The sequence below is a fragment of the Streptomyces sp. L-9-10 genome (assembly GCF_004151105.1).
GTDB lineage: Bacteria > Actinomycetota > Actinomycetes > Streptomycetales > Streptomycetaceae > Streptomyces.
Map to the genome: position 1 here is coordinate 57,672 of NZ_PHRF01000023.1, position 57,671 is coordinate 115,342.

The following is a 57,671-nucleotide window of genomic DNA, read 5'->3' on the forward strand; positions in this document are numbered from 1 at the left end:
ACGTTGATGCCCTCGGCCTCGTCGGCCTGCTTCAGGGAGGTGAGGATGCCGCCCACGTAGTCGCCGGGTGTGGCATTGCCGGGAACGCGGACCGTGAAGGGAACTTCGGCGGACTCGCCGGGCTTGATCACGACGCTGTCGCGGCCCGCGTGGGCCCAGGCGCCGATGCCCCTGGACTTCTTGTCCTTGGTGAGCAGGTCGAGCTGGCCGGTGTCGGTCGTGAAGCCGTCGGCGGCGTAGACCGTGAGTTCCAGCGGGGACTTGCTGCGGTTGGCGACGACCATGGCGTCCTTGACCTGGCCACCGGGGTTGACGGTGTAGCTGTAGCTGGAGCGGTCGTCGCCGTACCCGTTCGCGGCCGTCCTGACCGTCCAGGTGACGTCGCCGTCAGCCGCCTGAGCGGGGCCGGCGCACAGGCCGGCGATCGCGAGGGCCATGAGCAGGGGCAGGGCGACGGTACGGACGAGGGCGGTGACGCCGGTCTTCCGGCGCGTTACGGGCGTGTGCATGTCGGGGTTCTCCTGGAACGGGAGGCGGGGCAGATCACCCGAAGGCGCCTGCCCCGCCCATGGAACGGGTCAGATCAGCTGCTGAGAGCGGTGATCGTGAGAGTGGCGCGGTAGCCACCCTTCTCGACGCTGTCCGGGATCTTCAGCGCCAGGTCGGCGCCCAGCTTGGCCGTACCCCGTGCGTGGCCCTGCTCGGCCGAACCGAGGCCGCGCGAGACCGACAGGCCCTGGCCCTGGTCGTCGTAGCCGGAGGCAACCTTCGCGCCTGCCTTCGACCCCGCGCCGTTCACGAGCACGCGCGGCGTCCAGCCGAGGTAGGAGCCGGAGAACTTCTTGCCGGCGTCCTTGAACTCGCTCACGTTGGCCGAGATCGACCAGGGAGCGAGCGAGCGGCGGCTGTCCGAGACGACGAGCGGGTTGATCTTGCCGGCCGCCTCGAAGTGGGTGCCGCTGGTCTCCTTGGCGGTGCCGAGGTCCACCAGGCCGTTGTAGCCGTCGATCGTCCAGCCGAACTCGCCCGGAGCGGCGTTCGGCACGTTGACCTGGAGGTCCTGACCGTCGCCGTGGTACGGGTGCACTGTGACCTTGTCGACGAGCGAGCCGACCGGCTGGCCCTCAGCGGTGTTGTTGCACCAGTTGCCCTTCTCCACCGCGGCGTTCGGAGCGGCGCAGGTGCCGCTGCGGACGTTCTCGACGACGAGCTTGTCGTTGCGCACCTGGACCTTGACGTAGGTGCGGACGTGCTCCTGGTTCTGGACCGAGTTGTACCAGTAGCTGTCCGGGTTCAGCGGGTCCGCACCGTTGCCGGCGCCGCTCGTGCCGCTGTTGTCCGGCTTGGTGATGTCGTAGTACTTCGAGCCCGAGGCGGAGTTCCCCGTCACGTAGAGGACACCGCCGGGACCGGCGTACACGTCGGAGGCGCCGGGCTGCTCGGCCGGGTTCGCCTTCTCGCCGTTCTTGATCAGGTAGCTGCGGGAGTAGCTGTGGTCGTGACCCTGGAGCACCAGGTCGACGCCGAGCTTGGAGAAGGTGGTCGGGAAGTCGACGCGGCGGGTCTTGTTGTCGGAGTCCTGGGCGTGGTCGGCCGGCGAGTAGATCGCGTGGTGGTAGGTGAGCACCTTCCACTTGGCCTCGGCGCCGTGCTTGTTGATGACGTCGGTGACGTAGGCGAGGTGCGCCGCGTCACCGCCGCCGCCCTGGGAGGTGGCGTAGCTGTTGCTGTTGAGGTCGATGAACAGCACATCCTTGTAGATGTACCAGTAGTCACCGCCGGACGTGTTGGACGCCGGGTTCCCGTTGGAGTAGTACGGGGCCGAGCGGTCCGTGTTCGGGGTGGAGAAGTGCTGCTCGTAGGCCTTGCCGCCGACGTCGTGGTTGCCGATGGTGGCGGCCCACGGGTACTGGCGCAGCTTGTCGGGTGCCAGGAACGAGTTCCACTGGGACTCGTTGTTGGCGGTCTCGACCTGGTCGCCGCCCGACACCAGGAGTTCGGCGTTCGGGTTGGCCGCGAGCGAGACGTCCACGGTGTCCTGCCAGCCGGCCTGGTCCTTCGCCAGATCGCCGGACGAGCCGATCTGCGGGTCGCCGTAGAACAGGAAGTCGTACTCGCCCTCGAAGTCCTGCGTCTTGAAGGAGTACGCCGAGGACCAGTTGCCGTCGGTGCCGACGCGGTAGGAGTACTGCGTGTGCTCCTTCAGGCCGGTGATCGTGGCGTGGCGGTTGAAGCCGCCGCTGGTGGCGATGTTCGCCCCGCCGATGGCGTCGAAGGTGGCGGCGCCGGCCGGGAACTCGCCGTTGACGAGCTCCGCGGTCGGGGCGACCTGGAGCTTCTGCGCGGTGTCGGCCGAGGAGTACCAGGTCACCGTGCGCTGGGTCTCGTTGGCGCCCACACCGAGGATGACGCCGGTGAGCGTGGCGGGCTCGGCGGCGCCGGCGGGCGACGTCATGCCGCCGCCGAAGGCCACGGCCAGGCCCAGGAAAGCAGCCGCGGCCCCTGTGGCCACGCGGCGTCGCGCAGGCCCGGAAGCCTGCGCGGAAGGTCTGAGTATCATTATTTTACGTTCCTTTTACCCACATTGGTGGATGTGTTCGGAATCCATAAGTTCCCGGCCGTTGGTGAACCGGGTGCGAATGCGACCCTCGTCTAGGTTGAACATTGGACTTTCTCGGGGGACGTGCGCCGGTCTCACACCCCGAACAGCCGCTGTGTGAACCACACGAGCCCCATGACGCACACACCCGCGGAGATCGCGCCGGTCACCCAGAGGCCCGCCGTCGGCGCACGGCGCCGCAGCACGGTCAGCAGCGGGAAGACGAGGGCGATGATCGCCAACTGCACAGCCTCGATCCCGACGTTGAACACCAGGAGAGACCAGAGCAGGGTCCACGAGAACGCCTCGTCGATTCCCAGCGCGCCCGCGAAGCCCAGGCCGTGCACGAGACCGAAGCAGAACACGACCGCGAGCCGCGTCCAGCCCGCACGGTCCAGGCTGAAGTGACCGCGCCCCGCCGCCGCGTCGAGGTCGAGTTCGACGGCGTGGCCACCGCTCCGCCGGAGCTGCCAGAGGTACCAGCCGGCCACCACGGCGATCGACAGCGCGATGACGGGCTCCACGACGCTCGACGGCACAGCGACCAGACCGAGGGCGGCGAGCATGAACGTCACCGAGTGCGCCAGGGTGAAACTGGTGGCCGCGAGGACGATTTCGCGCAGACGCCGTGACCCGGCGATGAGCGCCAGCAGGAACAGGACGTGGTCGATCCCGCCCAGCAGATGCTCGGCGCCCAGGCGGAAGAACTCCCAGAACCGCTCGTACCAGGACTGCGCCGTCGAGAACGACGGATGCGCGGCGTCGAGCGCGGCGCTGCCGGAGCGGCCGTCCAGCTCGTAGGTGACGATCGTCTTGGTGCCGGTGACGTAGGTCTCGGCGTCGGGGAACAGGCCGCTGCGCACCTCGTGGGTGCCGTCCCCCTCGGGGCAGGACCAGTCGAGCAGCAGATCGGCGTACGGCACACCCTCCCGTCGGCCCATCGTGAAGCCGCCGACCCGGGTTGGCGCACAGGCCTCGCCGTCCGAGGTGACCGAAAAACGCTGGGTGACATACGCGACGGCCGACGCGGCGTGGGCGTTGAGCGCCGCGGCCTGTGCGTCGGTGTCGCCGTCCTCGAACGCGGCGTTTCCCGTTTGGAAGAGAGGATCGTTGTCCTCGGAGTCGGCGGCGGATACGACGAAGAGGTCGTACTCAAGCCCCAGTTTCGTCTGTATATGCCCCTCTTCGCCCGAGGTGACGTCGGCGTAGACGGTCGAGGTGAATCCGTGGGCCTGTGCCGACGGGCCGACGCTCAGGAGAGCGATCACCGCGGCGGTGACCCCGACGAGGGCGCGGCGGAGGTGTCGTGACATGTGGCGGGCTCCTTCAGGTTGCCCGTGCACGGTGCATGTCACGGGTGAACACTTTCCGGCCACATGACGAAGAGCGGAAAAACAAGTGCGAAGACGACACCCGAGAAGGAACGAGGCAGAAACCGGGATAGGAGGATGTAGGCGCACTATCCACCACCACTCGGAGGAAGATCGCCTTGCGCTCCCCGCTTCGGGCCGTCGCCACGCTGGCCGCGGCCGCCGCGCTGGTCACCGGATGCAGCTCCGGCGACGACTGGTCACGGCCGCACCCTGAGCCCAGTCCCGTCGGCACTCTCGGCCGGGGGTTCGTCGACCCCTCCGCCTCGCTCGCCCCGGAGGCGACCGCGACACCGCGGCCCGGCTCCTGGACCGGGGTCCACCCGTCCGAGGACTACCGCGTGGTACTGCTCACCACAGGTGACGACCGTCCGACCAAGGCCCTCGTGACGGCGGTCGAGGGCTGGGCCGAGGAGGAGGACGTCGACCTCAGAACGGCGGTCGCCGACACCTCCCACGACTTCATACCCAGCATCAGCAAGGCCATGGAGATGCGCCCCGACCTCATCGTCAGCGCGGGCAACGACCTCGTCGACCCCCTTGCGATGGTCACCCCCAACCACCTGTCACAGCCGTTCCTCGTCGTGGGGGCGGAGCTGGCCGAGCCCACCGGCAACGTCACGGCGGTCGACTGGTCCGGCGCGTCGTTCCGCGGCGAAGGGCTCGGCGCGTCCTCGACGTACGACCCCGACTCGTTCACCGCCGAGCGCTGTGAGGCCGCCATCAGGGCCGGCGTCGCGGCGGTGCTCAACGACCTGACGGGGATCGTGATCTGGCTCGACAAGGTCTAGCCAGATCCTGTCCTCAACGCCCCGCCTGCCGTTCGACGGTGCCTTTTCGAGGCTGTCGCGCCCCCTCGGCTGTCGCGGAACCTCTGCGTTTGTCGCCGGCCCCCTGCGGATTCGTCCGTGATCGGTAACAGACGGATCTTGTCCGGGCGTTCGTGTGTCTTCATGGGCGCACGGCATCGGCGGAGACAGCGAAGGGGTGGGCGGACATGGCACAGCACAAGGGAAAGGGATGGCATGGCCGGCTTCTCGCGGCGGCGCTCGGGGTGACAACGTTGGCCGCGGCCGCTTCGGTGTGGACCGCGCAGGCCGACCCCGCCGGGGGGCGGCAGCCGCAGGCGCGTGTCTCGGCTCCGCACGACGGGCACGGGGACGGGACAGTGGCCAAGGTGGCGGCGGACATCGCGCACGCCTCGGACCGCGGCCCCCAGGGCGTCAACATCACCATCGACGACGGACCGGACCCGGTCTGGACTCCGCAGGTGCTGCAACTGCTGAAGGACAGCGGTACGAAGGCCACGTTCTGCATGGTGGGCACGCAGGCCGAGGCGTACCCGGACCTGGTCAAGGACGTCGTGGCGGCCGGGCACCGGCTGTGCAACCACACCGTCTCGCACGACACCACCATGGACACCAAGTCCGAGGCCTACCAGTCCCAGCAGATCCTGGACGCCGAACGCATGATCACCAAGGCCTCCGGCGGCGTCCGGCCGCAGTATTACCGGGCCCCGGGCGGTGCCTTCACCCCGTACAGCCGGCAGCTCGCCGCGTCCCGGGGGATGCGGCCGCTGGGCTGGAACGTCGACTCCAAGGACTTCGAGCGTCCCGGCGTGGACACCATGGTCGCCACCGTCAAGAGCGAGATCTCCGACGGGCCGACCGTCCTCTTCCACGACGCGGGAGGGGATCGCTCCCAGACCGTGGCCGCTCTGCGCGAGGTGCTGCCCTGGCTGAGGCAGCAGGGCTACTCCTTCGGCTTCCCCGTACGGTGAGTGGGACTCACCTCCACGGACTTCCACTTCCGGACCCGGACCGGGACCCGGACCCCGGCACCGGCACCGGCCAGAACCGGTAACAGCCGAAGACGCGCGCGCCCCGGTCCTCTCCTCCTCTCCTCCACTCCTCCTCTCCTCTCCTCTCCTCCGCCAGGACCGCCCCGCCCCATCCCGCCCCGTCCCGGCCCGGCGAGGGCGAGCCGGTGGCCACCGCGCGCCTCGCGTGGCAGGGCCTGGGCGACCGGATCACGTTCACGGCCGGTGATTTCTTCGAGTCGGTGCCGGCCGCCGACATCCACGTACTCAGCGTCATCCAGCACGACCGGTGGACCTGACCATGCTCGGCATGCTGCCGGGCCGGGCCTGGCGACAGGCGGCGTACTCCGGTTTGCAACTGCTGGAACTTTCGCGGCGTCCCGGCGGCTCGCGCGCTCCTGGACGTGCCCTCTGAGCTGGGTCGGTACGATCCAACGCCGTTCTTTGGAACCGGTGTTGCTGAGACAGAACCCGGACATGCACGGGATCATTTCAGGATCGGCTCGGCCCTAGTGTCGTCGGTGTCAGCAGGAAACACCGCTACCGACAGTCGCTGGAGATCATGATGCGCTCGCGTCTCACCGCCCGTTCCGCCCGCCTCTTCCTGGCCGCCGCGGCCGTGACGGCCCTCGCCGCCACCACCACCGCCTGTGGCCCCGAAGACAACGGCGCCGCAGCCGCCGCGACCTCCTCCTCCACCGAATCCGCCGACAATGGTGCCAATGGTGGCAACGGTGGCAGCGCCGCCACGGACGGCTCCAGCGCCGGCGACTCCGACTCCGGCTCCGGCTCCGGCGACTCGAAGAGCTCCGGCTCCAGCGGTTCCTCCGACAAGACCGGCTCCGGCGACGGCGGGAAGAGCGGCTACGGGCAGTCCTGCGGCACCAACGACCTGGACTTCACGGTCACCACGAAGTCCCAGGCAGGCGGCTACTACCTCGTCACCGCCAAGGCCAAGTCCGGCATCAGCTGCTACCTGGACGTCAACACCCCGAGCGTGTCCTTCGGGTCCGACGCCGACGGCGTCGCCTCCCCCGTCGGGCAGGGTGGCGAAGACCCCATCAAGCTCACCGGCTCCACCGCCGCCTACACCGGTATCAGCCCCAAGACCACCAACAGCGACTCCGGCGTCGAGTTCGAGAACGTCATCATCGGCCTCAGCGATGAGGACCCCAACCCCGCCGAACTCAAGCTCCCCGAGCCCGCCACCGTCGACAAGCCCATCGTCACCGGCTGGGCCACCAACCCCGCCAACTCCGTGCCGGTCATCGTCTGACCCACCCAGGCCCAGCACCGCCCCACTCCAGTTCACACTGCCACTCACACTGCCACCGACGCCGCCGCCGTCATCAGCCCTGGGGGCTCGCCGGCGCTGAGAAGCCCGGCCACGGCGGCGCGGCGGGCGGTGACGCGGGCGGCCACCTCGGCAAGCAGCGCGGCTACGGAAGACACGCGCTTGGAGTGACCGACGCCGTGACCGATGCCGTCCCCGTCGGCGGCGTCGGCGGCGGATACGCCGGACTGACCGTGCAGGAGCCCCGCCATCGGCTCGCCCACGCGATCTGCCACGGCGGCCGGGGCCAGATCAGCCGGGCTTACCGCGAAGGCCAGGAAGACCAACTAGCCGCCCTCGACTGACAACCGGCGAGTTGCCCGAGGCGGTTAGGGCAGGCTGCCGCCGCCTCGCTCAAGCACGGGACTCAGGCGCTGGACGTCGGCCGCTACCGCGATACTCGCGCGGAGTCCTCCCGCCCCCGGCGATTGACGTCGCCCCAGTGGTCAGAGGCTGGAGAACAGGCCGTCGAGTGGGGCCGGGACTTGGTCGGGGCCGAGGGCCTCGACGAGTACGCGACCGTAGTGGATCTTGCGCCCCTTCTTTGTTCCGAGGAAGCGCCTGAACTGCTGCTGCGGGGCGCGGCCCTGCTGTGCGGGCTGGCGCAGGAAGGTCCGCAGGGCACGTACATCGCCTTCCGCCCGGACAGCCTCCTCCACCCGCGTCACGCCCAGCATGCGGATGAGCTCGTCCTCCAGATCCGCCGCGCAGACGAAGAAGCCGTCCTGTGCCGCACCGGCCCGTTCGAAGCCGCGTGCGTAGAAGGGACGCTCCCTCTCGTCGCACAGTCCCGTGAGGCGGAGGTCCAGGCCGGGTGAGCCGAGGAGTTGGGCGTAGCGCCCGATGCTCATCGCGCCGCCGATCGACAGGACGCAGACCCCCTCGGCCGCCAGGTTCCGGCCGCGGCTCTCCGCCAGCGCGTTCACCGCCGCGACGTCGCTCAGCCCTTCGAGCAGAACGGCCACCCGGACGGGCAGCCGCGCGGCCAGCTCGTACGCGGGGCCGCCGGGGCCACCCGCCGCCCACGCGGTGACCGCGTCCCGGAACGCCCCCATGTCAGTCATGGGACGAGTCTCAGCCCGTTCCGGCCACAGCGCGAGGGAATTTCCGCAGGTGCGCCGAGCGGCGGTGCGCGGTCGGGCCCGCTTCGGGCGTGTGGGGCGCGAGGGTGTGTGTGGGGCGCGAGGGTGCCTCATGCCCCCGGATGGTTCAGGGTGCGCACGAACTGCTCCGTGAGCTGCTCGGTGTCGATGTCCTCCGCGCTGCGCCCGGACAGGATGTGGAAGAACGGCGGGCCGATCAGGAGCGCGGTCGCCTGTTCGAGCGAGAGGGTGGTGCCGCTCGATTTCCGCGCCGCCTCCACGACCCCTGCGGCGCTTTCCCCGAGGATGTCGCGGGAGGCGAGCAGCGCGGCGACGTCCGCGTCGTGCTGGGCTTCCCCCATGAGGGCGCGGTAGGCGGCGCCTGCGTGGGAGCGGGACAAGAAGGCGACGAGGGCGTCGAGATATGCCTTGAGGTCCTCGCGGGGATTGTCGCCGCCGGACACGGACAGCTCGTGCTGGGCGTCGATGGCGCTGGCCTCATAAAGGACTTCCGCCTTGTTCGACCACCAGCGGTACACGGTCTGACGGCCCACGCCCGCCCGCTCTGCGATGCCCTTCATGGTCAGGGCCGCGTATCCGACTTCGACCAGAAGGTCGTCGACGGCGTGCAGCACGGCGGCGCGTGCGCTTTCACTGCGGGGCCGGCCGCGGCCACTTCCATCCACCATGCCGCCACTTTATACGAGGCATGGTGTCTCGGATGTGTTACCTTTACGGTGCACGGTGACTCGTAAGTGGGTGTCCGCCGCGCCCGCCGGGCCGCCCCGCGGTGGCGGAGGGGCTGCGCGCCACCTGACTCGGCGCTGGGCTCCGTCATCAGTGCACTCCCATCCATCTCCGTCATTCACCTGTCCCTTTCGGGGCGAAGGAGGACACGCCCATGCGTGCGTTTGTCACTGGAGCGACCGGTTGGATCGGCTCCGCCGTTGTCGACGAACTCGTCTCGGCGGGCCACCAGGTCATCGGTCTGGCCCGATCCGACCAGGCCGAGCGGGCTCTCGCGGCCAAGGGCGTCGGCGTCGTCCGCGGTGACCTGGACGATCTCGCCTCGCTACGGCGCGGCGCCGCCCAGGCGGACGCGGTCATCCACATGGCCAACAAGCACGACTGGGGCAACCCTGCCGAGTCCGACCGCTCGGAACGCGCCGCGGTCCGGACCCTCGGCGACGCCCTGGCCGGAACCGGCCGCCCGTTCGTTGTCGCCGCGCCTCTCTCCGGCCTCGTCGAGGGCCGGCCCGCCACGGAGGACGATGTCTCTCCTGCCATCGGCCCGGACTCCAACCGGGGCGGCAGCGAAAACCTTGCCCTGGACTACGTGGCCCAGGACGTAAGGACCGTGATCACCCGGTTCGCACCGAGCGTTCACGGCCGCGGCGACTGGGGGTTCGTCAACTTCCTCACCGCGGCAGCCCGCAAGCAGGGAGTCTCCGGCTACGTCGGCGAAGGATCCGCTGCCTGGTCGGCCGTGCACCGCGACGATGCCGCCCGCCTCATCCGCCTCGCCACGGAGCAGGCACCCGCGGGGACGCGCCTGCACGTCGTCGCCGAGGAGGTCGTCACCACCAAGGCGATCGCCGAGGCGATCGGCCGCAGCCTCGGCCTGCCGGCCGACTCCGTCGCCCCACAGGACGCCGGATCCCATTTCGGCTTCGTCGGCAGCTTCTTCGCCTCCACCATGACCGCGTCCAGCAACGCGACCAGGCGGCTTCTCTCCTGGGAGCCCACCGGGCCGTCCCTGCTCGCGGACATTGACGCGGGTGCCTACGCAGCCTGACGTCGCGCGTGCCTACGCAGCCTGACGCCGCGGGTGCCTGCACAGCCTGACGCCGCGGGTGCCTGCACAGCCTGAGCCGCAGATGCCTGCACAGCCTGACGTCGCGGCAACGGCCCGCCGAAGCGTGGGAGGAAACCCCGTCAGGGCCGCTCTCCCCCCCGTATCGCACCTCCCCGTACCACCACCCGAAGGAGCCAGTACCGTGCCCACGCATCCCCACACCCTCGCGGAACCACGCGTCTCCGCCGCCCTGACCCGCATGTTCGAAGCCGCCGCCCGTGACGATGAGACCGCGGCACGTCTGTGGGGCATCCAGCCCCACGACCGCGGGTCGCTGACGCCGCAGGAACTCGCCGACGCGGCGCAGGAGATCTACATGCCGGTCTCCGCCGACGGCGGCAGACTCCTCTACAACCTGATCCGCGCCACCAAGCCGACCAGAGTCGTCGAGTTCGGCACCTCCTACGGCATCTCCACCCTGCACCTGGCCGCCGCCGTGCGCGACAACGGCACAGGCCAGGTCATCACCACGGAGATGAGCCGGTCCAAGGCGGCCTCCGCCCGGGACACCTTCGCCGCCACCGGCCTCGATGACGTGATCACCGTGCTGGAGGGGAACGCCCTTGAGACGCTCGCCGCACTGCGGCAGCCGGTCGACTTCTTGTTCCTGGACGGGTGGAAGGACCTCTGCCTGCCCGTCCTGCGACTCCTGGAGCCGCACATCGCCCCCGGCACACTTGTCGTCGCCGACGACGTGGACCTGCCCGACCTCGGCCCCTACCTCGACTACGTCCGCGACACCGCCAACGGCTACCACAGCGTCACGTTCCCCGTGGAAGACGGCCTCGAAATCAGCTGTCGCCTCTGATCAAGTCCCCTCCGGCCAACTTCGGCTGCCGGCGGGGGATCCCAGCCCGTATCTTCCGTGTGGAGCGGGCCGGAGTGAACTCTGCCGAGCCCGCCATCGACCGTGGATGATCCGCACCGCTCCAGCGGTACGGATCATCCAGGTCATCCCAGGACGGTCAGTTGACGGTCAGGACCGCCGTGTTGTTCGTGCGGTCCGGGTCGAAGTCGAAGGGGCGCTCGCCGTACGGGGGGTGAATGCTCACGGCACCGGTCGCGCCGGGCACCACGGTGTCGACGCGCACGGAGAACGCGAACGTGCGCTGGGTGTCCTCCAGCACCCAGTACTGCAGCTCGCAGTCGTAGCGCGGGGCGCCCGTCTGCTTCGGGTAGTGGCCGCCGTCGAGGGTGCGCGGGTAGCAGTCGGACGGCACGCCGGTGACCTTCGTGCCCTCGGGAACGATCAGCCGGACCTGGGCGACCGGGTCGCCGGAGCCGAGGTTGCCGAGCCAGGCCGGGCCGTTGTTCTTGAACGTGAGCTCGGCCGTGGCCGTCTCGCCCGCCGCGCCGGAGATGGCGTCACCGGTCACGGAGAAGTCCGCGGTGTTCACCGCGCCGATCTGGAGCGCCACGTAGTCGTTGTCGGAGTCGATGTCCTGGACTCCGTCGCGCGGCTCGACGCCCATGTCGAGCCGCTCGTTCAGCGCGTGCGGGGCGAGTCGCACCGCCAGCGGCTTGGGCAGCTCGAAGGAGTCGCCCGGCGCCAGCACCTGGTCGAACGTGCAGACCGCGTTGGTCATCGGTGCGTAGTCGCCGTCCGACGTGGTGTAGGTGCAGGCGTCGTAGCGGGTCAGATCCGTCAGGCCGTACGAGACGTACATCTTGACGGTGAACCCGTTCGCGCTCTCGGTGCCGTTGTTGGTGACCTTGAACGGGATCGTCCGCTCGTCGCCGGGCCGGCCGACCTCGATGTCGGCGATGGGGTCGATGGCGAGGTCGGGCCCGGCGCCGACGGTGAGTGTGGTGTCGAAGCTCTCGCGTGGCGCGGTGAGTGTGCCGTCGGGCCCGCCCGTGGCCGTCGCCTCGTAGGTGATCCTGGCCTGCGCGCCGATCTCGGCTCCGTCGGCCGCGCGCACCGTCAGCGGCACCTGGTCCTTGTAGTCGCTCCCGGTCCCGGGCACCACGGGGATGTCGCACACCGCGCTCGTGCCGCTCGGCGTGCAGTTGTCGGGCCAGGTCACCTCGGCGACCCCGGCGAGGTCGGAGATGTCGACCGTGAGCCTGCCGTCGGTCACCGTGAAGTTCTCGTTGTCGTGGTTCAGGCCGACGCCAAGGGTGCGGGACTGCGGCTGACCGCCGTCGGTGCTGAGCGGCAGCGTCTGCTCGTACGGCGCGTTGATCCACAACTGGTCGGTCTGCGGCGGGTCGTCGTCGGCGAACGCGGGCGCGGCGAGGCCGACGGTCAGCAGACCGGCCGCCATCGCTGCGACGGCGCCGGATCTGAGACGTACCGGGCGTCCAGCAGAGAAAAGTCTCATTGCTCCCCCCCAAGGGTGCGGTGAACACGACTGACGCACCGGCAGCTCCGGCGCGCCGAACGGATCATCACACGGGAGGCGACCCCACCGCGCCCCGGTTTCCGGCCTGTTGGAGAACACCCGGCTGCCTGGAGTGCCTGGAGTGCTTGGAGTGCCTGGAGACCGAACGCCGGAACGTCATGGACAAGCCTGATGGGCGGAGCTGTCACCGGAGGTGTATCGGGTGGGCCGGGGCTGTGGAACGGCCGGTCACAGGTCATCCGGTGTGCCGTCGACAGCCGGTCCGCAGCCCTCGGGGAGGTTGCGGAGTGAGCCGCGCTCGCGGCCTGTGAGAAACGAGCAATCCTGGACGTACGCGTACATCGAGCCCGCTGAATTGATCACGAGGAAATAACGGGTCTGGTCCATAATTGAAGGGCCGTTCATCCCGCCGTCGCCAACCGGACCCCCGCGCGCCAGCGGCAGCCAGCAACGTGGCCGCCGTGAGAGTCGTGGTCGTCGAAGTCGACGTCGTGGGAACGATGCACGCCTGGAAGGCAGTCGAACGCGGCCACGAGGTCGTTCGGATCGAGCGCGAGGCCGAAGCCTGCGGGGTGAGCCTCCGCGACTCCGGTCGGATCTGGGTCAGCGGACGGACGCGCGGTGGGGGACAGGAACCCCAACCACACCCACGGGAACTGGCCTCGATGGCTCTCATCGATCACGAGAAGATAACGGGTCTCGTCCAAAAGTGATTCACCTTCACCCCTTTGGAGATCACATGCCCACAGGAATCCCCGGCGGAATCCCCAGGCGCGCCGTACTCGCCGGCACCGCCGCATTCGCCGCCACCGCCGGACCCCTGCTCGCCGCCCCCGCCGCGCGTGCCGCCGCACCCGTCCTGCCCAACGGCACCAGCCTCGACAAGGTGCTCGTGATCGGCATGGACGGACTGCGCCACGACCGGATCACCGCAGCCAAAGCCCCCCACCTCAAGTCCCTGATGGCGAACGGCACATACGGCACCTCCCTGCTCTACGCCAACCCGATGGCCGCCACCTCCTCGGGCCCCGGCTGGTCGACCATCTCCACCGGAGTCTGGCCCGACAAGCACGGCGTGAAGGACAACACCTTCACCGGCAAGGACTACGGCACGTACCCCGGCTTCCTGGCCCGCCTGGCCCAGGTGCGCCCCCAGCTCTCCACGTACGCCGCCGTCGACTGGAAACCCCTGCACACCCAGGGCACCGTCACGCCGGGCGCCGACGCCACCCTCGTCCTCGACGGCGACGCCGACGGCTACACGGGCCACGACGCCACCATCGCGACCGAGACGGAGGCGGTCCTGCGCCACCAGAACCCCGACGTCCTCTTCGTCTACTTCGGCAACACCGACATCGTCGGCCACAACTCCGGTGCGGCCAGTACGAGTTACCTCAACGCCATCGATGTCCAGGACGGCTATGTCGGCCGGCTGCTCGCCGCCGTGAAAGCCCGCCCGACGTACGCCTCCGAGCGCTGGACCGTCATCGTCACCACCGACCACGGCCACACGGACGCGGGCGGCCACGGCGGCAGCGCCATCGAGGAACGGCGCACTTTCGTCCTCGCCCAGGGGCCCGGGATCGCCGTCGGCGCGCGCCCGGTCGACACCCGCCTCGTGGACGTCGCAGCGACCGTGTTCAAGCAACTCGGCATCGTCCCCGACCCCGCGTGGGGTCTCGACGGCAAGCCGGTCCAGGAACGGTCCGGTGATCCCTTCGACACCCTCCACCCCTCCCTCTCCGAGCGGGTCGACGAGACGGGCATCCCGGCCGGAGTCATCGGCTTCACCCACACCGCGCCCAGCGGCTGGTCCGTCATCAACACGGCGATGGGCACCGGCGGCATGACCGAGTGGCGTGGCTGGTCCTTCGCCACGGACGAGTTCTGGAGCCGCTCCCAGCGTGACCAGTCCCGCGAGCTGAACGTGCGCTCGCGCGGCGTCTTCGCGGTCGCCGACTCCGACGAGTGGGCGGACAAGGCGTCGTCGGGTACGTACGACTCCACGCTCGTCACCCCGGCGTACGCGGTCGGCGGCAAAGCGACCGCCCGGCTCGACTTCACCACCTTCTACCGGCAGGAGGGCAGCCAGAGCGCCCAGATCCTCGCCTCCTGGAACGGCGGCACCCCCGTCGCCGTCAGGTCGTACACCACGGACGTCATCTCACAACCCCAGTCCCTGACCCTGACGGTCCCGCCCGGCGCGAGCAACGTCAGCTTCCGCTTCCGCTACACGGGCAGCAACAACTGGTACTGGGTGATCGACGGCGTACGCGTCACGACACTCTGACCGGCCGAGCGCCGAAGCACGCGAGCGGGGCGGGCGACACCCTCGAGTGTCGCCCGCCCCTGCTCTTTCTCTCTCCCCCCGCGCGGACCGGCCGGACCACGGCGGTGGCCGGGTCGGTCCTGCGGCAGGACGCGCAGGTCATCACCCACTTCCCCGGCCCTGAAACCGGCCCCTGCGTCGCGGCACGCCTCACCTCCCGACGCCAACTCCCGCCTGACACACGGCGCGAGGCCCCGTGACGGCGATTGACACCGGAGCACCCACTCAGCATCATTGAGCTATTCAACTAGCAGAGTGTCGGTGATGTGGATGCAGTACCGGATAGAGAGACGCCGGGGGGTCGCGGCCTACCAGCAGATCATCGAGCAGACCAAGCGGGCGCTGCGGACAGGTGCGTTGAAGGTCGGGGACCGGTTGCCAACCGCCCGAGAGGCGGCCATCGCCTGTGCCGTGAACCCGAACACGACGCTCAAGGCGTATCGGGAGCTGGAGCGTGAAGGGATCGTGGAGCTGCGCCAGGGGCTCGGAACCTTCATCACACGCGCCCCCGAGCGGCACATGGCGGAGGCCGGATCGCCTCTCCACGCGGAGCTGTCCGCCTGGACGGAGCGGGCGCTGCTGGCGGGCCTGAGCCACGACGACGTGCGCGAACTGGTCGAACTGACGCTGGAGGAGCACGAGGACGCGGGGGCGGCCTCCATCCAGCGCGGCACGGAAGACCGACGCACGGAAGACCGACGCACGGAAGACCGACGCACGGAAGACCGACGCACGGAAGACCGACGCACAGAAGAGCGACGCACGGCAGAACGACAGACGGAAGAGCGAAAGGACCACCACAGGTGAGCAGGGGCATACGGGGCGAGCCTGCCCACGACGCGGAGACCGCACTGGAGGTGCGCGGTCTGGGGCGCCGGTACGGCAGGCGTTGGGTGCTGCGCGACGCGACGTTCCGGCTTCCCGCCGGCCGGGTCTGCGGACTCGTCGGCCCGAACGGAGCGGGCAAGACCACGATGCTGGAGATCGTGGCGGGGTTGCGGCAGGCCACGGCCGGGGAGGCGAGGGTGTTCGGCGAGCCCGCCGGAGGAGTATCGGCGCGTCGGCGCATCGCGTTCCTCCCGCAGGAGAAGCCGCTGTTCCCGCGCTTCACCGTGGCCGAGACTCTGCGGCTCGGCCGGGAGTTGAACCCGGAGTGGGACCAGCGGCTCGCCGAGGATTTCCTGCGCTCGGGGTCCGTGCCGCTCGACGCCAAGGTGGGACGGCTCTCCGGAGGCCAGCGCACCCGGGTCGCCCTCTCGGTGGCCCTGGGGAAGCGGCCCAGTCTGATTCTGCTGGACGAGCCGCTGGCCGATCTGGATCCGCTCGTACGTCAGCAGACGGTGGCCGCCCTTCTGGGAGAGGTGGCGGAAAGGGGGATCACCGTACTGATGTCCAGCCACTTGGTAGCCGAACTGGACACCCTGTGCGACTACTTGCTGCTGGTGTCGGAAGGCGGCTTGCGGCTGGCCGGAGACGTGGACGAGATCATCAGTGTCCACCGGCTGCTGTCCGCGCCGCATGACCGGGTGACGGCGGGGCCGGGCGGACTGCCGGCGGGGCTGGACCGGCACACGGTCGTCGAGACCCACAGCGACAAGCAGCACACCAAAGCACTGATCCGGCCCAGCGGCCCCGTCAGCGACCTATGGGAGTCCTGCGCGCCGACCCTGGAAGAGGTGGTGCTCGCCTATCTGCGGCAGGGCGAGTCGACGCCGCTGATCAGCCCGAACTCCCATGTCCCGGGCACCGGTTCGGAGGTGGCGGCATGAGTGCGACGACGCGGACCCGCCCGCAGGCCGACGGGGACCGGGGCGGCAGTGGACAGCAGCGGGGCGCGGGCCGTCGGTTCGGGCTGAGCGGCATGCCGTGGCTGGTGTGGCGCCAACACCGAGTGACGCTCCTGACGATACTTGCCGTCGCGGCCGCCATGACAGCGGTCCTGATGTGGTTGAGCGGGAGCGTCAACGACGCGATGGCGGCCGTGAAAGCCGGCAATCCCTCACGCGGGGAGAGCACGACGATCGACAGCGCGTACAGGCGTCTCGAGCTTCTCGGCCTGGCCCTGGCGTGTCTGCCGGTGCTGATCGGGGTGTTCGTGGGCGCTCCGCTGTTCGCGGGAGACCTGGAGAGCGGCACCGCCAAGTTCGTCGGGCTGCAGTCCCGGAGCAGGGGAAGCTGGGTGGCGGCGAAACTGGGCCTCGCCGCCGCGTTCTCGGTCGCGGCGGCGCTCGCCACCGGACTCGCCATGCGGAGCCTGTGGTCACCGCTGGCGGAGTACCGCGCCATCGACGCCGATTTCACCAGTGCCGCGGGCTTCGACACCACGGGACCGGTGGCGGTGGCGCTGGCTCTGCTCGGACTGCTGGTCGGTGCCGCCGCCGGGCTGCTGCTGCGGCGCACACTGCCCGCGATGGTGGCCACCTTCGGTGTCCTGCTGGTACTGAAGACGGCGTGGTCGTTCCTGCGGATGTCGTTCGCGAGCACGGTGACGAAGACCACCGGCGGAGGGCGGTTCGCCCAGGACGACTCCCCGGTGATTCCCGAAGGTGCCCTGGAGGTCGACATCTCCTACCTCGGCGCCGACGGCTCGCTCCACGGCTGGGGAACGTGTGCACAGGAGGCTGACAACGTGGCCTGCCTACGCGAGCAGGGAATTGTCGGCTGGTCGGTGGAGTACCTGCCGTACTCGCAGATCGGTGCCATGCAATGGGCCGCGACCGGCGCACTGTGCGTCCTGCTCGCGCTGACCGCCGCCGTGACGGTGTACGCGGCCCGTCGCATCCTGCGCTGAGGCGCGCACGCCACTGGGACGACGTCTTACCGCAAAGTCAACTCACCCATTCCTGACGGACGTTCACTGGGTGGCCCATGCCGAGCATGTATGCCCATACACGTTGACTCCATCCCCTTACGCCCCTTATGGAAAGAGACCCGCCCTGTGCGAGCCCGACGTACGCGATCCGTGCTGGTCGCCGCATCCGCCGCGCTGCTGCTCTCCGGTGGCGCTGCCATGCCCGCCGTCGCCCAGTCGCAGCCACAGCCGCAGTCGCAGCCACAGCCACAGCCGCAGTCGCGGCCCGTGGCGCCCGCGCCTTCCGCCGCTCATGGACTCACCCCGCTGACCAACCTGTTCGCCGAGCGACTGCTGATCGCCGACAAGGTGGCCGCCGCCAAGTACGGCACCGACCGGCCGATCGACGACCCCGCCCGGGAGCAGAGGATCCTCGACGACGTCGCCGCTCGGGCCGTCGGGCTCGGGCTGGATCCTGACGCGGTGGTCGCCGTCTTCGGGGACCAGATCGAGGCGAACAAGGTGGTGCAGCGCGGGCTGTACACGCGCTGGGACGCGCATCCCGAAGAGCGGCCCACCGAGCGGCCGGACCTGGACAAGGAGATCAGGCCGGCACTCGACCGCATCACCACGCAGTTGCTCAACACGCTGGTGGCGACGGAGGACGTGCGCTCCTCGCCGTCGTGCGAGCTGCGGTTGTACGGCGCGGCTGCCTGGTCGGCGTACGGCCATGAGCTGGACGTCCTGCATCTGAAGGGGATGGAGCGGGCGTTGCCCTCGGCGTGCGCACGTGTGTGAACGATCAGGCAATTTCCCGGACGTAAGTGCGGTGCGTCCGCCAAACGACACCACGCATATGGAGAGGCGCCACGACGCGGCCAACGGCACGTGATCCTCGACAGGTCGAGATAACACTCGACAGGTCGAGACAACAAAGGAGGCCCAAGTCGCTGACCTGGGCCTCCTTTGTGGAGCGGGTGACGAGAATCGAACTCGCCCTCCGAGCTTGGGAATCACCCCGAACCTCGGCCGGACCATGGCCTCTGACCTGGAGTGATGGTCCACCTGGATGCGGCGGCTTGCCGGAGTGAGACGGGGACGGCAGGTCCGTCGAGGCCGATGAGCTTTCCCGGACCCCGGACCCCGGACCCGGACCCCGGACCCGGACCCCGTCGGACGGGCGGATCAGCGCAGTCCGGCGAAGAGATCGTTCTCGGGCACGGCCGCGCCGGTGGCGTCTTTGACGCGTACGAAGGTCTCCATGCCCATCAACTCGCCGAACCTCTCCCTGCCCATCTTGAGGAAGAAGATGTTCTCGCCCTGACTGGCGTGCGCGGCCAGCGCGTCGAACTTCTGACCGCTGAACGCGGTGGTGTCCACCCACGTGGTGATCTCAGCGTCGGGGAGGCCGATCTCGGCCATCGCGGCGGCCTCGGCAGGATCCGGCTCCGGCATGTCCTCCTGAAACTCGCGCATGGTCTCCCCGAACCGCTGCATCATCGAGCGGGGCATCGTCGTCCAGTACACCTTCGGTGTCAGCGCGGTCATCTCCAGCGCCGCCATCGTGATGCGGTGGGCCTGGATGTGGTCGGGGTGGCCGTAAAAGCCGTTCTCGTCATAGGTGACGACCACATCGGGTCGGTAGTGCTGTATGAGTTCCGCAAGCCGGGCGGCGCTTTCCTCCACGGGGGTCCGCCAGAAGGATCCGGGGGCGTCGTTGCTCGGCCAGCCCGCCATCCCGGAGTCGGCATAGTCCAGCATCTCCAGCTCGCTGATCTTCAGGACCTCACAGCTCGCCTTGAGTTCTTGACGGCGCATCGAGGCGACGGCCGCCGGATCGTGCCCGGGATCGCCCGGTTTGACACCCCCCGGCCCGTCACCGCAACCGCCGTCGGTACACGTCACGAGCACCGTGCGGATGCCTTCCGCCGCGTACCGCGCGAGGACCCCTCCGGTTCCGGTGGCCTCGTCGTCGGGGTGGGCGTGTACTGCCATGAGCGTCAAAGGCCGGTCGGTCATGAAAAACAGTCCTCCTGCAGAAGTACGTCTTGGTCCGAGTACGCGGCTGGTCCGAGTACGCGGCGGGCGCACCGTGATCCTGGGCCAGGATCCCGGTGGGGCGGACGACCTCATGGTCTCCGTGCTCCCCGCCCGTACGGCGCCGGTCCCTCGGTTGCAACCGTGCCGGCCGGACCGACTGTTCCCGGCATGCCCGCTCGACCCTCCGGACGTCGGCGTTTCAACGCCAACGAGGTACAGGCGCGACCTGCACACCTCAGCGCCACGTCGGCTCCGACGCCCCGACGCCACGACGCCCCATGCGGGCACTGGTGGCACGCGAAATGGCGCGCGGGCCTTGAGAAGTCTAGACAAGCAAATAAACCCCAGACATCTGACCTGGGGCTTTTCTGTGGAGCGGCCGTGACGGGCTCCGATTGGCGTGGTTCACCGCCTCTGCTGGTGCGGCAGTGGTGCGATCTGGATCAGTGCCACCTCTCCGTTGCCGTCGAGGAGGTGGCAGGGGGTATCGGCGCTGGGCCATGTCCTTGCCAGACACTGGCCTCCTTCACGGCACCGTCGCACACACGCTGCTCGGCGAAGCAGCCGAGGACTGCCCATCGGACGACCGCGCGCCGGAGGCGTGCCAGGGTGGTCAGCGTGGCGATCAGGACGCGCCGGCCACGGGGCCCGCACCGTCATCATCGTCGCGTTCGCCTGCGTCGCCGCCGCGATGGGCAGTTGGGCCAAGGCACGCGGCGAGGCCGACGTGGTCGCCCTCTACGACCAGTCCTTTGAACTGGTGCGCACGGCAGCCGACGCCCCCGCACTCTGACCGGGTCCGCGAAGCGGCTGGTCGATCTCGTCCTCACCGGGCACGACGTCGTCCATGGGGCTCGTCGTAACCAGGGGCCGGCGGCCGAGTGGCCGGACGCCACCCCGGGCCCACCTGTGACCGTGCGGTCCTCGCCCAACGGCTCTGCGGCGAGCGCGAGTAGACCGCGCGGCAGACCGCCGAGGTCATCACGTCCCGGCCCGGTTCACGCTGTACGGACATCTCGACGAGGCAAGGACCGTCCCTCGCCGGCAGTTCGGTCATCCGGTACGGGTTGTTCGGCGTCGGCCGCCTGCTGTGGTGCTCCCGATGATGGTCACCGGGACGGCATCGATGTCGAGCGGGACAGGCGGAACGCCGAGACGAGGAAGAAGATCCCTCCGAGCGTGGCATAGCCGGCGAGGGCGGTCAGTGAAGGGTCGTCCTGGGAGGCGCTTCGGAAGAAGGCCGCGCCGGCCAGCACCGAGATGCCGCCGCTGATGATCATGGCCCACTGTCCGCCCATCGGCCGGCGCGCGACGCCCACGAGGAGCTGGACCAGCCCGGAGAGCACCGCCCACGCGCCCCAGACGCGCAGCACGTCGGCGACGCCCGAGGTGCCGGCGACCGCGATACCGACGGCGGCGAGCAAGCTGACGGCGATGTTGGCGTACAGGCCCCTGACCGGTGCGGCGGCGCGCGCGGACCTGGCATCGACGACAGCCGCGGCCACTTCGAAGGCCGGATAGAGAACCAGCAACAGCTGGGCTCCGAGGGTGAGGTCCGAGCCGGACACCATCAGAAGCACGGCCCACGCGGCGGCGAAGGCGAAGCGGATGACGTACAGCCGGCGCAAGGCGGGTGTGGCGGCGACGTGCTCGGCGGAGGCGGTGGATGCCATGGGATTCTCCAGTGAGTGCAGGCAGGTAGAGAGAACGTTCTCCCTTGGGCGCAGCCTGGCACACCCCTTCGGTGAAAACAAGAGAGAGCGTTCTACCCGCTACCATGGGTGGCATGACACGGACGGAAGCCGGCACAGGCACTGGCGGGCGGGTCTCGGCGGCCCGGGAGCGGCTTCTGAGGACCGCCGGGCAGCTCTTCTACGCGGAGGGCATCCACACGGTGGGCGTCGACCGCCTCGTCGCCGAGGCGAAGGTCACCAACGCCACCTTCTACCGCCACTTCCGAAGCAAGGACGACCTCGCCCTCGCCTACATCGGAAGCGTCGACCAGGCGATCCGCAGTCAGATCGGCTCTCTGATGTCCACGGACGTGCCGACCGACGCCATCCTCCGAGGCATCGGTACGTCGCTGGTCGAGCAGATCCGCTCACCCGGCTACCGCGGATGTGCCTTCCTCAACGCGGCGGCGGAATTCCCCGACCCCGGCAACCCGGTCCACCGAGCCGTCGTGCAGCACCGCGAATGGTTCCTGCAGACGGTCACCGCACTGTTCGCCACGATCACGGCCGAACAGGCCGAGCACGCCGGGCGACACTTTGTCATGCTCCGCGACGGCGCGATGAGCGCCGGCTGCCTCGGCGACCCCGTCCTGGCCGGCGAGACCCTGCTGCGCGGCATCGAAGGACTGCTGCGGATCCACACCGCCCGCGGGCTCGACGAGTCCGCGGGCTCCGCACCGGGCCAGGCGCCTTCCGCGGTCACAGCGGTCGCCGACATCGAGTGCTCGCCATCCCACGTGTGACCCCGGGGCGCAAGGGGAGCACGGCACCTGAAACCCGATGTCAGCCCGTACCTGCGGCCGGATGCCGACCGACTCGATCATCGCGAATCGCGACGCTGGAGGAGAGCGTTCCTCCTGGACCCCGCTGCTGAACGCGATCGGGTGGGGACCGGACGCCGATGCCGGGGCGGTCCCCGGCTCGGGAGACGGGTACTCCATCGTCTTCTCAGCAGCAGGCGCCTACGCACGCACTGTGGCGCCGTACAGTTCCTCGCCACCATCGTGGTCCCACGTCCACCGCGACTGTTCCGGCCCCAGGTAATGGAACACGTTCACCCCCGATAGCCCAGCACCCCAGCGTGCTTGCCATGTCCGCGCCGACCCGGCGTGCAAACCTGGGCAGCGTCCAGCCGGGTTCGCCACTGGGGCTCGCCGCGTGGCGTTGCGGTATTCAGTCGCCGTACGGCGCACGGAAGACCCTCCGCGGGGATGACGAGAAATCACATCCGTCGCGTTTCCGGATGAAATGCACCCTGCTGAACGATGGAAATGTAATAACACTTATCCTTTCCGCGTCCTGGCGAATAAATCCGTGGCGACAAGTTCGCTTTCATCGCGTGATGATCATTCCGGTCCCGGTTCGCAGAAGAAGAAATGTTTCTTCCGGATTCTCGCGGAGAGGAAGTCCCGATCCCCCAAGTCTCGCAAGCCATGGGCTCGTTTGGCTCGCGCCACGCCCGAGAGTGATTTCCTCGGATAGAGGCTGAATAGCGAATTCGCATAGATCACCCATATGTGCCGTATCGCCGCGCACTTATCGGTGTTGTATCCCAACGACAGAAAAAGACGGGCTGTGCAACCCGGGAAGTGCCCGCTACGCCACCGTCCCACTCAGGAGTTGGTCTCTCGATGACGTTGAATCTTCCTGTCGTGACGCTAAGACGCACGATGTCGGCCTGGGCCTGGTCGGTACTTACCGTGGTGCTCGCCGCCACGGTGATCGCCGCTACGTCGACGCGGGCGAATGCCCTCGCCACTCCCGTGCCGCTGGGTACGGCGACAAGTTTCGCGGTTCTGGCCGGTCAGTCTGTCACCAACACCGGTCCCTCGGTGATCACCGGGGACCTCGGCGTGAGTCCGGGAACGGCGATCAGCGGGTTCCCTCCGGGTCTGGTGAACGGGGTTCAGCATTCCGCGGACGCGGTTGCCCTTCAGGCCAAGTCGGACCTCGTCGCGGCGTACAACAACGCCGCCGGACAGGCCACGGATGCCGCCCTGCCGCCGGACGCCGGTGGTCTGACCCTCGTTCCGGGCGTCTACACCGCCTCGTCGACGCTCGGGCTCACCGGCACCCTCACCCTTGACGCCCAGGGCGACCCCAACGCTGTCTGGGTGTTCCAGGTCGGTTCGGGTCTGACCACGGCGTCCGCCAGCCGGGTGCTCCTGATCAACGGCGCTTCACCGTGCAATGTGTACTGGCAGATCGGCAGCTCGGCCACGCTGGGCACCGGCACCACCTTCGTGGGCACCATCATGGCCCTGACCTCCATCTCGGTGACCACGAACGCGAGCATCGACGGCCGGGCGCTGGCCCGTAATGGTTCGGTGACGCTGGACACCAACAGGATCACCCGCCCGCAGTGCGGTACCACCACCGGGGGGACCACGACCACCGGAACCACCACGACCGGCACTACCACCACCGGGACCACTACCGGAACTACCACCGGAACCACCACCGGAACCACCAGCGCCGGTACATCAGGCAGCGCCACGAGCGGCCTGCTCGGCGGGGTTCTCGGTGGCCTGACGACGGGTGGCGTCACCAACGGCGGCCTTCTGGGAGGTGCCCTGACGGGCGGCATCGTCGCGGGCAACACGGCCGGCAACATCACCGGCGGGAACGTCACCGGCGACATCACGGGCGGGAACGTCACCGGCGGCAATGGCGGCGAGCACGAGAAGCCGCCTCACCACGGCGACCACGGTGATCACGGCGACCACGGCAAGCCTCCCCACCACGGTGACCACGGGAAGCCCCCTCACCACGGTGACCACGGTGACCACGGCAAGCCGCCTCACCACGGCGACCACGGCGACCACGGAAAGCCCGACCACGGCGACCACGGCAAGCCGGAGCACGGCGACCACGGCGACCAGGGCAAGCCGGAGGGCTGGGAAGGCCACCAGGGCTACGGCGACCAGCCGGACATGTCCGGTGACCAGGGCCATGGCGACCAGCCTGGCGAGCCCGAGGGCTTCAACGGCTGAGAGTGCGAGCAGGACCGGTGGCGCGCGACGGAACGTCGTCCTCGATTCCGTCCCGCGCCACCGGTGAAGGTCCAGGAAATACGCAGGTGAACAGCCGAGTTGGGAAGGCCGGGTGGGGCTGTGCCGGGTGGCTTTGAATCAGTGAATGTGAAGGACCGGGAGAAGACAGGTGCTGGGCCGGCCTCACCAGGATCGTCCGGAGAATCACCTGCGGCCCGTGGTCCGTCAAGGCCGGCTGGTCCGCTGAAGGCGGGGCTCGGCGCGGCCGTGGTGTTGTGCCTGGCGGTTTCTCTGATCCATGTGCTGATGGTGTTTCTGCATGTGGCCCCTCCCAACCCGGTTTCCCAGCAGTTCAGTCGGCAGGTCACCGCGTGGGTCTATCCGTTGTTCGAGCAGAACTGGCGGCTCTTCGCACCGGAACCCGAGTCGATCAACCGGCAGATCTCGGCGAGAACGGCGCACCTCACCGCGGACAACACCGTGCGGGTGAGCACATGGTTCGATCTGAGCGGAGTCGATGATTCAGCGGTCGAGCACAACGTTTTCCCGAGCCATACGACACAGAACATGCTGCGCCGGGCCTGGACCTCTTACACCGAATTGCACGGCAGCGATGACGAGCCGCGTTCGGAGCGCGCCGTAATGATCCAGAAGTATCTGCGCAATATCGCGGCGGACCGTGTCGCCGCCCATCGCCGTGGGGCCTTCGAGTCCATTCAGCTTCGCGTCACCAGTCTGCCCATCGCCCCGCCCGCCACCGCGAATGGCGGCCGCCCGGCGGCCAGGACCACACCGGCGCCGAGCGACATCCGTGTCCTCCCCTGGTGGAAGGTGACCTCCGATGGGAACTGAACAAGAGCCGGTCACGGCATCCGTACCCCGTCCCCGCTCCCGCCCACGAGGGCACACGGACGGCTCGCGGCTTCTCCACCGGGCCGGTGCTGTCTCGGCCAGACTTACCGAGCGGCCCGTGTCCCTGTACGCCGCGGCGGTGCTGCGCATCGGGTACGGCCTGCTCTATCTCGTCTTCCTGCTGCGCGAGTTCCCCCACCGCGACGAGATCTGGGGGCCGGGTGCGGCGTGGACGCCGGCACTGGCGAAGCAGTTGCTCGACCAGACGGAATGGGCGAGCATCCTGACGCTGTCCGACAGCAGGGCGTACTTCGAGGTCTGTTACGCGCTGGCCGTGGTGACATCCGCGCTCTTCATGCTGGGCTGGCGGACCAGAGCCGTGTCCGTGCTGTTCGCCGTGGTGGTCTCCTCGTTCCATGCCAGGTCGATCTTCATGACGGACGGAGGAGACAACCTCATCCTCCTCATGACCGTCTACCTCGTCTTCACCGCGTGCGGCCGACGCTGGTCCCTCGACGCCCGCAGGGCCCGGCTCCGAGCCTCCCGGGACAGTGCGCCGAAGCGGCCGGCCGACTCACGCGGAACCGGACTCTCGGGTCAACTCGGCGATGCGCGAAAGACGTTGGTCACGGTCCTGCACAACTGCGGCATGTTCGTCATCGCCGCCCAGATCTGCATCCTCTACGGCTCCGCGGGCCTGTACAAGGTGCAGGGAGCCGTCTGGGGCAACGGCACGGCTCTCCACTACGTACTGAACCTCGACCTGTTCCGGCCCTGGCCCGCTCTGTCCCTCATGGCGGACGGCCACGTGATGCTGATCGCGGTCGTCGGCTACCTGACCGTTCTGCTACAGGTCGCCTTCCCGTTCGTCCTGTTCGGCCGGCTCAAGTACCCCGTCCTGACCCTGCTGCTGGGCATGCACATCGGCATCGCGGTACTCATGGGACTACCGCTCTTCTCCGGCGCGATGATCATCGCGGATGCCGCGTTCCTCCCGGACCGCTTCTACCAGTCCCTGGGGCGGCTGTGGCGGCGTACTGCGCGTCTGGCAGTGAGCCCCGAGCCGGGCTCATCAGGTGAAGGCACCGCGATCGTCCCGGCGCAGCCCGGCCCCGCCGTCGTACAGAGAACAGGCTGACTGCCGACCGTCCCGGGTGCCTGGCCGTCCGCCCCGCTCGCTGACCGCGTCCATCCTGAGCTTCACTGGGCCCTCGCAGTAACCGGCTGTGCGCATCCTCGTTGAACTGCACGTGTCGAAATCCAACCCGGCCTCCGAGCCCTGGGTGAGGGTTGGCACGGCCACGGTGTAAGCGGGCCAACTGTTTCCCGTCAGGGGCGGTTCCCGTCAACCATTGCCGTTACGACAAGCACCGGGGGCCCTGTCCATCTCCTTGCAGGGCCCCCGGCACCGCTTCCTCGTCCTCTGCGAACACGCCAAAGGCCGGTGGCGCTCTCCGACACCCGCATCAGGGGGCCGACACAGTGCCATGTCGGCCCCCAGCGCGGCTGCTTCAACCGGGGAGACGGCCCCGTGGAGCAGATGACATTCCACCTTTCACCACGCAACTTCGCGGGCTGGAAAGGGAGTTGGCGCGATCGTAGCTACCACGGCAGGTACGCAGTCCGGCCGAGGTGTGCGTGACGCGGGTCGCCCTCAAGTGGTGTGCAAGTGGTGCGAGGGGGCGTGAGAGGTCTAGACGACAAAGAAGGCCCTTCGTCGTGGAGCGGGTGACGAGAATCGAACTCGTGCTCTGAGATTGGTAATCATCCGGCCCTCAGACATCGATGTGCTCGCGCGTCCTTACCGATGTTGGCCATCCGGTGGTCCAGGGCTTTACGATGTTGAGTCACGTCGCGAATGCGCGCAGATTCGAGGTTTGCGAAAGTGGGTCACGGTCACAGATCGTCCGGGGTTCCGTCGATTGCCGGCCCGCAGCCGTCAGGAAGATTGGCGGCGATCAATTCGTATGCCTCTTCAACGCTGTCGACCTCGCCGAGGAGGGTTTTGTCGGACTCGCGACGCACTCGGTAACCACCCTGGACCAGCGGATAGGCCGTACCGACGTCTCGTGTCCACGGCCACTGGGTGCACCGGCTCAGGTACAGAACGCCGTGGCTGACCATGGGATAGAGCTGTCGCAAGGACAGGTGGGCGTAAGCAGTTCGGGGCACGGCCAGATCGATTTGATCGGGTCCGTAAGACAGCACAGCGGACCACTCCGCAGCCACGATCTCAGCCGCGCTCCGGGCTTCTTCATTGAGCGCCATGATATTTCCTTACCTCAAGTGTTCCGGTAGACGCGACAGGTCCGGCTTTATCTCTGGAATGTCTGGCTTGGGTACGCTGACTTCCGTGTAGCCTCCCTCTTCATCGCGGGTGTACCAGTGGATTTCCTCCCACGGTCGACCAGGACGTTCGTCATCAGGGTCTCCCCAAGCGGCGGCTCCGTCGTAGTTGCGTACTGCGTAGGCTACTTCGCTCATTTCCCAGGCGGTGCCGTCGCCTCGGCCCGGGTAGTTGTCCTCATGCTTGCTGTCGAATTGAGCTCCATGCAGCGCCGCTGTCTGGAACGCGTCCACAATGTCCTCGGGCGAGCTCCAGTTCCCTATCTTGCCGCCACTGTTGGGCATTCCGTCGAGCGTGATCGACAGAGTGGTACCGCGGTCCCCGACGGCATCCATCACGTTCGTCATCCATACCGGGCCACCGGGTTCCCGGCCGGCGTAGTCCGGACCGTTGTAGGTGTGTGCTCCCGGGTCACTGCCGCGGGTTCGGTCGTATTCGGAGTCCGAGGGGTCGTTGCGAAGGTACCGTGCCAGCGATTCCGAAGCCCGGTCCGGTGGTACGTCCACCCCCAGCACCACACTGTGCCGGGGCTCCGCGGCCCGGTGGGGACAGCCGGCCAGCCCCAGCGGATCGATCCACCGCGTGGGGTTGTCGACGTACGTGACCGCGTTCGGGGCCGGGATCAGGCCGAGAGGGTCCGTTGAGAGGTAGCGGCCTGATTCCGGGTCGTAGTGGCGGTGGCGGTTGTAGTGGAGACCCGATTCCGGGTCGAAGTACTGGCCGGGGAAACGCAGTGGGGTGTAGGCGTCGGCGTCGCGGTTCCACGAGGTGGTGCCCCACAAGGTGGCGCGAGTGTGCCATGCCACCTGGCCCTGCTCGTCGACGAGTTCACGGGGCGTACCGATGAGGTCGGTGATGATCGCGAAGAAGCGGCGGTCGACCTCCGACTGGTCCACGAGCCGTCGTTCCACCTGGGTGACCGGCTTCACGCCGTCGTGGTCCCAGGTCAGGGCAACGGAGTCCGAGGAGCCCGCTACGGAAGTGGTCTGTTCGCAGAGGGTGTCGTTGTCCCAGGTGAAGGTCACCTCCTCGGCGACCGTCGTGCCGTCCGCGGACAGCCGCTGTTTGGCGGTGCGGCGCCCCAGGGCGTCGTAGAGGTAACGCCAGCGCGTGCCGTCAGGTGTGGTGACCGACACCAGACGATCCTCGGCGTCCCAGCCGTAGCGCCAGGTGTCGGGCTTGCGGGAGAGGCGGGCCTTCTGACGTAGGACCACGCGGCCCTGTGCGTCGTGTTCGTAACGGATGCCGCCCGCCCGGCTGATGCGGGTCCCGGCGTATTCACGTGAGCCGGTGGCGTCGTCCGCGCCCGGCCAGGTTGCCGTGGTCTGGTTCCCGGCCTCGTCGTACGCGTACCGCTCGGACCAGTTCTCCGCGGTGACACCCGTGACCCGGCCGTCTCGGGTCAGCTCCAGCCGCTTGTGCCCGCCGGTCAGTTCATCGACCGAGGTGAGATGGCCGTCGGCACGGTACGTGTACGAGCGGTGCTGGAGTATCTGGTCGCCGGGCGCGCGGACACGCTGGTCGGTCAGGCGGCCCGCAGGGTCGTAGGCGTGCTCCACGGTCAGCGCGTCACCGATCCGGCGGGTCGTCTCGCGACCCGTCTCGTCGAACGCGAAGACCACTTGCTGCCCCGAAGCGTTCAGCTCCGCGAGCAGTCCGACGGGGAAGGACCACGTGCTGACAGCCCCGGAAGGGGTGACCCGGCGAGTGCGGCGGCCGGCCTCGTCATAGGTGTTGCTCAGTTCGCGGCCGTCGCAGATCTCGCGGAGGATCCTGCCCGAGCTGTCGCGTACGTACGACAGTTCGGTGCCCGGGCCCGTCGCCGAGGCGAGACGGCCGTGGACGTCGTAGGTGAAGCGCGTGACCGTGCCGTCGGCGTCCTTGGCGGTGACTCGGCCCGCCGTGTCGCGCGTGTAGCGGATCGTCTGGCCCAGAGCGTTCGTGCGGGAGGTGAGATGCCCGCAGGCGTCGTGCGTATAACTGAGAGAGCGGCCGTCGAAGTCAGTCTCCGAGCTGAGGCGTCCCGCCGAGTCGTAGGTGTAGTCCCAGGTCAGGCGCTGGGAATTGGTGACACGGGAAACGCGCAGCTCTGAGTCGTACGTGAACTCCTGGCGTGCGCCGTCGGGTGTGGTGCGGGCGGAGACGAGATCGAAATGGGTGTACTCGAAGCGGGTCTCGCCGCCTGCCGCGTCGGTGTGGACGAGGCAGTTGCCCTCGCCGTCGTAGGCCCAGGACTGCTGCGCTCCGTCCGGCCCCGTACGCCGGGCAAGCCTGCCCTCGACGGTCCATTCCATCTCGGTGATATGGCCCTGCGGACCGGTGATCTTCACCGCGCGCCCGAAGGCGTCGCGGGTGTACCGGCTGACTGTGCCGAGCGGGCCGCGGATGGCCAGGGGAAGGCCGGCTGCGTCGCAGTGCACCCGGTCCAGCGCGCCCAGGGAGTCGTCGACACCGGTGAGCTGGCCCTTCGGGCCGTGGGTGAGTCGGGTTGTGGACCCGTCCGGACGGGTGAAGAGTGTCGGATTGCCTCGGTCGTCGTACTCCTGCCGCGACGTGGTGCCGTCCGGGCCTGTGACGGCGGCGAGCTGGTTCAGGTCGTTGTACTCGACCGAGGCGGAGCTGCCGTCAGGGTGCTCGATCCGGGTGACGTTTCCGTGATCGTCGTAGGTGTACGTGGTGGTCCGGCCGAGCGGATCCGTTCGGGAGAGGAGCCGGTCGTAGCGGTCGAAGACGCGGCGAGTGACACCGCCCTGCGGATCCGTCTCCGCGATGGCCTGCAGCAGGTCGTTGAAGTGATGGACCTTGGTCGCGCCCAGGGAGTTGGTGTACCGGGTGACGCGGTCGCCCGTCTCCGGGTGGGTGTCGTACGCGAACGTGGACGAGAGGTAGCCGTCCGGGCCGATCGTGCGGACGACACGGCCGGCGTCGTCGTACTCGTAGCGGAACGTGGAGTCGTTGCGGTCGGTCCAGGAGGTGATGCGGGCGTCCGGGTCGTACGTGAATCGCAGCGGCAGGCCCGAGGAGTTGATGACGGCGTCGAGGTTGCCTCGGGGGTCGTAGTCGTAGCGCATGACGGTGACCGGACCGTCTGGGGTGCGCAGGGCGATCTCACGAACCCGGGCGTTCTCGACGGCCACGGTGATCCGGTAGCCCCCGGAGTGGGCGACGACCGTGGGAGTGCCGTCTCCGAGGCGCGCGAAGCTTATTCGGTTGAGGTTGCGGTCCTCGATCTCTCTGAGCCAGTACGCCGGTGACGTGCGGTACGGGCCGCCCCGGAAGGAACGGGTGAGGCCCGAGTGCGGGTCGGTGACTCGGTAGGTGGTCTCTCCGTTGTCCTGTCCCTCGTACACCAGGGGCAGACGGGCGCCCTCCAGGGGCAGAACGCCTTCGGTGTCGTCGGGCAGTGGTAGCCGCGGGTAGATGAGGAGGGAGCCGTCCTCGCGTGACCAGACCGCTCCGCCGACCGGGTCGAGTTCGATCCGCTCGTCCAGCGTGGATGCCCAACTGCGCCCGAACCACTGGCCGTAGCGGTATTCGGAGAGATGCGTACGGCGCAGGACGAGAGGTAGGACACCGGGCAGGGACAGATCGGTCTGAGGCAGCACCATCTCGCCGGTGGCGACGTCCACCGGGTCGCCCTCACAGGTTGTCTTGTCCAGTGAGATCCCGTTACGGCGTGGCTCGTCCTTGGCGTTCTTCAGGGAGTCCGGTGTGGTGCGGGCGGAGTCCGGGCGTTTTCCTGGGCGGGGGTCGCCGTCGCCGTCGTCCTGATGGACCTTGGGCTGCCGGGCGAAGCTGTCCTTGATGTCGAGGTCGATCTTCTTCTGGTTCTCGGATATCTCCTTGACCGCCTTCGGTAGATCCTTGCCGAGGTGATCGCCCATCGCCTTGTTGGCTTTGCCGAGGGCTCCCATCGCCTTGTCGACCACGGGGTCCAGGGCCCCGGCGATGTCGTCCTTGCCCCGCGTGCGGCCGTGGTGTGTCCGTGCCTTGGCCAGCTTGCCCGCGGTCTTGCCGTGGATGTCGATGCTGACCAGGTTCAGCTTGGTGCCGGCGCGGTCGTGCTCCGGGTGCTCGATGTGCACGCCCTTGCCGGACGCGGGTCCGGCGCCGGCGGAAGCGAGTTGCAGGGAGTCCTTGGCGCCCCCCACACCCTCCTGGAAGCCTTCCTTGCCCGACTGGCCGACCTGGTTCATGTCGACGCCGTCCTGGATACCCAGCGCGTTGGCGCCGATCTGCACCGCCAGATCTGCGGCCATGTTCTCCAGTGCGGCGACGGCCGGTTCGGTCATCGCGGAGACGATGTAGCCGACGACCTCCTCCATGCACTCCTTGATGATGCGGCGGATCGCCTGCTGGGCGACGGCGATCGCCCCCGCGCCGATGAGCATGGACAGCCCGCCGGTGACCGGGATCAGGGCCATGGAGATTCCCGCCTTGCCGGCCAGGACACCCAGGTGGACGAGGGCCGCGTACTTCATGGCCTCGATCGCTGCGGCGGCGTTGTCAAGAGCACCCGCGATCGTGCGGGCGGCACCGGCGATGTCCTTGACGTGCTTGTTCTTGACCTTGCCCCAGTGACCGTTCAGCGCGTCCATGGCCTCACCGTGGCCGGACGACAGCAAACGTTGCACATGTTGGTTGGCGAGGTGACCGTCGTCCTCGATGTCCCCGGCGAACTCCCGGAGGGAGTCGGCCATGTCCCGGTAAGCGTCCTCGTCGACGTTCGGCCAGTTGACGCCGATGACGTCAAGCAGGGTGTCGGCCCAATCGGGCACAGTTACAGCCACAGTGCGAAGTCCCCCCGTGAGACGCCGCGTTCGCAGAACGCAGATGCGAACAGGATCTCATTCTTGGGCCGCGTCACCAAGATCGTTCAAGGCTGGCGCGCACTTACAGGGCAGCAGCCCGCACACGACGGAGCCGGCGTCTTAATGCCATGGATCTCGCTTCCGAGACCCGGGCGTGTGTCAGCCCGATAGCGGCCGCGACGACACCCTCTGGTGTACGTCTGGCACGCGACACCAAGAGAGGTCTAGATAACAACTGGGCCCCAGGTCGCTGACCTGGGGCCCAGTGGAAGAGCGGGTGACGAGAATCGAACTCGCGCTCTGAGCTTGGGAATCCACGGTGCCTAAGAACTCCACACGTACCTGACCAGGGGTTATTTGAGCGATGAGCTGTGCTGGAGTCGCTTGGATTGACCGCTTCTGACCTTGGTGCACCGCACTGAAGGGCTGGGATGGGGCTGGCCTGTGAATGGACGGATACGAAGACGGCTCGGGCTGCCTGGGCCGGCACGACGAGGGACGTCGCGTTCAGGGCCACGGAGCGGTGTGCTCCCGCTAAGGTTCGCATCCTTGTATCCAGACAGTCGCACCACAAGGCAGAGCCTGCGCGGAGTTGGCCCAAATGTGACGTGGTCTGACTGGGCGGGCCGAGCCCTCTGCGGTTCAGAGAGCTGTCCCCGCGACGAAGACCAGCTGTTGTGAGCTGAAATCCGTTTCGGATCTGCGACCAGCAGGTGCGGGAGAAACCTCAATCGGCAATGCCAGATCGTGTCGGGGCCTTGGAAGCAGAAATTCGGCGTCGGCAGTCCACTATGATTGCATTTATTTCAGGAAAGTCGGGATCGAAATTCCGTTCCGATTCGACTCTTAGGGCGGCGGTGACTTCTTCTGGGTCTCTCCGGTGGCACATTACGACATAATACCCCTGGGTGGCCTCTGCCGATTTCATGTATATGGGAAGCTGTGTCGATATTCCGTGGCGTACTTCTTGAAGTTTATCGTCCTTCTTGAACTCGATGATTGCTGTTGCTTTATTCAGTCTAGCTGTGAAATCTGTGGGGCCGCTTCCGTGGTCGGGGTTTGCGTCAATGTGAATCTTCAAGGCGCCGAAAGTTAGGCGTGAGAAGATTTGGAACATTCCTTGATGTTGGCGCTCGTGCAACACCTTTTGGTTATCGTCGTAAAGGAGCTTCCATCCTCCTTGTTCCTCAATTGCTGTCTGAAAGCGGGAGATGGTGTCCAGTATGGCCATAGAAAGTAGTTCACCGTCTGCAATTCCAGGAGCGAGGAATTCTGGCAGCATGTCGCCCCAGTGTCTTCCCGCTGCAAGCGCTTTAAGATCGGAAATGCCGAGCCCATTGCGAGTGGTTCTTGGCTGGCGAATCATAGCCACGTTGGTTGATGGCTCGCGGTAGCCAGCCGCCACAAGGTCAAATTTGGAGTGTGAGAGCAATCTTCCAATCACGAGGGAAACGTCGTCGCGGCCGGTCATATTGATAGAAGCGCTGGCTATAATGTTGCACTCGTCTCGCACGGTTCCTCTGATTGTGCGAGTGGTCAGAGGTATTGAGGCTTCCTTGTTTCCGGATTCAAGCGGGCGATAGATTGTGGTGCCTGAATGGACGAACCAATCTCCGATCTCAGGTTCGTGTTCTGTTATTTCGCGCAGTGCGAGAGCGTGAATGATTTCTGACATGGCCACACTGAACAGCGCGGTCTTTCTGAGTATAGATAATTCTGTTCCGGCGCGGTCGAGCTCGGACGCTATCGCACTAAATATCATCCCCCCTGTCGGCTTGAGGAGCGGATACAGTGTATTTGTGCGTGCGTAATACGGCTGGAACAGTAGATCCATATCGTCTTTGGCGGGTATCTTGTTCCAGGCCATGAATTATTCCCTTCGTTTGCGGATGAGTTACCCGATTGAGGTCCACTAGTAACGAGAGCCGAACTCGCGCTCTGAGCTTGGGAATCACCCGGTACTGCGTAGGCTTGCCCGCCTCTGACCTGGGAAACGCGTCCCTGGGGAGCGTGCCGCAGTGGCCTCGTTCGGGCCCCAGCTGATCGCTGTTCACCGTCCTGAATGGCACGTAGTGGCACGCCCATCCCCGGGTGGTCGGCTGAGACGCTGGTGGTCGGCCGAGAGCTGAGCGGGAGTGGCCGCGTTCGGTACGGCCGCAGATCCCGGTACGGCAGCGGGGCCCGGACCGTGCGTCGAGGTCCTGGCCCTGCCCCGTGCGGTGCCGCCCTGCGGCGGCGGTGCGTCAGCTCTGTGCGGTGTCGTTGTCCGTCTGCCCGGCGCCCTCGGACGCGGCTGCCTTCTCGCGCATCTTGCGTACCAGCTCCATCTTCCGGTCGGCCGCACTCTGGCGGTCGAGGTTGCGGTGCGGACCGTTGTTCTGCCGTTCGGCGCGGGACAGCCTCTTGCGCTGGCCGCCGCCCATGCCCACAGGGTTGTTGATGTTCTTGCTCACGGTCATAGGGTTCTCCCGGAATGATGTGAAGTGATCTACGGATTCATCGGTGGGGGACGGGCGCGGCGGCGTCGAGGGACGTCAGCGGGGGCGCATCACGCTCTCACCGGTAAATCGGCGTCCTGGCCTTCGGTCGAGTATGCGCCGTGCACGGACATGCTGGTCATGTGTCAGTGCAAGGGCGAGACATCGATCCCGAATTCCCCGATCGCCCGCGTCCCGACCGTGCCCGCCATGGTCTCCAGCCGCGGGGCAATCGCGCCCAGCGCCCGCCCACCTACGGCAGGAACCCCTGTACCGCTCGGCAGGAGCATCCCGGATGTCGAGCGGCTTACCGGCCTTCAGCGCGTGCCGATTCCTGGGGCGGGTGCCGGGCCGGGCCGCGGGACGGCCGGCGCGAGGCCCGCGCTGGTAAGGTTGGGTCACGCTTGCAGAGAGCCTGGGCCCGTGCCGGACAAGGTACGGGCCCAGGTCCGTTCAGGGCGCCGAAACGAGGAACCTCCAATGAAGGCGAAGCAGTCGGACTCCGGTCGCTCCGGACCCGGCAGGTCCGACCAGGGGAGGGCCCCGCGGGGCGAGCTCTCGGTGCCGGGGGCACCGGCGCCTGGCCTCCCGCCGGCCGGGTCCTTCGCGGAGCTGGAACTGCCGGTCGAGCTGATGGGGGTGCTGGCGGGGCTCGGGATACGGGAGCCATTCCCGATCCAGGCGGCCACCCTGCCGAGCGCGCTGGCCGGCCGGGATGTCCTCGGCCGCGCGCGGACCGGCTCGGGGAAGACCCTCGCCTTCGGGCTTGCGCTCCTCGCACGTACGGCGGGCCGCCGCGCCGAACCCAAGCGCCCTCTCGCGCTGGTCCTGGTGCCGACAAGGGAACTCGCTCAGCAGGTGAGCGAGGCGCTGGCTCCCTACGCGGAAGCGCTCGGCCTACGCTCGGTGACTGTGGTCGGCGGGCTGGCGATCGGCCGGCAGGTGGCGGCGCTCCGGGCGGGTGCCGAGGTCGTGGTGGCGACGCCGGGACGGCTGGCCGATCTCGTCGCCCGGCGGGACTGCCACCTGGACCGGGTGCGGATCGCGGTGCTGGACGAGGCGGACCAGATGTGCGACATGGGTTTCCTGCCGCAGGTATCGGAGACCCTGGACCGGACGCCCCCCGGCGGGCAGCGGATGCTGTTCTCCGCGACGCTCGACCGCAACGTCGATCAACTGGTCAGGCAATATCTGAGTGAGCCGGTGTTCGCCGCGGTCGACCGGGCGGAGGGCTCGGTCGCGACGATGGAGCACCACGTACTGAACGTCCATCCCGCCGACAAGTACGTGACAGCCACCGAGATCGCGGCTCGGGACGGGCGGGTGCTGATGTTCCTGGACACCAAGCACGGTGTGGACCAGTTCACCCGCCACTTGCGGAGCAGCGGTATACAGGCGGGTGCTCTGCACAGCGGGAAGTCGCAGCCGCAGCGCACGCACACGCTGGCCCAGTTCAAGGACGGGGAGATCACGGTGCTGGTGGCCACCAACGTCGCTGCCCGTGGCATCGACGTCGAGCACCTGGACCTTGTCGTCAACGTGGATCCGCCCTCCGACGCCAAGGACTATCTCCACCGCGGCGGGCGCACCGCGCGTGCCGGGGCGTCCGGCAGCGTGGTCACGCTGGTCACGCCCGGCCAGCGCCGGGACGTGAACCGGATGATGTCGGATGCCGGGATCCGGCCCACGGTCGCTCAGGTTCGCTCCGGCGAGGAGAGGCTGACCAGCATCACAGGCGCGAAGCGCCCGCCGGTGCAGGACGGGGCGAAGACCGGCAACGCGGCGTTCCGGGGTCTGGGTACCCGCGCGGGCCGCCCGCCGAAGGAATCCCGCAAGGCCGCGGAGGCGCGCACGATGGCGGAGGCCCGCAAGGCCGCCCGAGCGCGCAGGGCCCACTGACGGGCGGTACGGCCGTCGCGGCCGGGAGACACAAGGAGGCACCCACTGCCTCGCATCGAGTGGAGCGTCAAGGAGTGCCGATGGCGAACAGGGTCCAACGACCCCATGAGGAAGCCGAGTTCGAGTTCATCCTGGCGAGGGCGGACGTGCCGGTGCTCGCGTACTTCCACGGGGTGTGGCCCAAGGCCGCGGCAGCATGCAAGGAAATGGATCCCCTGGTGCGGGAGGTGGCCGACGTCTACCAGGGCCGGCTGATCGTCATGCGGGCCGACATCGCAAGGTGCCCCGGCCCCGTACGGCGGTACGGTGTCACCGGCGCGCCCTCTTTCGTGCTGATCGATCGGGGCGAGGCGATCGGGGCCGGGAGCGGTCCGATGTCCAGGACAGCGCTCGGGGATTTCCTGGACGCCCACCTGTGAGCAGGCCGCATACCGGCCGGCGAGGCTGCGCCCGCAGCGACCGGCCCGGGCACCATCGTGGCCGCAGATGTACGACTCTTCACCGGAACCGACGAGTGCCCTGGTGAGGTCCTGGTGCTCGTCCGAGGCGGCTACCCGTCGTGGCTGGAAGTCTGCTCATCGAACGACGAGATCGAAGTGAACCTGGGCGCCGCGCGTCGGTGGCTGAGCCACCCCCGTGATCACGGAACGCCGGCGTCCAGCTCTCTCGAATCAGGACCTCACCACGATTCAACCGACATCACGAGTTCAAGTTCAGTAGCGGACGGGCCTGAGCGACCGCAACTTGGTGCGGGGGAGCATCCGTAGCTGTACCCGCAGGAGAACGGCGATTTCAGACGTCCGAGCCGCTGCGCGTTGAGGATCAAGGCCTCTACGGCTCTGTTGGCTGGTCATGGGCGGCCCTGGTTCCGATCGCCGTCGAGGACGGCTGCAAGGTCATCGAAGAACCCAACGAAAGCCACGGCCGGCATCTCCGCCACGTACCCGCCGAGTTGGCGGAGGACGTGCGGCTTGTCGTCTCCGAACTGGTCACCAATGCCGTCTGGGCGGGAGCCGGGTTGTCGTCGGTGACCTCGATACGGAGCTGGCTGCCGGTGTGCCGCCCCTTCCTCGCGCCCCGAGAGCGGCAGGTGCTTGAGGGCCTGGCCGCCGGCAACACGCTTGCCGTGGTCGCGCAGGACCTCAAGATCCGCGAAGGGACCGCTGCCAGCTACCTGAGGCAGGCAAAGATCAAGCTGCATCGCGTGAGTGAAACCCCCGCTGCCATCGCCGTCGGCTACGCCACGAGGGCCATCCCGCACCCGCCGCTGCTCGACCCCGGGACGCTGTACCTGCCGCGCGAACAGCGCGCCCTTGTCCCGCTGATCGCGCGGGGCATGGGGCTCGCGCAGATGGCAACGGAGCTGAACCGACCGGTCAACGACGTACGCGCGGACGGCCGCGAACTCCTCACGAACCTCGGTGCCCGCAACCGGAACCACCTGATCACCCGCGCGTGGCAGGTCGAGATCCTCACCACGGACCAGGTGGCGACATGGCTCCGCTGACCCCCACCGTGCCCGATACGGCCGAGATCGCGCGCCTGTCCGCCGCGCATCTTCCCTTCGAGGGCGCGAGCTGGGCGACCTGCCTCGGCGCCGGGCTTGATCGTGGGGAAGGGCTTCCCGGCGAACGCGGGAAGCCGGTGGTCGGCCCTGTGCTCGTACCGCTGTCCCGGCAGGCCGTGCGTGGGGCTCAGTGAAGCTCAGGTTTCGCTGAGCGTGACATGAGTTCCTTGATGGCCTGCTGTAGTGGCGTGCCGCCGTGGACGATGCCGACGACGGTCTCGGTCAGTGGCATGTCGACGCCGTGGCGTCGTGCGAGGTCGAGGACGGACCGGCAGGAGGTGACGCCTTCGGCCGTCTGCTTGGTGACCGCGACGGTTTCGGCGAGGGTGAGGCCGCGGCCGAGGTTGGCGCCGAAGGTGTGGTTGCGGGACAGGGGTGAGGAGCAGGTGGCGACGAGGTCGCCCATGCCGGCGAGTCCGGCGAGGGTCTGGGGGCCGGCGCCCATTGCCTGGGCGAGGCGGGTGGTTTCGGCCAGGCCCCGGGTGATGAGTGCGGCCTGAGTGTTCTTGCCGAGGCCGTGGCCGTCGGCGATGCCTACGGCCAGGGCGATGACGTTCTTGACCGCGCCGCCGAGTTCGCAGCCGATGACGTCGGTGGTGGTGTACGGGCGGAAGTACGGGGTGTGGCAGGTGGCTTGGAGTCGTTCGGCGACGTTCATGTCCGCGCATGCCACGACGCTGGCGGCGGGCTGTCGGCGGATGATCTCGCCTGCGAGGTTGGGGCCGGTGACGACCGCGATCCGCTCTGGCCCGGCACCTGTGACGTCGGCGATGACTTCACTCATCAGCGAGGCCGTGCTGAGCTCGACGCCTTTCATCAGGGAGACGAGGACAGTGTCGTGCGCGAGGAGGGGGGCCCAGTTCGTCAGGTTGGCCCGCAGGGTCTGCGCGGTGACGCTGAGGACAGCGAAGTCAGCGTTCTCGGCGGCCTGTGCCGCGTCGGCCGTCGCCGTGATCCCGCTCGGGAGGGTCACGCCGGGAAGATAGTCGGGATTGCTGCGGGTGCTGTTGATGGCGTCGACAAGTTCGGCACGCCGCCCCCACAGCGACACTTCACACCCGGCGTCGGCGAGGATCATGGAGAAAGCGGTGCCCCAGGATCCGGCCCCGTAGACGGCCACACGAGTCGGCATCGGCCGGTGTACCTCCCTTTCGTTTCATGCCCCGGAACGGCTCTGTCGTGCCGTGGCGCTTGAGGGTGCGTCCTCAATACTGGGCCGCCTCAGCGTAACGGTGACGGAGCGTCGGTTTCCGAGTGCCGGCGCATGTGTGCGGGCCTCGGTGAGCATGCTTTCGGCCTGCTGGTCGCCGAGGTGGCGGCGCAGGTCCGCTTCGTGTCCGGTCCACAGCTGGTAGAGGCGGTGCCACATCGCCGGTTCGTCCGGTCGCTCCTCCTCCGACTCCAGCTCCAGGCCCGCTGCTGCGGCCCGGTCCGACCAGGCCGGTGCCGCGGGGGCAGTACGGCGGCCACCGGAGGTGAGGACAGCCCGGCCGCCGGGGCGCAGCACCCGGCGCATCTCCCTGAGGGCGCCCATCCGGTCGGGGGCGAATCCCAGGGCGTCGATGCAGACGATGCCGTCGGCCCGCGCGTCGGGGAGGCTGGTGGCCTCTATGGTCGCTACGCGGAAGGTGGCCTGTCCGGGCGGTACGAATGCGGGAGTTCGTCGGGTGGCCAGGGCGATCGCCGTCGGTGAGATGTCGACCCCGACCAGGTGCACGGACAGCGCGCGGGACAGCCACAGCCCTGCGCCCCCGGTGCCGCATCCCAGGTCGATGAGCCGCTGGCCGGGGCGCAGCCGCAGTCGGCTGATCATGGTCCCGAGCAGAGGCCAGTCGCATGAGCTGGAGGCTTCCAGCTCATGTGGGTAGGCGTCGCCCATGGCTTCGGCGTAGAGCTGTGCGACCAGGGTGGTCGATGCTCTGGCCGCGTGGAAGGCGTCGTATACGGCTGCGAGCTGCTGCTCGGTCGGGGTCCGGTGGCTCTGGTGGCTCTCACCCATGGTGGTTGCCTAGCCGGGGGATGGAGCGGATGATGCGCATCTCCAGCCCGGGGGTGATGACCTTCGCTCCGGCGTAGGCGTCGGACTGGTGCAGGGGGACGGCGATGGGCTCGTGGCCTGTGACGGAGGCGATCCGGGCGGGCCACCGACGCCGTTTCCTGGGTGAAGTCCGGCTCGGCGGCGGCGTAGTGGCTGATGAGGGTGTTCCAGTCGGCGGTGCCCGGCCAGGCCGGTTCGGGGGACGGAGGGCGGGCGGCGAAGGCGTTCTCGTGGGAGTCCAGGTCGTCGCGGGTGCCGGCGATGCAGGTCAGCCGGGACTGGGCGGCTTCGGTGAGCGCTCGGGAGAGCGCGATGTGCGGATCGCGATGGCATCCGGACCCGGCGAAAAGGACCGGATAGTCCTCCGACCAGATGTAGGCCGCGCACACGGGGATCTGATGGTCGCTGTCCACGAGCGCGATCTCCAGGAACATGCCGGCGGCCTGGAACCGGCCGATCAGCTCCCGGCAGTACGGGTCGTCCACGCTCACCGGGTCCACCAGAGTGCGGCGGCGTCCTCCGCTCGCGTGGTCGCGGTGCAGGACGTCCCGCTCGACGACCTCGAACAGCCCGTGCAGGATCGCTTCGTTCAGCGTGTTCCCACAGGCCAGGCCGTTGCTCGTGACATGGAAAGGGTCCGGCTGCGAGACATCGCGCCGTGTGCGGCGCCGGGCCAGGCCAGCGGGGACCAGGGCGTCCTGACCGCTGATCAAGCCCGTCCCCGGTACCCAGTCCAGCTCGATGTCCTTGAGGCCTTCGTGATCGAGCTTCACCGGGAGGAGAGCCATCGGGTAGGGCGGATCGAGGTCGCGGTAGGAGCCGCGTGCGGGTGCTGTCGCCGGGAGCTGCTCGGCGTGCCACAGTTCCGCGCTCTCCAGCACGGCCGAGATCTTGGCCAGCTCGTCGCTCGCGCCTTTGCCCTGGGAGGTGACGAGAGTATGCGCGTGCGGGCGGATCGCCGTCCATACCGGGATACCGAGGTGATCGAGACCCGTGAGGCACGCTACGCGGGAGATACCGAGGCGCTCCAGCTCCGGTTCCAGAGCCCGCCACGTTTCCCTCGGCGTCCTGGTGCGCACCGTGCCGTCGAGGACAATCCGGCTCACCGCCCCAGCCCCTGATCGCGTAAGAACCCCAGCACGAACACCTTGACCGCGTCCACCGCATCACGGGCACCCTGGAATCCGCGGGCCCAGGACTCGTCCTCCAGTGCGTCATCCGCCTCCGTGGACCAGACTGAGGTGAGGATCCGGCGGGCCACGCTGTTCTTGATGGCGTCCGGGAAGAAGCCCTGGTGTGATCGGGCCGTCTCCTCGTTGAGCGCGATGTACCGGGCGACGGCGGCACGGTCGGCGGATGTTTCGCGCGCCAGCAGCCGGGCCACCGTGTCCTGGTCCGTCAGGTCTGTCTCCGGACGGATCACCGCGCAGGCCAGCGAGCGGGGCAGACCCGCCGCCCTGGACGCGGCCGTGCTGAGGTAGTCCCACCACAGCCCTTTGAACTGCGGATCGAACAGCTGCTGATAGGTGATCCGATGACGTGTCGCCAGATGGACGCCCTCGACCGTCTGCACGGCGAACATGTTGGCCCACGCGCGGAAATGGCGGGTCCGCCAAACCGGCGCGGACGGCGGCGACGCGGGCGTGCCGGCGAGGGACAGTGCGGTCTTCAGCGCCCGCAGGGCATCGGCCCGTTTGAGATCGCCGAGGTGCCGGTCCTCAGCCAGGCGCGCGGTGAGCCACCGGGCGAACTCCTCGGCTCCGCGTCGGCGGCTGATGACCAGGACGGCCGTCAGTGACCGGTGCGGGTAGTAGACGCCACGCAGTTCCCCGAGCACCTCCGCGGACGCGTCCGGTGTGATGACTCCGGCCGCAGTGGCGAGCTTCAGTACATAGCGGAGATTGACCAGGGGCCAGGTCACCGAGTGCATGTCGGCATCGGTCGACTGCCCGACGGCGACTTCATCGTCCCCCTGGATCCTCCCGGCGGCGTAGGCGTCGTAGATCTCGAACGACCGCGGATGGCTCGATCACCTCCATGACATCCGTCTCGCCCTCCTGGGCGCTGCTCTGGGCAGCCGCCTGCGACTTCGAGATCTCCATCTCTCATCCCTCCTGAGGTGTAGCGGGCGCGGAAAACGCCCGGCGGGGCGCACGGCACTCGGCTCCGCGAACGGCACGGCTTGCCGTGCGTCACACATCGTCAGCCTGGGACACGGGCCGAGGGAACGACCTCCCGCCTGCCTCCGGTTGCGCCCGTCTGCCTCCGATTGCCTTCTCGCGCAAGCACCTTGACCGGTTCCGCAGGAGGGGCAGGACACTGGGAACGGCGGGTGCACATCACGTAGCCCGCCCGCAATAAAAAGGGGAGGAGCGCGTGGCCGCAGCCGTGGACGACGGGGCCGGGGGCCTCCTGCAATTGGTGCTCGACCAGGAACGCTGCGACGGCAACACGTTCGTCCGCCGCCTGGCCGCCCACCACCAGCGCCTCGGCCTCGGAACCATGGCCTGCCGCCCGGAGAAAATCTCCCGGTGGAAGAAGGGCCGTAGCCGGCCGGACCGCCGCGCCACCATCGCCATGGCCGACATGCTCGGCGTCCCCCTCGACCAGGCCCACGCGCTGGGCTGGCCACATTGGTTACGGCTCGCGCTCAGAGACGACCGTGCGCTGCTCGCCTCCCCATGGACACCATCCGGAACCGTCCAGGCACTGGAACTCGTAGGAGGGTCCGCCGACATGGAACGCAGGGAATTCGTGATCACCGGCGGCACGCTGGCCGCCCTTCTGGCGAGCTGGGCCGCCGCCTCACCGGCGACCGCCGTCCTCTCCTCCAACCGGCGCCCCCTGATCAACGACCACACCCCCGCCTCATCGAGGACCGCCTCGCCCCCCTCAGACACCTGGACGATCAGATTGGCTCCGGCCAGACATACGCGCTCGCCTGCGCCGAACGCCGGATGATCACCCACACCCTCCAGAACACCTCCTACAGCGCCACCACCGGCCGCCGCCTGTTCGCCGCGGCCGCCGTAGCATCACGTATCTCAGGCTGGTGCGCCGTCGACTGCGGCCACCCCGCACAGGCCCAACGCCACTACCTGGCCGCTCTGCGCTCCGCCGGGAGCGCGGCCGACCCCGTCATCACCGCCAACACCCTCGGCTTCTGGGCCATGCTCCGCTACAGCACAGGCGACCCCGAAGGCGCGCTCCAACTCGTGGACGCCGCCCACCGTCACGCTGCCCGAACGGACTCACCCAGGATGACCGCCGTGCTCCACGCACGCGCCTCCCGCGCCCACGCACGCGCCGGAAACACCCTGGCCAGCCAGCGCGCCGAACACGCCATGTTCGACACCTACGAACGCGCCGGCCCACCGGACGACGAACCCGCATCCGTGTACTGGATCAACCGCGACGAACTCCACGGCTGGGCCGCCACCAACGCCCTCGACCTCCGCGACCCCCGCCGCGCCCTCACCCACCACGCCGCCATCACCACCGCCCACCAGACCGGCACACACGACCAGCCCCCGCCGCGCACAGCCGCTCTACGCCTCACCCGCGAAGCCGACGCGCATCTCGCGCTCGGCGACATCGACGCCGCCGTACACACCGCCAACCAGGCAATAAAAACCCTCGGCGGCGTCACCTCCTCCCGCGGAACCAGCCTCCTCACGGGACTCAAAAGCAAGCTCGCCGCACATACGACCCCCCTCGTGAGGGACTTCCTGGAAAGCACCTGACCAGTCGGCATACGGCGTGAGAAGCAAGGTCTGCTTTCTGTGAGAGAGGCCCGGAGCAGAGCGGTACCGAAGATGCGGTGTTCTCTCGCCGGGAGGGCCCCCAACGGTCCGTCTGCCGTTGCGGTGGCTGGGCCGCTTCAGCATCAACAAGTCCACATGGAGGATGAATTGCCTGCCCCATACCGTGGCCTGATTCTCGACTTCGGTGGCGTTTTGACCACTCGCATGAGGCTGAACGGCGAGGCGTTCGAGAGGTCCGAAGGACTGAGCCCGGGTGCCTACTTCCACGCGCTCGGGCAGCACCCGGAGGGCGTCGCGATCTACTCGGCGCTGGAAGTCGGGGAGGCCACGCAGGAAGACTGGAACCGTGTTATCGGAGGCATCCTCGGCATTGACCCGACGGACCTGATGCGGCGCGCACTCGCCAACCTCGACCCGGAACCTCAGATCGTCGAGTCAGCCCAGCGCGCCCGCGCGGCGGGCATCAAGGTCGCCATGCTCAGCAACTCGTTCGGCATCGAGCCGTACAACCCGTACGAGGACAAGGGGATGTGGCGCGACTTCTTCGACAGTGATCTTGTCGGAGCCGGAGGGTGTACGGAAGCCGTCGCCGACCATCTACCAGCGTGCGCTGGAGGCACTGGAGCTTGAGGGTCCGGAGTGCGTGTTCGTCGACGATCACGCCGAGAACCTGCCTCCGGCCGAGGCCCTGGGTATCCATACCATTCACCACACCACCGACCCTGCGGCTACCGCGGCGCTCCTGGATTCCCTGCTCCTGGATCGCACCCCCGCCTGACCGGCGCCGCCGAGGAAACGGAGACCTACGTGCAAGACGCCATGCCCGTCAAGCACTCGACCGGCCCAGTGCCGCGCAGTCGGCACGCAAGTGGGCCCGCCGCACTGTTCTTTTACGGAACGCGGGTGGATCGAGTCTATGGCACGCGAATGGCGCGCGGCCTCGAAATGGTCTAGACAACAAATAACCCCCGGGCCATCGGCCTGGGGGTTTGTCGTGGAGCGGGTGACGAGAATCGAACTCGCGCTCTGAGCTTGGGAATCAGCGGTGCTCTGGAGCACCGCAGGGCTCTGGCCAGGCAATATCTCGCTCGGCCAGCCGTTTCTGGGCCGATTGGATTGACTGTTTCTGACCTTGGTGTACCGCAGGGAAGGGCTGGGATGGGGCTGGCCCGTGATTGGACGGAAAAGCAGACAGCCCTGGCTGGTGCGACGATCGATACTGTGCAAAGTGCTGCGTGAGGGTGTGCTGGCGCGAAGCATTTTGCAACACTGCCCCGGCCATCCGTTTCCGAGAGGCTCCGCGTCGGCGGCAGGCGCGTCGGAAATGAAGCACGGGCAAGTCGGCCGGCCGGATGCCGGGGAGACGCCGATGTCAGTGCGTCCTGTGTCGTTGAAGTTTGCTTTCTCAAGCAGTGGAGCCGAGTGGGTGCGTGAGGTTTCGTATCGTCTCGCCTGGGGGAGTCGCGGCCGACTCGATCAGACTCGCGAGCGGGCGGCCATCAGGAACGCCTGAACCCTACGAACGGCCCCCGCCGCGAGCAGCGGCGGCCTTCGACATCGTGCCCGGTGAGGCCGACCGAGAGGCAGACAGCAGACAGGGGGGTTCGTCGCGGTGGCTGCGTGAACCTGGATGCCGGGGCCGTGAACTTCAGGGAGTACGGGCTCCGCTGGGATCGGAACGACGGTTGGCAGCTACGGCGGACAAGCTGTACCAGGGGAATCCATGCCTGCACATCCTGCCGGTCTTCGGAGACCTGGGCCTTGACGAGATCACCGCTCCTCCGGTGCGGGTATGGCGCTCAGAGCGGCTGGACAGCACCGGGGCTGAGACGACGATCGCCAAGTGCTACCGGCTGCTGACGGCCATCATGGAGACCATCCTCGTGACCCAGCCGACCATCTGGTTTTCCTGGAGTGCTAGTTGGCCTTAAGAGATCCAGCAATCGCCTTGTTCTTCACAGTCTTCTGCATCCCGGGCCTCTTTGCGACCCGCTGCATCCGCTCCCAAGCTCGCAGGTCCTGAAAGTGGTCGGGCACTTCGGCACCCCGGTCTCGGGCATACTCAATGAGGGTGCTGACGATCGTCACCACTCGGCTGCGACCCGCGAGGCTGGTCCCATCCAAGTAGGCAGTGATCTTGTCCTTTTCGTACCCTGTCCTTGCGGAGAGGAGCTCCATGCTTGGTGAACCTGCCAGGCGCCACAGAGAGCGGAGCCGGTTTGCGAACGCTGCCCGGAAGTCGCGCGGATTCGCCCCGGCGGGACCCTCCTCTGTGCTCGCCAAGAGAAGATCGATGGAGCCCGCCAGCTCGTAATCCGCGAGCCGGATGGATTTCCTCCTGTTCTCCCCACGCTTGTTCGTATTTGTTGGGGAGCCAATCGCTTCGGGGTGTCGTCGTGCAGGTGCGCTGAGCGCCTCGGTGCAAGATCTGTCCAACTGCTGGGTCTCAGGGACGAAGATTTTGTAGTTCTGGCCGGTGAGCTTTAGCGTCTCGCCGTTGACATGCTGCCAAAAAATTTGCTCAGTGGCGGGGTTGAACAGCATGATGACGACTGGGAGCGAGTGCTTGTGCCAATACACGACATGGCGCGTATCGCAGTAGAACCACCACCCACCCTCTCTTGAGGAAGCGAACTGACTGGCCCCTGACTTGAGTTGCACAGCAAGGAGTCGACCGGTCCCCAAGCCGACGTTGCCAGGAGTCAGGCTCGCGTTGTCAACCACCTCAAGGTGTGCATCGACCCCGATGTCGCTCGTCTCCTGTTCCCGGAAGAGCCAGCCCAGCTGAGTGGACACCAGATACGAGGCTCGGGACACCCCTGCCCGGTCGACCAGGTGAGTGGAATGAACGTTGGGCACAGAGCATCCCCATCCGACGTGCTCCGGAGCGCGGCGATTTACAAGGCACCAAGACTAGGCGGTCGGACTGACAAGACGGAAAGCTGGTCCTGGGCCGTGACTAGTTCCGCCTGCACTGCAGCCCTCACCCCTGGCGAGCGGCTGATCCGGCGCTTCACACCGACGCGGACCTGATCGCTGCCTTTGCCGCCCAGTCGTCCCTCTCCCGCAGTTGCTGGCTGCTCATCCCTCTCCCCCCGCAGGTCGGCTCGCAGGTGCCAGCGTGCCGGTAATCGCCTTGGTTCTCGGTGTCATCTCACCCGCCGCCAGCGTCATCTGGCCGCCCGCGGTGCAGCACGGCTCGATTATGTGACCGCCGACGATACCCACCCTCACCGACGTCTGAATCCGTCGCCAGCAGGCGTCGAGGATCCGCTGCTCGCCCCCTTTGGGCATGAACCTTCGTTGTGCCGTCTCGTCGTAGAGGATCGGTAGTCCTGGGCTTGGTAGTAGGAGCGATTCGATCGCGGAAGAACAGGCATTCGTCACTCCCGGTTTAATTCTTTCTATCTATCACCCGTGTACAAGGTTTTCACTTCTTGCGAATTTCCGACCCTGATTAGAAGCTCCTCTGTTTCGCCTGGAGACATGGGCCTCGATGAAAGATAAAGCCTTACCCCGCCTCCCGTCTCGCTTCCGGGCACCCAGCGCCGTGAGCATCCACGCCACCCGCTCTGCCTCGTCGGCGGTGAATGGGCGATCGGTCAACGGCAGCCAGCAGAGCACTGTGGCCTGTGCAGTCTTGCTTCCATCTACTTGCCCAGGTGCGCGCCCGGGCGATCTGGAAGCCTGGTTCAGGACCGCTGGTTCGGGCTCCGAAAATGGTGCATGAGCCTCAAGGTAAGCTCTTCGGCGATTGTGGGCACCGCAGCACCGATGGTCGCGGGGTCCCAGACTTCGTCGGGCAAGATCTGCACCGGGCCACCCTGTCCGCCGCGTGCCAGGACGGCGCGGTTGGAGACGCTGGCGGCGTCCAAGGTCATCACGGTCAGGACCTCGGCGGGGTCGATGGCAAGCGCGGGAGCGAATCGGGTTTGCGGGCCGTCGTGGAGGCGTAGCAGTAGCCGAAGCAGGTCAGCGATGCGTTCCTGGGTGTGTTTTGGGTCGAGCACTGGCATGTGCAGGCTGCCGGGTCGGGGTAGCGACTCCCAGCAGCTTCGCTGACCAGACCGAGTGATCATCAGACCGACGCAGCGACCCTGCCTCGGATCGCGGACGTACGCAGCGGCGAAGTCAGCTTCGAGGACGTTGGACACTTCCTCGGTGGCCGTGAAGACAGCCTCCGATCGACCCAGGGATACGAGGTGGTCCTTGAGCTGTTTCATCTGGCGCATGGGCAGCGGTGGGCTCCCCTCCGGGAGTAGGTGAACTTCCATTGTGGCGCTCTCGCTGGACCATGTCGGCAGCAGCTTTCTGCGCCAGGCGACAGGCAGAGGCTCGTTGAGCCGCTGCCCGACGAGAGCGCTAGCGATGACAGGGGTGCCGGCGATGTCGGCACGTGAAGAGGGCAGTTCGGACTTCACTGCTTCGGGCGAGGCCAGTGACTTGATGACGGCGATAAGCAGGGCCGCAGCGTTATCGGCGGCGGCGAGCTGGAAGCCGCCGCTGTCCGTTCGCTGCTTGCTGCCGTCAGCCCGGTCGCTGACTCCCCGGATGACCAGCGCCGGAACCTGGTCGGCCATGGACGCGGCGCCTGCGAAGCCTGCCCCTTCCGTCTCGATCGCAGCGACGCCGTTGTAGTGCTCGTCCAAAAGGTTCTGCAGTGCGGACGCCTGGGCGTTCACCACCACCTCGCCCGCGGCAATCGGCTTGAAGTGGACTTCGGGGGTCTCCCGGCCTTGGGGCAATAGAGCCTTCGCCCAAAGCGGGTCCAGCACGGCGAAGCGGGCTGCCTGCTCAAGGCGGTGCGACGCCGGCCACGTCTCGGGCCGGGTCTTGAACGCTCCTTCCTGCTTTCCCCCGTGGTAGGCGAAGACCCGGGTCGCGACAACGACGTCGCCCAGCCCAATGTCATGCTTCATGCCGCCAGCGATGCCCGCGAAGAAGACGGCATCTGGTCCAATCATGCGAATGGCGCGCTCAGTGAGAATGGCTGCGCTCTGATTGCCTTGGCCAACCTGAGCGAGGTACACCTCCCAGGTTGTTCCCGGGATCCGGCCGCGCTCGAAGATCGTCCCTGCCTCGTGGTCGACCCGCTGTGGGTCTGTAACCCGCGCTCGGACGGCTCGGTACTCCAGCGGCAGCGCGGTGAAGATTACGATCTTTCCGCTGGACGAACGCACTTAGCACCTCACGGGGACTGGCTTGCCTACCCGAGCGACCGCGACATCCTGCACCGATGTACCCGGGACGTGGATCACAGCGTAGTCCTAGGGTCCGACAACACTGCTCAGGGGCAGGGGAGTTGGGTATGTGTACGATCCCCGCCCAGATTTTCGGAAGAGGTGTCGTGGCCCCCGTGGAGGACATAACCGAGAGTAAATTGCTGCTGGCTGAGTACGACCGAATCAAGGAGGAGCAGAAGTCTCGGATCGGCTTTCGCGACAACCTGCTCTACTTCACACTCGCCGCTTCCACCGCAGTACTGGCAATCACCATCCAGAACAGACACGCGCAACTCTTGCTCGCTATACCCGTGATCTGCCTTGTGCTGGGCTGGACCTATCTGGTCAACGACGAAAAAATCTCGGCGATCGGCCGCTACATCCGCGACCGACTGGGGCCCCGACTGGCTGAGCTCAGCGGTGCCCGGGGCTCAGTGTTCGACTGGGAGGTCTACCACCGCAGTGACGCCAACCGCACTACACGCAAGCGCCTGCAATCCGCTGTTGATCTCTTCACGTTTTTCGCATTACCTATGACCTGCCTGATCGCCTTTTGGAGTTCGCACACCATCCATCATCTGCTTCTGATCGTCTCCCTCGTGCAGACTGCTGCCCTTGCCGTGCTGGGCTGGCAGTTCTTGCGCTACGCCGAGTGGTAGAGCGGGGACCTTAACTCACCTGCTCATCCGCCTGGGCCACCACCAAGCCCTCGTCCGGGAAGCCGGATTGGTGAGCCCGCAGGCATCACCCTTAAGGAGATTCCACCGACACCAACCGGACTTCTCCCGCTCAGCAGTAGTGGCAACGCAGTGGTGCCTCGCGACAGTGCGGTCAACGCCAGGTAGCTGGGCGTGATAGGTGGCTTGGCAGGTGGTCGAATTCACCTGTGCGAGATCTTCGGCAGAGGCGAGTTCGCAGACGAGGTCTCTCGACTGTCTACGGTGGGCTCTGCGACGATCCGTCCGGCGAGCCGCAGGGTCTGGTCGACGGTGAGGCGAAGGCGCAGTTCGTCCTCGGCGTGCGCGCAGCCGGGTTCGGCCAGTACGCCAACTCCGTGGCCCACCACCCCGGTCAGCAGCAACCGCATCCTGCCCGCCAGTTTGGACATGCCCCTGGGGCGGTGCAGCTTGAGACCTTTGGCGATGTCGTCGGCGCCCAGGACTGTGCCCAGCTGTACGGCCGTCGCGAGGTTGTCGGAGTCTTGGATCACCAGATCAACCGAGCATGCGTCCAGGACCGCCACTTCCCCGTTCAACTCGTGTTGCGCGAGAGCGCCGCGCAGCTGCTCACCCACCGACTCCGCGTAGATGAAAGGCCCGAGCCACCGCTCCACCAGCCGGTGGACACCGGCCTTCGAGCGCGGCGAGATCACCAGATACCCGTCGTCGTCGTAACAGGCCGCCGCGTCGACATCCTCCGACTGCAGCCAGGCCGTGGCTTCCTCGGGGTTCGGGGAGAACGGCACTCGCGTCCTGCTGAGCGGCGTCAGCTCCAGCAGGGTCTCGCCGTCGCTGGTTTCACGCAGTTCGACTCGTCCCGTGACGCCGGCACGGCGCACCGCCTGGGCGAGGACGCTCTCCAGCGAAGAGAGGTCGGATTGATCGGTAATCACGAGATGCCTTTCGAGAAAGGGAGGTGGGAAGTCGGTGATGGGGGTGCCCCCGCCGGATCAGCAGGAGGCCGTTTACGGCAGGCGATGGGGGCTACGGTCACGCGACGTGTCTGACGATGTTGGTCACTGCGAGACGTTCCAGGAGGTCGTTGGCGACTACGGCCGTCCGCCGCAGGTAGCCCAGAGCCTGGCGGTGGTTGGCTGGCAACTGCTCGAAGTTCAGGGTGTGGGCCCGCTCGATGAGCCAGACCACCTGGGCGTCGTCGTTCCTTGCTGCGCCGGCGATCGTGACGAGTCTCGCCAGGCCCTCCTGCAGACGCTCGGCGATCTCTTCGAACTCGGCCTCGGGCGGGTCCTGGTCGGCAAGGACATCACCGATGTCGTCGAGGATCTCGTCCAGCGGCTTCACGTCACGCAGCAGCTTGGCGATGCGGGCCAGACCCCTGGCGTCCAGGACCGGTGTCCACTCCTGGGCGAGGTGTACTTCGGAGCGGTGCATGCCGGCGACGGCGGGTGAGTGCATCAGCGGGTTCCGGTGGGGAGTGTGCACCAGGTGCAGGTGCCCTTGCGGCCCCACTCGTCAGCGAGGAAGGTGACGAGCTGCAAGCCGCGTCCGCCCTCGTCGTCCGGAGCTGCCTTCCGCACCTCCGGGGTGCCGGAGGAGTGGTCGTCCACCTCGATCAGCACTTGGCCGTCGACGTCGCAGGTGAGCCGGAACGAGACGGTGTTGGCGTTGCCGTGGACGATCGCGTTGGTCACGATCTCGCTGACCAGCAGCTGCACCGTCCCGACCGTGTCGCGATCCCTGATGCCGGCCTTGCCGAGCACGGCCTTCGTCACGCGGCGCGCGTTCTCTACGTGCCGTGGGTCGGCATCGAAGGACATCAGGGCGTGCGCAGCTCTCATCGGCCCACTCCAAGTCGCCGTCTCGTCAACCGCCTGACCGGTGTTGTCGGCAGGAGCCGGTAAGCGACCGGAGGAGAGGGCCGGGGCGCGGTGTGCCAGTGGCGTAATGAGCACGGGGATTCCCTCCAAGATCGTGGAAGAGCAAGCCCTGACCGAGACGGGACTTCGCGTTCTTTTCGTGCCGCTGTCGGCTGCGGCAGCGCTGCGGCGGTTCCACCTAGAGCCATGCAGGGCGGGAGCACTGATCTGTTCGTTGCTCGCTGTCTCAGCTGAGCGCCTTCCACGCCTCGGCACTGGCTGGCCAGTCCGCCGGGCCTGGGCTCAGCGCCTGCTCGATCAGCTTGCCGAGCAGTCCCCGCACGGTTACCGGGGCGGCGCGGTCGTCGTCAGGCGACGTCGTACCCGCCACTGTCGGCTTCCGAGCACAACGCTGGGAGACGGCGAGGGGTCACCACGGCCACAAGCACGACGAACACCGTCAGCCCGGAAACTGGATTGCCGAAGCGGCCGTTCGCTGTACCAAGGCGCCTCACGGTCTTCATCCGGGTGCTGTCAGGCGTTGAAAGTGGCGGCACAGCGCTATGACGGAGCGGGCGAGGAGTGTGGCGTGGCGTAGAGGGCCGAGCGAGATGGGGTCGGCCGCCAGGCGACGTCGCGCTTCGCCTATTCCTGCTTGAGCGCATGCCACATCCCGTGGCGTGGCTACATCGCATCGCTGTTCCAACTCCGGGATGAGCAGGTTGAGGTGCCCGCGAAGTTGGAGAGTGAGCAGGACCAGTGCTTCGCCGACGGGAGGCTCGGCGACATCGTCGAGCAGGGCGGCTGCCGTGTTGGTCATCGTGGAGATGTCGAGCGGGAACGTACTCTGCGTTGCCGGAAAAGTGGTCTCGTCCATGGCGTGCTCCCCGGCTCGTCGGTGATGAGGTGTCACCAGCGTGGGGCGCGGGGAAGGGGCTAACTGTCACTCTTCAGTGACACCCGCCGGGGCGGGAGTGACACTCGTCAGAGACCGATCCACGCGGCCATGCTGTCCAACGTGTCCGGGGTTGTGCGGCGCTTGTGCACCAGACCCTTGATGGTCTCGCGCGCCCCAGGGTGATAACGGGTCTGCTGCGGGGCCATTTTTCGCGCCGTCACCAGGTCTTCCAGCGCGGACTCGGTACGCCCGATCTCCATCTCCGCGCGTGCCTTGTCGACGTAGAAGTGAGCCCGGCGGGACAGGGGCCACGAGTTCGGCATCGTCACCGCCGCCGCGTCGGTGACCGCTTTGCCATAGTGGCGCAGTTCTACATCAGCCGACACTTCGTGCAGTTGCACATTCGTCGGGCCGAAGCTGAGCCAGTGAACGTGACCCGCCTCGCCCGTGTGGCCGGCCAGGCGCCGCGCTTCCGCCAAGTGCGTCATGACTGTTGTCTTGTCCTGGGCCCGTGCGGCGATCACGGTGGCTCCGAGATGAAGCTGCCCGGAAACGGCAAGAGACTCCACGGTCTCGTCGGCGTCGCCGATGAGACTCTGGCCGGCGGCAATGAGCCGGAGTCCGATGGTGTGTTCGCCCTCGCGGAAGTAGACCAAGGCCCTCATGTACTGGCGCACCGCGGCGAGGAGGGGATCGGAGGCGCGTTGCGCTGCCCAGTCCATTCGAGCGAGGGCGATGCTCGACAGGTCGAAGTAGCCGAGCTTGACCGTGATGTCGTGGGCGGTGCGGTAGGTGGACGCGAGGGAACGCCACAGTTCCGTCGTGGGGTTCCGGTGCGCGACGGTCGTGAGTTCCGCGACAACCGCAGGCAGTGCGGTGGCCGCCTTGTTGAGCTGGGTGGCGCGGACCTGGCGGCAGAGGTCGTCCGCCGCAGTGATCAACTCCGCAACGCTGCGGGGGCGGAGGTCGGGGTCGGCGCCGAGGTCGTAAAGGTCGAGCGATTCGCGGATGGGGCGGATGAGTTCCGCGAGCCGGTCCTGCTGGAGTTCCGTCACGTAGGGCTGTCCTGTCAGGGCGGTGACGTCGATACGAAGTGCCCTGGCGACGGCCGACACGAGGTCTGGGCTCGCGTTCTTGTGTCCCGCTTCGACTTGATGGAGCAGGCTGTATGAGTAGGGGATGCGCCCGGCGAGGCCGCGTTGTGTCAGCCCGGCGAGTTTCCTCTGGTCGGCGATGCGGGTGCCTGTGTGCTCGTCCTTGCGCATACGGGTCTCCGTTCCTGACTCGTCATCTGGAACGGTACTCGCGCCGGTCCCTGAGCCGACCGGTTCCCGGCTTTCGTGTGTGGTCGACTGGACGGCATGACGAGGACCTTGTACCTGTTCGGCAGCGCGGCGCCCCCGGTGTTCGACATCGCACACGTGGTGAGTGACGCGCAGGAGTGCGGTTGGGATGTGCGTCTCGGGTTGACACCGACGGCGGCCCGTTGGCTCGGTGATCAGTTGCCCGCGCTGGAGGAGAGGACGGGCGGGCCGGTGCGGTCCGAGTACAAGCTGCCGGGACAGCCGGACGTCTGGCCGAAGGCGGATGCGATCCTCGTCGCGCCGGCCACCTTCAACACGATCAACTCGTGGGCGCTGGGGATCACTTCGAGTTTCGTCGTCGGGGTGGTCGCTGAGGGTATCGGGAAGGGCATTCCGCTGGTGACGATGCCGTGCGTCAACGCGGCGTATGTGCAGCATCCGGCGTTCCACCGGTCGTTGGAGACGCTGCGCGGTGCCGGGGTACGGGTGTTGTACGGCCCCGGGGGGTTCGAGCCGAACCAGCCCGGCGAGAAGAAGCCGTATCCGTGGCCTGCGGCGCTGGACGCGGTGAAGGCGGTCTGATGCAAGCCGCCACGAGCAGCCAGGTCCGCTCCGTGTGCAACCAGTTCAGCAGCTCTCGGCGGGATCTTTCTGCGGCCGACTCCCACTCCGACGCGGCAGGCGGCAACTTGACGGCGCACCGGCAACCTCGTTGTCTTCACCGAGCTTCACCACGAACGACGCATCAGCAATCCCACCGGCTGAGGGGCCGGGGAGCATTCAGTGAACGCGCGAACAGGATGCGAGTGCACTAGGGCTGAGCGAGGAAGTCGAGACAACGGCGGAATCGACTGTCCGTTTTCCTGTGATGCCGCAGCCGGGGTGGTCCGTTCATGTGGTGACTGATGCTGGACCGAATCGTTGTCGTGTTGGATGCACGTGCGCGCGTCACAGGCGGGCGCGGCGTGGTCCTGGTGCGCGGACGGTAGGCAGGTCGTCACGGCTGGCATCCCCGGCAAGTGCGTCCGAGGGTAGGCGTCGGTATCGGTGCAGGAGTTCGACCAGGTGATCCGGGTCGGATTCTGCCGCAGTTACCAGGGCGGCCAGGAGCTGGGCTCTGCTGGTCTGTTCGCCTGCGGCGGCTGCTGCGCGGACGAGGAGGTTGAGTCTGTCGTCGACTTCTTTCGGCCAGGAGACCGAGGTCGTGCGACGCGGCTGGTGGCACAGCAGGTCCACGGCTCCTCCTTGGTGACAGTCGACATATAACGAATATATATTGCGGTCATGGTGACGCTGCTGCAAGACCGTCAGACTCTGGATACGCCGCCGGGCGCCACGTCGGCGGTGCGGATTGCGGGCCGTGTGCTGCGGCCGTCGGCGGTGTTCGACACCTATTGGCGGTTCGCCGCAGCGCGGCAGGCGGTCTACGAGGCACGGCTGGCCGGGGGCCTGCAGCCGTGGACGGATGATCCGATCCTTGCCCAGTACCGGTTCACCAATTGTTTCCGCGCGGCCGACCGTGTCAGTCAGGTGCTGATTAGCGACGTCGTCTACCAGGGCTCGCAGGCATGGGACGAGGTCTTCTTCCGCACTCTGCTGTTCAAGGTCTTCAATAAGGCTTCCACCTGGTGGCTGCTGACCGACAAGCTCGGCGAGGTGCGCTGGGACACCTACGACTACGCCGCCTACGACCAAGTGCTGTCAGAGGAATTCGCCCGTGGGCAGCGGCTCTACTCGGCCGCCTACATCGTTCCTCCGCCCCAGTTGGGAGAGGAACGCAAGCACCGCAATCACCTGCGGTTGCTGGAGATGATGATGGCCGGGGGCGCGCCGGAGCGTGTGCTGGCCGCGCCCACGATGAAAGACGCGTACGAAGTACTGCTGGGCTACCCGGCGATCGGGCCGTTCCTCGCCTATCAGTACTTGATCGATCTCAACTACGCGGCGCAGATGCCTTTCTCTGAGATGGACTTCGTCGTTCCCGGCCCCGGAGCCCGCGACGGGATCCGGAAGTGTTTCGGACGAGCGGCGAACGGGATCGAGGCGGAGGTTATCCGCTACATGGCCGACACCCAGGACGAGCACTTCGCCCGGTTGGGACTGCCGTTCTCCGGACTGGAGGGTCGGCCTCTGCAGCTGATCGACTGCCAGAACCTTTTCTGCGAGGTCGACAAGTACGCACGGGTCGCTCACCCCAGTGTTGAAGGCATCAGCGGGCGCAGCCGGATCAAGCAGGCATACCGGCTGGACACGCAGCCGTTGGCAGCCTGGTTCCCGCCCAAGTGGGGCCTGGACCAGGGCTGACGGTCTTCCGCATGGACTTGCGCCCGGCAGGGCTCACTAGGTTTGCATTGAGGAGCCCTCAGACGGCGAGCATCGGCGTTATGCCGTTGAGCAGTGTCCTGATCGGTGTGACGGGCCCTTCCAGCTGTGCGTAGCCAGCCATCACGGTCAGCGTGCCAGGCCGCAGGCCGGCACGGCTGGCGATGTAGGCGGTGAGGCGGCCCAGGCCCAGATAGTTGCCGTATGCCCGTTCGAGCATGTAGTGGCTGCGGTAGAACGCGGCCGCGTGCACGGTTCCGCTCCGGTCCAGCTGGAAGGAGCAGTGACTCAGGCAGGGGAAGCCCCGGATGAGGTTGTCCCGTCCGGGTACGTGTACGCGCGCTTCCGCCGGCGCGGTGGTTTCGACATCTGGCAGGAGAAGGGCAGCTTCGGTGTCTGCCGGGTGGGCGACGCCGCTCTCGTATGCGGCGGTCATCGGCGCCTTGCTCGCAGCCTGCTGGGTCAGCCGGCCGATGATCTTCCCGATCTGGTCGATCTGCGTCCCGTCAATGCCGGGATAGGCGACCAGACGTCCGAAGTACATGTCGTGATGATTGCCCGGGTAGCGCTTGGCCCGGGTGTACAGGTCTCGGTAGCGGGTGACCAACTGCTCGTGAGTGCCGCAGTGGGAGGCGAGCGCCGCGGGGAAGATCGTGCTGGCGACGGTCTCGATCGGCTTGTATGAGTTCTTCGCCTGCCTCTCCGCAGCGTGCGCCCGTACCCGCTCCAGCTCAGCGCGGAAGGCCGGATCGTCGGCCGTGGCGTCCGCGATGCGTACGACTGTGTGATATCCCGTGCGGGCGGGGTTGTCCTTGCGGTCGAGGGCCTTGCAAGCGGCTATCCAGGCGCTTGTGACGTCGGACCCGGCAACAGCGAATGTGTGCATCGAAGCTCCTTGGGGTGATGGCGGGGAGCAGTGCAGGTGGAAGCTGGTCAGGGCCAGACATCGTGGATGCCGTGGCGCGGGGACTCACGGGCAAGAGTCAGCTGCAAAGGGCGGACGCTGTCGGGGACGTCGACGTTCACCAGGCACTCCGAGCCGAGGTCATCGGTGACCTCCACCGCACGGTGAGTGCCCAGTGGGCTGTGTGGCCAGGAAGCCAGTGTCTTGGGCAGAGGGCAGAAACGGGCGCCCGGCAGGTGCAGCACGAGGACGTCCCCCACATCGACGTGCAGACGCTGGCCGTGCGTTTCGGCGGTGACCACGTGTACATGCGGTCTTGCCCCGACGTCGGCGCCTCCCGTCAGGGAGCGCTTCAGCGCGGCGGGTGGGATCTTGAGCCACTGCTCGGCCTGGCTACGGCCGAGCTGCGACAGACGCGCCAGGTGCCGCACGGTGCCTGCG

Annotated in this window: 53 protein-coding genes and 1 pseudogene (2 of these 54 cut by a window edge); 28 read left to right on the forward strand and 26 right to left on the reverse strand. The window is 67.5% G+C overall.

Features of this window, described 5'->3' with window-relative positions; all coding sequences use genetic code 11:
• The 3 genes from CU044_RS04935 to CU044_RS04945 form a co-directional block, all read right to left on the reverse strand.
• On the reverse strand, positions 1-509 hold the beginning of the coding sequence (locus tag CU044_RS04935) for a DUF916 domain-containing protein (RefSeq protein WP_129767211.1). The gene continues 574 nt to the left of window position 1, outside the view; the window shows 509 of its 1,083 coding nt (coding positions 1-509); its start codon is at positions 507-509; its stop codon lies off the left edge, out of view.
• A 74-nt stretch (positions 510-583) separates the two neighbouring features.
• Complete coding sequence (locus CU044_RS04940; protein ID WP_129767212.1) at positions 584-2,560, reverse strand: metallophosphoesterase family protein; 1,977 nt, start codon at positions 2,558-2,560, stop codon at positions 584-586.
• 134 nt (positions 2,561-2,694) lie between these two features.
• A complete protein-coding gene (locus tag CU044_RS04945) occupies positions 2,695-3,912 on the reverse strand; it encodes a HupE/UreJ family protein (RefSeq protein ID WP_129767213.1) in 1,218 nt (405 codons plus the stop codon).
• 176 nt (positions 3,913-4,088) lie between these two features.
• Here CU044_RS04945 and CU044_RS04950 point away from each other — a divergent pair, with 176 nt between their 5' ends.
• The 4 genes from CU044_RS04950 (at position 4,089) to CU044_RS04965 (ending at position 7,064) form a co-directional block, all read left to right on the forward strand.
• Positions 4,089-4,760, forward strand: a complete 672-nt coding sequence (locus CU044_RS04950; protein WP_129767214.1) for a hypothetical protein — start codon at positions 4,089-4,091, stop codon at positions 4,758-4,760.
• 206 nt (positions 4,761-4,966) lie between these two features.
• Positions 4,967-5,749 carry a polysaccharide deacetylase family protein gene (locus CU044_RS04955; protein ID WP_129767215.1) on the forward strand — a complete coding sequence of 261 codons (783 nt, stop codon included), beginning with the start codon at positions 4,967-4,969 and terminating at the stop codon, positions 5,747-5,749.
• Between the two features lie 206 nt (positions 5,750-5,955).
• Complete coding sequence (locus tag CU044_RS04960; protein ID WP_129767216.1) at positions 5,956-6,087, forward strand: methyltransferase; 132 nt, start codon at positions 5,956-5,958, stop codon at positions 6,085-6,087.
• Between the two features lie 266 nt (positions 6,088-6,353).
• Complete coding sequence (locus CU044_RS04965) at positions 6,354-7,064, forward strand: hypothetical protein (RefSeq protein WP_129767256.1); 711 nt, start codon at positions 6,354-6,356, stop codon at positions 7,062-7,064.
• Positions 7,065-7,108: 44 nt separating this feature from the next.
• Here CU044_RS04965 and CU044_RS39325 read toward each other — a convergent pair whose 3' ends face one another.
• From CU044_RS39325 to CU044_RS04980, 3 genes are all read right to left on the reverse strand, one after another.
• Complete coding sequence (locus CU044_RS39325; RefSeq protein WP_240045350.1) at positions 7,109-7,408, reverse strand: hypothetical protein; 300 nt, start codon at positions 7,406-7,408, stop codon at positions 7,109-7,111.
• Positions 7,409-7,567: 159 nt separating this feature from the next.
• Positions 7,568-8,185: a TOPRIM nucleotidyl transferase/hydrolase domain-containing protein gene (locus CU044_RS04975; protein WP_129767217.1), complete on the reverse strand. Its 618-nt coding sequence runs from the start codon at positions 8,183-8,185 to the stop codon at positions 7,568-7,570.
• A 128-nt stretch (positions 8,186-8,313) separates the two neighbouring features.
• Positions 8,314-8,892, reverse strand: coding sequence for a TetR/AcrR family transcriptional regulator (locus CU044_RS04980; protein ID WP_129767218.1), 579 nt, complete (start codon positions 8,890-8,892; stop codon positions 8,314-8,316).
• A 212-nt stretch (positions 8,893-9,104) separates the two neighbouring features.
• On the opposite strand from CU044_RS04980, the gene CU044_RS04985 reads away from it, so the two are divergent.
• Complete coding sequence (locus CU044_RS04985) at positions 9,105-9,998, forward strand: SDR family oxidoreductase (protein ID WP_129767219.1); 894 nt, start codon at positions 9,105-9,107, stop codon at positions 9,996-9,998.
• A 202-nt stretch (positions 9,999-10,200) separates the two neighbouring features.
• A complete protein-coding gene (locus CU044_RS04990) occupies positions 10,201-10,866 on the forward strand; it encodes a class I SAM-dependent methyltransferase (protein WP_240045351.1) in 666 nt (221 codons plus the stop codon).
• Between the two features lie 157 nt (positions 10,867-11,023).
• On the opposite strand, the gene CU044_RS04995 is transcribed toward CU044_RS04990, so the two are convergent.
• Positions 11,024-12,325, reverse strand: coding sequence for a CARDB domain-containing protein (locus tag CU044_RS04995; protein WP_240045352.1), 1,302 nt, complete (start codon positions 12,323-12,325; stop codon positions 11,024-11,026).
• A 539-nt stretch (positions 12,326-12,864) separates the two neighbouring features.
• On the opposite strand from CU044_RS04995, the pseudogene CU044_RS39010 reads away from it, so the two are divergent.
• The 6 genes and pseudogenes from CU044_RS39010 to aroQ form a co-directional block, all read left to right on the forward strand.
• Positions 12,865-13,017: pseudogene (locus CU044_RS39010) on the forward strand (FAD-dependent oxidoreductase); the annotation flags it as partial.
• Positions 13,018-13,154: 137 nt separating this feature from the next.
• Entirely contained in the window at positions 13,155-14,693 is a 1,539-nt protein-coding gene (locus CU044_RS05005; RefSeq protein WP_129767258.1) for an alkaline phosphatase family protein, read from the forward strand.
• Between the two features lie 303 nt (positions 14,694-14,996).
• Positions 14,997-15,539, forward strand: coding sequence for a GntR family transcriptional regulator (locus CU044_RS05010; RefSeq protein ID WP_345790118.1), 543 nt, complete (start codon positions 14,997-14,999; stop codon positions 15,537-15,539).
• Complete coding sequence (locus CU044_RS05015) at positions 15,536-16,501, forward strand: ABC transporter ATP-binding protein (RefSeq protein WP_240045353.1); 966 nt, start codon at positions 15,536-15,538, stop codon at positions 16,499-16,501. Before CU044_RS05010 ends, CU044_RS05015 begins: the two co-directional genes overlap by 4 nt.
• Positions 16,498-17,523, forward strand: coding sequence for an ABC transporter permease (locus tag CU044_RS05020; RefSeq protein ID WP_240045354.1), 1,026 nt, complete (start codon positions 16,498-16,500; stop codon positions 17,521-17,523). Before CU044_RS05015 ends, CU044_RS05020 begins: the two co-directional genes overlap by 4 nt.
• A 147-nt stretch (positions 17,524-17,670) precedes the next feature.
• Complete coding sequence (gene aroQ, locus CU044_RS05025) at positions 17,671-18,321, forward strand: gamma subclass chorismate mutase AroQ (protein ID WP_345790114.1); 651 nt, start codon at positions 17,671-17,673, stop codon at positions 18,319-18,321.
• 387 nt (positions 18,322-18,708) lie between these two features.
• On the opposite strand, the gene CU044_RS05030 is transcribed toward aroQ, so the two are convergent.
• Entirely contained in the window at positions 18,709-19,542 is an 834-nt protein-coding gene (locus CU044_RS05030) for a PIG-L family deacetylase (protein ID WP_129767221.1), read from the reverse strand.
• Between the two features lie 622 nt (positions 19,543-20,164).
• Here CU044_RS05030 and CU044_RS05035 point away from each other — a divergent pair.
• Positions 20,165-20,356, forward strand: coding sequence for a hypothetical protein (locus CU044_RS05035; RefSeq protein ID WP_129767222.1), 192 nt, complete (start codon positions 20,165-20,167; stop codon positions 20,354-20,356).
• 316 nt (positions 20,357-20,672) lie between these two features.
• Here the strand turns inward: CU044_RS05035 and CU044_RS05040 are convergent, their stop codons facing one another.
• Positions 20,673-21,236: a hypothetical protein gene (locus CU044_RS05040; protein WP_129767223.1), complete on the reverse strand. Its 564-nt coding sequence runs from the start codon at positions 21,234-21,236 to the stop codon at positions 20,673-20,675.
• Between the two features lie 104 nt (positions 21,237-21,340).
• On the opposite strand from CU044_RS05040, the gene CU044_RS05045 reads away from it, so the two are divergent.
• The 4 genes from CU044_RS05045 to CU044_RS05060 all read left to right on the forward strand — a co-directional run bounded on the left by CU044_RS05045 (position 21,341) and on the right by CU044_RS05060 (position 26,279).
• Positions 21,341-22,039 carry a TetR/AcrR family transcriptional regulator gene (locus CU044_RS05045; protein ID WP_193563879.1) on the forward strand — a complete coding sequence of 233 codons (699 nt, stop codon included), beginning with the start codon at positions 21,341-21,343 and terminating at the stop codon, positions 22,037-22,039.
• A gap of 888 nt (positions 22,040-22,927) precedes the next feature.
• Entirely contained in the window at positions 22,928-24,289 is a 1,362-nt protein-coding gene (locus tag CU044_RS05050; protein ID WP_129767225.1) for an ice-binding family protein, read from the forward strand.
• A 141-nt stretch (positions 24,290-24,430) separates the two neighbouring features.
• A complete protein-coding gene (locus CU044_RS05055) occupies positions 24,431-25,141 on the forward strand; it encodes a DUF5819 family protein (protein ID WP_240045355.1) in 711 nt (236 codons plus the stop codon).
• The gene (locus tag CU044_RS05060) at positions 25,131-26,279 is read left to right on the forward strand and encodes an HTTM domain-containing protein (protein WP_129767226.1); all 1,149 of its coding nucleotides are present in this window, start codon (positions 25,131-25,133) and stop codon (positions 26,277-26,279) included. The genes CU044_RS05055 and CU044_RS05060 overlap by 11 nt, the downstream gene beginning before the upstream one ends.
• Positions 26,280-27,037: 758 nt before the next feature.
• On the opposite strand, the gene CU044_RS05065 is transcribed toward CU044_RS05060, so the two are convergent.
• The 4 genes from CU044_RS05065 to CU044_RS05080 form a co-directional block, all read right to left on the reverse strand.
• Positions 27,038-27,409, reverse strand: a complete 372-nt coding sequence (locus CU044_RS05065; protein ID WP_129767227.1) for a DUF6193 family natural product biosynthesis protein — start codon at positions 27,407-27,409, stop codon at positions 27,038-27,040.
• A 9-nt stretch (positions 27,410-27,418) separates the two neighbouring features.
• Entirely contained in the window at positions 27,419-32,278 is a 4,860-nt protein-coding gene (locus tag CU044_RS05070; protein ID WP_240045356.1) for a DUF6531 domain-containing protein, read from the reverse strand.
• A 748-nt stretch (positions 32,279-33,026) separates the two neighbouring features.
• Positions 33,027-34,166, reverse strand: coding sequence for a hypothetical protein (locus CU044_RS05075; RefSeq protein WP_129767228.1), 1,140 nt, complete (start codon positions 34,164-34,166; stop codon positions 33,027-33,029).
• A gap of 376 nt (positions 34,167-34,542) precedes the next feature.
• A complete protein-coding gene (locus CU044_RS05080; RefSeq protein WP_129767229.1) occupies positions 34,543-34,758 on the reverse strand; it encodes a DUF6243 family protein in 216 nt (71 codons plus the stop codon).
• Positions 34,759-35,256: 498 nt separating this feature from the next.
• Between CU044_RS05080 and CU044_RS05090 the strand changes: the two genes are divergently transcribed.
• The 4 genes from CU044_RS05090 to CU044_RS05105 all read left to right on the forward strand — a co-directional run bounded on the left by CU044_RS05090 (position 35,257) and on the right by CU044_RS05105 (position 38,376).
• Complete coding sequence (locus CU044_RS05090; RefSeq protein WP_129767230.1) at positions 35,257-36,675, forward strand: DEAD/DEAH box helicase; 1,419 nt, start codon at positions 35,257-35,259, stop codon at positions 36,673-36,675.
• Between the two features lie 80 nt (positions 36,676-36,755).
• The gene (locus tag CU044_RS05095; protein ID WP_129767231.1) at positions 36,756-37,094 is read left to right on the forward strand and encodes a thioredoxin domain-containing protein; all 339 of its coding nucleotides are present in this window, start codon (positions 36,756-36,758) and stop codon (positions 37,092-37,094) included.
• Between the two features lie 545 nt (positions 37,095-37,639).
• Entirely contained in the window at positions 37,640-38,182 is a 543-nt protein-coding gene (locus tag CU044_RS05100) for a LuxR C-terminal-related transcriptional regulator (protein WP_240045357.1), read from the forward strand.
• On the forward strand, positions 38,170-38,376 hold the full coding sequence (locus tag CU044_RS05105; protein WP_129767232.1) for a hypothetical protein: 207 nt from the start codon (positions 38,170-38,172) through the stop codon (positions 38,374-38,376). The genes CU044_RS05100 and CU044_RS05105 overlap by 13 nt, the downstream gene beginning before the upstream one ends.
• On the opposite strand, the gene CU044_RS05110 is transcribed toward CU044_RS05105, so the two are convergent.
• Genes CU044_RS05110 through CU044_RS05125 form a run of 4 tightly spaced genes read right to left on the reverse strand, consistent with a single transcriptional unit; the run spans position 38,370 to position 42,285 of the window.
• Entirely contained in the window at positions 38,370-39,374 is a 1,005-nt protein-coding gene (locus CU044_RS05110) for an NAD(P)H-dependent glycerol-3-phosphate dehydrogenase (RefSeq protein WP_129767233.1), read from the reverse strand. The genes CU044_RS05105 and CU044_RS05110 overlap by 7 nt on opposite strands.
• A gap of 24 nt (positions 39,375-39,398) precedes the next feature.
• On the reverse strand, positions 39,399-40,055 hold the full coding sequence (locus tag CU044_RS05115) for a class I SAM-dependent methyltransferase (protein WP_240045358.1): 657 nt from the start codon (positions 40,053-40,055) through the stop codon (positions 39,399-39,401).
• Positions 40,052-41,386, reverse strand: coding sequence for a YcaO-like family protein (locus CU044_RS05120; RefSeq protein WP_240045359.1), 1,335 nt, complete (start codon positions 41,384-41,386; stop codon positions 40,052-40,054). Before CU044_RS05120 ends, CU044_RS05115 begins: the two co-directional genes overlap by 4 nt.
• A complete protein-coding gene (locus CU044_RS05125; RefSeq protein WP_129767234.1) occupies positions 41,383-42,285 on the reverse strand; it encodes a TfuA-like protein in 903 nt (300 codons plus the stop codon). Before CU044_RS05125 ends, CU044_RS05120 begins: the two co-directional genes overlap by 4 nt.
• A 371-nt stretch (positions 42,286-42,656) precedes the next feature.
• On the opposite strand from CU044_RS05125, the gene CU044_RS05130 reads away from it, so the two are divergent.
• The 4 genes from CU044_RS05130 to CU044_RS40150 all read left to right on the forward strand — a co-directional run bounded on the left by CU044_RS05130 (position 42,657) and on the right by CU044_RS40150 (position 44,822).
• Positions 42,657-43,241, forward strand: a complete 585-nt coding sequence (locus tag CU044_RS05130; RefSeq protein WP_129767235.1) for a hypothetical protein — start codon at positions 42,657-42,659, stop codon at positions 43,239-43,241.
• Positions 43,238-44,023 carry a hypothetical protein gene (locus tag CU044_RS05135; protein ID WP_129767236.1) on the forward strand — a complete coding sequence of 262 codons (786 nt, stop codon included), beginning with the start codon at positions 43,238-43,240 and terminating at the stop codon, positions 44,021-44,023. Before CU044_RS05130 ends, CU044_RS05135 begins: the two co-directional genes overlap by 4 nt.
• A gap of 156 nt (positions 44,024-44,179) precedes the next feature.
• Positions 44,180-44,674, forward strand: coding sequence for a hypothetical protein (locus CU044_RS05140; protein WP_345790115.1), 495 nt, complete (start codon positions 44,180-44,182; stop codon positions 44,672-44,674).
• Entirely contained in the window at positions 44,595-44,822 is a 228-nt protein-coding gene (locus CU044_RS40150) for an HAD-IA family hydrolase (protein ID WP_345790116.1), read from the forward strand. The genes CU044_RS05140 and CU044_RS40150 overlap by 80 nt, the downstream gene beginning before the upstream one ends.
• Positions 44,823-45,961: 1,139 nt before the next feature.
• Here the strand turns inward: CU044_RS40150 and CU044_RS05145 are convergent.
• Both CU044_RS05145 and CU044_RS05150 read right to left on the reverse strand, forming a co-directional pair.
• Positions 45,962-46,903 carry a DUF4365 domain-containing protein gene (locus CU044_RS05145; RefSeq protein WP_129767237.1) on the reverse strand — a complete coding sequence of 314 codons (942 nt, stop codon included), beginning with the start codon at positions 46,901-46,903 and terminating at the stop codon, positions 45,962-45,964.
• Between the two features lie 833 nt (positions 46,904-47,736).
• Positions 47,737-49,224, reverse strand: a complete 1,488-nt coding sequence (locus CU044_RS05150) for a 5'-methylthioadenosine/S-adenosylhomocysteine nucleosidase (RefSeq protein ID WP_129767238.1) — start codon at positions 49,222-49,224, stop codon at positions 47,737-47,739.
• A 167-nt stretch (positions 49,225-49,391) separates the two neighbouring features.
• Between CU044_RS05150 and CU044_RS05155 the strand changes: the two genes are divergently transcribed.
• Positions 49,392-49,925: a hypothetical protein gene (locus CU044_RS05155; RefSeq protein WP_240045360.1), complete on the forward strand. Its 534-nt coding sequence runs from the start codon at positions 49,392-49,394 to the stop codon at positions 49,923-49,925.
• 221 nt (positions 49,926-50,146) lie between these two features.
• On the opposite strand, the gene CU044_RS05160 is transcribed toward CU044_RS05155, so the two are convergent.
• The 5 genes from CU044_RS05160 to CU044_RS05180 form a co-directional block, all read right to left on the reverse strand.
• Entirely contained in the window at positions 50,147-50,878 is a 732-nt protein-coding gene (locus CU044_RS05160; RefSeq protein ID WP_129767240.1) for a hypothetical protein, read from the reverse strand.
• A gap of 97 nt (positions 50,879-50,975) precedes the next feature.
• A complete protein-coding gene (locus CU044_RS05165; RefSeq protein ID WP_240045361.1) occupies positions 50,976-51,401 on the reverse strand; it encodes a DUF6415 family natural product biosynthesis protein in 426 nt (141 codons plus the stop codon).
• The gene (locus tag CU044_RS05170) at positions 51,401-51,784 is read right to left on the reverse strand and encodes an ATP-binding protein (RefSeq protein WP_129767241.1); all 384 of its coding nucleotides are present in this window, start codon (positions 51,782-51,784) and stop codon (positions 51,401-51,403) included. Before CU044_RS05170 ends, CU044_RS05165 begins: the two co-directional genes overlap by 1 nt.
• Positions 51,785-52,322: 538 nt before the next feature.
• Entirely contained in the window at positions 52,323-52,679 is a 357-nt protein-coding gene (locus CU044_RS05175) for a DUF6415 family natural product biosynthesis protein (RefSeq protein ID WP_129767242.1), read from the reverse strand.
• A 107-nt stretch (positions 52,680-52,786) separates the two neighbouring features.
• On the reverse strand, positions 52,787-53,965 hold the full coding sequence (locus tag CU044_RS05180) for a helix-turn-helix transcriptional regulator (protein ID WP_129767243.1): 1,179 nt from the start codon (positions 53,963-53,965) through the stop codon (positions 52,787-52,789).
• Between the two features lie 96 nt (positions 53,966-54,061).
• Between CU044_RS05180 and CU044_RS05185 the strand changes: the two genes are divergently transcribed.
• Both CU044_RS05185 and CU044_RS05195 read left to right on the forward strand, forming a co-directional pair.
• Positions 54,062-54,586, forward strand: a complete 525-nt coding sequence (locus CU044_RS05185; protein WP_129767244.1) for a flavoprotein — start codon at positions 54,062-54,064, stop codon at positions 54,584-54,586.
• A gap of 702 nt (positions 54,587-55,288) precedes the next feature.
• Complete coding sequence (locus CU044_RS05195) at positions 55,289-56,308, forward strand: nucleotide kinase domain-containing protein (protein ID WP_193563880.1); 1,020 nt, start codon at positions 55,289-55,291, stop codon at positions 56,306-56,308.
• A gap of 58 nt (positions 56,309-56,366) precedes the next feature.
• Here the strand turns inward: CU044_RS05195 and CU044_RS05200 are convergent, their stop codons facing one another.
• Complete coding sequence (locus tag CU044_RS05200; protein WP_129767246.1) at positions 56,367-57,212, reverse strand: hypothetical protein; 846 nt, start codon at positions 57,210-57,212, stop codon at positions 56,367-56,369.
• Positions 57,213-57,259: 47 nt separating this feature from the next.
• Positions 57,260-57,671, reverse strand: the 3' portion of a protein-coding gene (locus CU044_RS05205) for an ImmA/IrrE family metallo-endopeptidase (protein WP_129767247.1). It continues 476 nt past the right edge of the window; the window shows 412 of its 888 coding nt (coding positions 477-888); the start codon falls outside the window, past its right edge; its stop codon occupies positions 57,260-57,262.

Coding starts and splice junctions, on each gene's coding strand:
- CU044_RS04940 (WP_129767212.1), bottom strand. CDS start 2,560: ATGATACTCAGACCTTCCGCGCAGGCTTCCGGGCCTGCGCGACGCCGC.
- CU044_RS04945 (WP_129767213.1), bottom strand. CDS start 3,912: ATGTCACGACACCTCCGCCGCGCCCTCGTCGGGGTCACCGCCGCGGTG.
- CU044_RS04955 (WP_129767215.1), top strand. CDS start 4,967: ATGGCACAGCACAAGGGAAAGGGATGGCATGGCCGGCTTCTCGCGGCG.
- CU044_RS04965 (WP_129767256.1), top strand. CDS start 6,354: ATGCGCTCGCGTCTCACCGCCCGTTCCGCCCGCCTCTTCCTGGCCGCC.
- CU044_RS04975 (WP_129767217.1), bottom strand. CDS start 8,185: ATGACTGACATGGGGGCGTTCCGGGACGCGGTCACCGCGTGGGCGGCG.
- CU044_RS04980 (WP_129767218.1), bottom strand. CDS start 8,892: ATGGTGGATGGAAGTGGCCGCGGCCGGCCCCGCAGTGAAAGCGCACGC.
- CU044_RS04985 (WP_129767219.1), top strand. CDS start 9,105: ATGCGTGCGTTTGTCACTGGAGCGACCGGTTGGATCGGCTCCGCCGTT.
- CU044_RS04995 (WP_240045352.1), bottom strand. CDS start 12,325: ATGGCGGCCGGTCTGCTGACCGTCGGCCTCGCCGCGCCCGCGTTCGCC.
- CU044_RS05010 (WP_345790118.1), top strand. CDS start 14,997: ATGTGGATGCAGTACCGGATAGAGAGACGCCGGGGGGTCGCGGCCTAC.
- CU044_RS05020 (WP_240045354.1), top strand. CDS start 16,498: ATGAGTGCGACGACGCGGACCCGCCCGCAGGCCGACGGGGACCGGGGC.
- CU044_RS05030 (WP_129767221.1), bottom strand. CDS start 19,542: ATGACCGACCGGCCTTTGACGCTCATGGCAGTACACGCCCACCCCGAC.
- CU044_RS05040 (WP_129767223.1), bottom strand. CDS start 21,236: ATGGCATCCACCGCCTCCGCCGAGCACGTCGCCGCCACACCCGCCTTG.
- CU044_RS05045 (WP_193563879.1), top strand. CDS start 21,341: ATGGGTGGCATGACACGGACGGAAGCCGGCACAGGCACTGGCGGGCGG.
- CU044_RS05050 (WP_129767225.1), top strand. CDS start 22,928: ATGACGTTGAATCTTCCTGTCGTGACGCTAAGACGCACGATGTCGGCC.
- CU044_RS05060 (WP_129767226.1), top strand. CDS start 25,131: ATGGGAACTGAACAAGAGCCGGTCACGGCATCCGTACCCCGTCCCCGC.
- CU044_RS05065 (WP_129767227.1), bottom strand. CDS start 27,409: ATGGCGCTCAATGAAGAAGCCCGGAGCGCGGCTGAGATCGTGGCTGCG.
- CU044_RS05075 (WP_129767228.1), bottom strand. CDS start 34,166: ATGGCCTGGAACAAGATACCCGCCAAAGACGATATGGATCTACTGTTC.
- CU044_RS05080 (WP_129767229.1), bottom strand. CDS start 34,758: ATGACCGTGAGCAAGAACATCAACAACCCTGTGGGCATGGGCGGCGGC.
- CU044_RS05090 (WP_129767230.1), top strand. CDS start 35,257: ATGAAGGCGAAGCAGTCGGACTCCGGTCGCTCCGGACCCGGCAGGTCC.
- CU044_RS05095 (WP_129767231.1), top strand. CDS start 36,756: ATGGCGAACAGGGTCCAACGACCCCATGAGGAAGCCGAGTTCGAGTTC.
- CU044_RS05105 (WP_129767232.1), top strand. CDS start 38,170: ATGGCTCCGCTGACCCCCACCGTGCCCGATACGGCCGAGATCGCGCGC.
- CU044_RS05110 (WP_129767233.1), bottom strand. CDS start 39,374: ATGCCGACTCGTGTGGCCGTCTACGGGGCCGGATCCTGGGGCACCGCT.
- CU044_RS05115 (WP_240045358.1), bottom strand. CDS start 40,055: ATGATCAGCCGACTGCGGCTGCGCCCCGGCCAGCGGCTCATCGACCTG.
- CU044_RS05135 (WP_129767236.1), top strand. CDS start 43,238: ATGATCACCCACACCCTCCAGAACACCTCCTACAGCGCCACCACCGGC.
- CU044_RS05140 (WP_345790115.1), top strand. CDS start 44,180: ATGGAGGATGAATTGCCTGCCCCATACCGTGGCCTGATTCTCGACTTC.
- CU044_RS05165 (WP_240045361.1), bottom strand. CDS start 51,401: ATGCACTCACCCGCCGTCGCCGGCATGCACCGCTCCGAAGTACACCTC.
- CU044_RS05170 (WP_129767241.1), bottom strand. CDS start 51,784: ATGAGAGCTGCGCACGCCCTGATGTCCTTCGATGCCGACCCACGGCAC.
- CU044_RS05175 (WP_129767242.1), bottom strand. CDS start 52,679: ATGGACGAGACCACTTTTCCGGCAACGCAGAGTACGTTCCCGCTCGAC.
- CU044_RS05180 (WP_129767243.1), bottom strand. CDS start 53,965: ATGCGCAAGGACGAGCACACAGGCACCCGCATCGCCGACCAGAGGAAA.
- CU044_RS05185 (WP_129767244.1), top strand. CDS start 54,062: ATGACGAGGACCTTGTACCTGTTCGGCAGCGCGGCGCCCCCGGTGTTC.
- CU044_RS05195 (WP_193563880.1), top strand. CDS start 55,289: ATGGTGACGCTGCTGCAAGACCGTCAGACTCTGGATACGCCGCCGGGC.
- CU044_RS05200 (WP_129767246.1), bottom strand. CDS start 57,212: ATGCACACATTCGCTGTTGCCGGGTCCGACGTCACAAGCGCCTGGATA.